At 40.1% G+C, this 56,091-nt stretch carries 53 protein-coding genes and 1 tRNA gene; 14 read left to right on the top strand and 40 right to left on the bottom strand.

Going from position 1 to position 56,091, the window contains the following annotated elements:
* Positions 1-170 precede the first annotated feature (170 nt).
* The 9 genes from HT724_RS00695 to argR form a co-directional block, all read right to left on the bottom strand.
* Positions 171-242: transfer RNA gene (locus HT724_RS00695), tRNA-Glu, on the bottom strand.
* A gap of 133 nt (positions 243-375) precedes the next feature.
* Entirely contained in the window at positions 376-810 is a 435-nt protein-coding gene (locus tag HT724_RS00690; protein WP_173276624.1) for a cytidine deaminase, read from the bottom strand.
* A gap of 13 nt (positions 811-823) precedes the next feature.
* Positions 824-2,284, bottom strand: coding sequence for a glutamate--tRNA ligase (gene gltX / locus HT724_RS00685; RefSeq protein ID WP_101782306.1), 1,461 nt, complete (start codon positions 2,282-2,284; stop codon positions 824-826).
* A gap of 127 nt (positions 2,285-2,411) precedes the next feature.
* Complete coding sequence (locus HT724_RS00680) at positions 2,412-3,761, bottom strand: glucose-6-phosphate isomerase (RefSeq protein ID WP_000018268.1); 1,350 nt, start codon at positions 3,759-3,761, stop codon at positions 2,412-2,414.
* A 170-nt stretch (positions 3,762-3,931) separates the two neighbouring features.
* The gene (locus tag HT724_RS00675; protein WP_049524749.1) at positions 3,932-4,621 is read right to left on the bottom strand and encodes a gamma-glutamyl-gamma-aminobutyrate hydrolase family protein; all 690 of its coding nucleotides are present in this window, start codon (positions 4,619-4,621) and stop codon (positions 3,932-3,934) included.
* 137 nt (positions 4,622-4,758) lie between these two features.
* Positions 4,759-6,525, bottom strand: a complete 1,767-nt coding sequence (patB, locus tag HT724_RS00670; protein WP_173276623.1) for a multidrug efflux ABC transporter subunit PatB — start codon at positions 6,523-6,525, stop codon at positions 4,759-4,761.
* Position 6,526: 1 nt separating this feature from the next.
* The gene (patA, locus tag HT724_RS00665) at positions 6,527-8,233 is read right to left on the bottom strand and encodes a multidrug efflux ABC transporter subunit PatA (protein WP_173276622.1); all 1,707 of its coding nucleotides are present in this window, start codon (positions 8,231-8,233) and stop codon (positions 6,527-6,529) included.
* A gap of 146 nt (positions 8,234-8,379) precedes the next feature.
* Positions 8,380-10,914: a DNA mismatch repair protein MutS gene (mutS, locus tag HT724_RS00660; protein WP_173276621.1), complete on the bottom strand. Its 2,535-nt coding sequence runs from the start codon at positions 10,912-10,914 to the stop codon at positions 8,380-8,382.
* A 50-nt stretch (positions 10,915-10,964) separates the two neighbouring features.
* The gene (gene argR, locus HT724_RS00655; protein WP_001231476.1) at positions 10,965-11,411 is read right to left on the bottom strand and encodes an arginine repressor; all 447 of its coding nucleotides are present in this window, start codon (positions 11,409-11,411) and stop codon (positions 10,965-10,967) included.
* 135 nt (positions 11,412-11,546) lie between these two features.
* On the opposite strand from argR, the gene argS reads away from it, so the two are divergent.
* Both argS and HT724_RS00645 read left to right on the top strand, forming a co-directional pair.
* Positions 11,547-13,238 carry an arginine--tRNA ligase gene (argS, locus tag HT724_RS00650; RefSeq protein ID WP_173276620.1) on the top strand — a complete coding sequence of 564 codons (1,692 nt, stop codon included), beginning with the start codon at positions 11,547-11,549 and terminating at the stop codon, positions 13,236-13,238.
* Positions 13,239-13,939: 701 nt separating this feature from the next.
* Positions 13,940-14,185, top strand: coding sequence for a MarR family transcriptional regulator (locus HT724_RS00645; RefSeq protein ID WP_173276619.1), 246 nt, complete (start codon positions 13,940-13,942; stop codon positions 14,183-14,185).
* 142 nt (positions 14,186-14,327) lie between these two features.
* On the opposite strand, the gene HT724_RS00640 is transcribed toward HT724_RS00645, so the two are convergent.
* The 5 genes from HT724_RS00640 to HT724_RS00620 form a co-directional block, all read right to left on the bottom strand.
* Entirely contained in the window at positions 14,328-14,636 is a 309-nt protein-coding gene (locus HT724_RS00640) for a hypothetical protein (RefSeq protein WP_173276618.1), read from the bottom strand.
* Positions 14,637-14,709: 73 nt separating this feature from the next.
* On the bottom strand, positions 14,710-15,126 hold the full coding sequence (locus HT724_RS10125; RefSeq protein ID WP_240156703.1) for a hypothetical protein: 417 nt from the start codon (positions 15,124-15,126) through the stop codon (positions 14,710-14,712).
* A 28-nt stretch (positions 15,127-15,154) separates the two neighbouring features.
* Complete coding sequence (locus HT724_RS00630; RefSeq protein WP_173276617.1) at positions 15,155-16,309, bottom strand: FtsX-like permease family protein; 1,155 nt, start codon at positions 16,307-16,309, stop codon at positions 15,155-15,157.
* Positions 16,299-16,979 carry an ABC transporter ATP-binding protein gene (locus HT724_RS00625; RefSeq protein ID WP_000891279.1) on the bottom strand — a complete coding sequence of 227 codons (681 nt, stop codon included), beginning with the start codon at positions 16,977-16,979 and terminating at the stop codon, positions 16,299-16,301. The genes HT724_RS00630 and HT724_RS00625 overlap by 11 nt, the downstream gene beginning before the upstream one ends.
* Before the next feature lie 349 nt (positions 16,980-17,328).
* Complete coding sequence (locus tag HT724_RS00620) at positions 17,329-18,249, bottom strand: XRE family transcriptional regulator (protein WP_061425753.1); 921 nt, start codon at positions 18,247-18,249, stop codon at positions 17,329-17,331.
* Positions 18,250-18,455: 206 nt separating this feature from the next.
* Between HT724_RS00620 and HT724_RS00615 the strand changes: the two genes are divergently transcribed.
* Both HT724_RS00615 and galU read left to right on the top strand, forming a co-directional pair.
* Complete coding sequence (locus HT724_RS00615; protein WP_173276616.1) at positions 18,456-19,472, top strand: NAD(P)H-dependent glycerol-3-phosphate dehydrogenase; 1,017 nt, start codon at positions 18,456-18,458, stop codon at positions 19,470-19,472.
* Between the two features lie 21 nt (positions 19,473-19,493).
* The gene (galU, locus tag HT724_RS00610; protein WP_173276613.1) at positions 19,494-20,393 is read left to right on the top strand and encodes a UTP--glucose-1-phosphate uridylyltransferase GalU; all 900 of its coding nucleotides are present in this window, start codon (positions 19,494-19,496) and stop codon (positions 20,391-20,393) included.
* Positions 20,394-20,447: 54 nt separating this feature from the next.
* On the opposite strand, the gene HT724_RS00605 is transcribed toward galU, so the two are convergent.
* The 6 genes from HT724_RS00605 to pbp1b form a co-directional block, all read right to left on the bottom strand.
* A complete protein-coding gene (locus HT724_RS00605) occupies positions 20,448-21,122 on the bottom strand; it encodes a rhomboid family intramembrane serine protease (protein ID WP_153226400.1) in 675 nt (224 codons plus the stop codon).
* Positions 21,106-21,645 carry a 5-formyltetrahydrofolate cyclo-ligase gene (locus HT724_RS00600; RefSeq protein ID WP_101776933.1) on the bottom strand — a complete coding sequence of 180 codons (540 nt, stop codon included), beginning with the start codon at positions 21,643-21,645 and terminating at the stop codon, positions 21,106-21,108. The genes HT724_RS00605 and HT724_RS00600 overlap by 17 nt, the downstream gene beginning before the upstream one ends.
* An 11-nt stretch (positions 21,646-21,656) precedes the next feature.
* Positions 21,657-22,787, bottom strand: a complete 1,131-nt coding sequence (locus HT724_RS00595; RefSeq protein WP_173276610.1) for an N-acetyldiaminopimelate deacetylase — start codon at positions 22,785-22,787, stop codon at positions 21,657-21,659.
* 67 nt (positions 22,788-22,854) lie between these two features.
* Entirely contained in the window at positions 22,855-23,553 is a 699-nt protein-coding gene (gene dapD / locus HT724_RS00590; protein ID WP_173276609.1) for a 2,3,4,5-tetrahydropyridine-2,6-dicarboxylate N-acetyltransferase, read from the bottom strand.
* A gap of 228 nt (positions 23,554-23,781) precedes the next feature.
* Positions 23,782-24,693, bottom strand: a complete 912-nt coding sequence (locus HT724_RS00585) for a DMT family transporter (protein WP_173276608.1) — start codon at positions 24,691-24,693, stop codon at positions 23,782-23,784.
* 82 nt (positions 24,694-24,775) lie between these two features.
* The gene (gene pbp1b, locus HT724_RS00580; RefSeq protein ID WP_173276607.1) at positions 24,776-27,241 is read right to left on the bottom strand and encodes a penicillin-binding protein PBP1B; all 2,466 of its coding nucleotides are present in this window, start codon (positions 27,239-27,241) and stop codon (positions 24,776-24,778) included.
* Between the two features lie 141 nt (positions 27,242-27,382).
* Here pbp1b and tyrS point away from each other — a divergent pair, with 141 nt between their 5' ends.
* Entirely contained in the window at positions 27,383-28,639 is a 1,257-nt protein-coding gene (gene tyrS / locus HT724_RS00575; RefSeq protein ID WP_173276606.1) for a tyrosine--tRNA ligase, read from the top strand.
* Between the two features lie 77 nt (positions 28,640-28,716).
* On the opposite strand, the gene HT724_RS00570 is transcribed toward tyrS, so the two are convergent.
* Positions 28,717-30,780, bottom strand: a complete 2,064-nt coding sequence (locus HT724_RS00570; protein ID WP_173276605.1) for a heavy metal translocating P-type ATPase — start codon at positions 30,778-30,780, stop codon at positions 28,717-28,719.
* Position 30,781: 1 nt separating this feature from the next.
* On the bottom strand, positions 30,782-31,060 hold the full coding sequence (locus tag HT724_RS00565; RefSeq protein ID WP_000910903.1) for a DUF6110 family protein: 279 nt from the start codon (positions 31,058-31,060) through the stop codon (positions 30,782-30,784).
* A 150-nt stretch (positions 31,061-31,210) separates the two neighbouring features.
* Here HT724_RS00565 and HT724_RS00560 point away from each other — a divergent pair, with 150 nt between their 5' ends.
* The gene (locus HT724_RS00560; protein WP_173276604.1) at positions 31,211-32,059 is read left to right on the top strand and encodes a putative RNA methyltransferase; all 849 of its coding nucleotides are present in this window, start codon (positions 31,211-31,213) and stop codon (positions 32,057-32,059) included.
* Positions 32,060-32,164: 105 nt separating this feature from the next.
* Here HT724_RS00560 and HT724_RS10450 read toward each other — a convergent pair whose 3' ends face one another.
* Positions 32,165-32,380, bottom strand: coding sequence for a hypothetical protein (locus HT724_RS10450; RefSeq protein WP_078375516.1), 216 nt, complete (start codon positions 32,378-32,380; stop codon positions 32,165-32,167).
* 68 nt (positions 32,381-32,448) lie between these two features.
* On the opposite strand from HT724_RS10450, the gene HT724_RS00555 reads away from it, so the two are divergent.
* The gene (locus HT724_RS00555; protein WP_173276603.1) at positions 32,449-32,625 is read left to right on the top strand and encodes a hypothetical protein; all 177 of its coding nucleotides are present in this window, start codon (positions 32,449-32,451) and stop codon (positions 32,623-32,625) included.
* Between the two features lie 99 nt (positions 32,626-32,724).
* A protein-coding gene (locus HT724_RS00550) for an IS3 family transposase (RefSeq protein ID WP_173276602.1) occupies positions 32,725-34,073 on the top strand; the annotation gives its coding sequence in 2 pieces (ribosomal slippage) (positions 32,725-33,166 and positions 33,166-34,073; 1,350 coding nt in all).
* A 315-nt stretch (positions 34,074-34,388) separates the two neighbouring features.
* Here HT724_RS00550 and HT724_RS10120 read toward each other — a convergent pair.
* From HT724_RS10120 to malQ, 3 genes are all read right to left on the bottom strand, one after another.
* Positions 34,389-34,595: a hypothetical protein gene (locus HT724_RS10120; RefSeq protein ID WP_078706315.1), complete on the bottom strand. Its 207-nt coding sequence runs from the start codon at positions 34,593-34,595 to the stop codon at positions 34,389-34,391.
* 242 nt (positions 34,596-34,837) lie between these two features.
* A complete protein-coding gene (gene glgP, locus HT724_RS00545; protein WP_173276601.1) occupies positions 34,838-37,096 on the bottom strand; it encodes a glycogen/starch/alpha-glucan family phosphorylase in 2,259 nt (752 codons plus the stop codon).
* A gap of 25 nt (positions 37,097-37,121) precedes the next feature.
* Entirely contained in the window at positions 37,122-38,639 is a 1,518-nt protein-coding gene (gene malQ / locus HT724_RS00540) for a 4-alpha-glucanotransferase (protein WP_173276600.1), read from the bottom strand.
* A 554-nt stretch (positions 38,640-39,193) separates the two neighbouring features.
* Between malQ and HT724_RS00535 the strand changes: the two genes are divergently transcribed.
* From HT724_RS00535 to HT724_RS00515, 5 genes are all read left to right on the top strand, one after another.
* The gene (locus tag HT724_RS00535) at positions 39,194-40,465 is read left to right on the top strand and encodes a maltodextrin ABC transporter substrate-binding protein (protein ID WP_173224770.1); all 1,272 of its coding nucleotides are present in this window, start codon (positions 39,194-39,196) and stop codon (positions 40,463-40,465) included.
* Positions 40,466-40,574: 109 nt separating this feature from the next.
* Positions 40,575-41,867: a sugar ABC transporter permease gene (locus tag HT724_RS00530; protein WP_173276599.1), complete on the top strand. Its 1,293-nt coding sequence runs from the start codon at positions 40,575-40,577 to the stop codon at positions 41,865-41,867.
* 1 nt (position 41,868) lies between these two features.
* On the top strand, positions 41,869-42,711 hold the full coding sequence (locus HT724_RS00525) for a sugar ABC transporter permease (RefSeq protein ID WP_001065647.1): 843 nt from the start codon (positions 41,869-41,871) through the stop codon (positions 42,709-42,711).
* A gap of 306 nt (positions 42,712-43,017) precedes the next feature.
* Positions 43,018-43,818: a DUF1189 domain-containing protein gene (locus tag HT724_RS00520; protein WP_173276598.1), complete on the top strand. Its 801-nt coding sequence runs from the start codon at positions 43,018-43,020 to the stop codon at positions 43,816-43,818.
* Between the two features lie 9 nt (positions 43,819-43,827).
* Complete coding sequence (locus HT724_RS00515; RefSeq protein WP_173276597.1) at positions 43,828-44,814, top strand: LacI family DNA-binding transcriptional regulator; 987 nt, start codon at positions 43,828-43,830, stop codon at positions 44,812-44,814.
* A gap of 28 nt (positions 44,815-44,842) precedes the next feature.
* Here HT724_RS00515 and HT724_RS00510 read toward each other — a convergent pair whose 3' ends face one another.
* The 14 genes from HT724_RS00510 to HT724_RS00445 form a co-directional block, all read right to left on the bottom strand.
* Positions 44,843-45,784, bottom strand: coding sequence for a YitT family protein (locus tag HT724_RS00510; RefSeq protein ID WP_000806276.1), 942 nt, complete (start codon positions 45,782-45,784; stop codon positions 44,843-44,845).
* A complete protein-coding gene (gene aspS, locus HT724_RS00505) occupies positions 45,762-47,525 on the bottom strand; it encodes an aspartate--tRNA ligase (RefSeq protein WP_173276596.1) in 1,764 nt (587 codons plus the stop codon). The genes HT724_RS00510 and aspS overlap by 23 nt, the downstream gene beginning before the upstream one ends.
* Positions 47,526-47,679: 154 nt before the next feature.
* On the bottom strand, positions 47,680-47,910 hold the full coding sequence (locus HT724_RS00500; RefSeq protein ID WP_000832184.1) for a hypothetical protein: 231 nt from the start codon (positions 47,908-47,910) through the stop codon (positions 47,680-47,682).
* A gap of 17 nt (positions 47,911-47,927) precedes the next feature.
* A complete protein-coding gene (locus HT724_RS00495; protein WP_173276595.1) occupies positions 47,928-48,569 on the bottom strand; it encodes a type II CAAX endopeptidase family protein in 642 nt (213 codons plus the stop codon).
* A gap of 9 nt (positions 48,570-48,578) precedes the next feature.
* Positions 48,579-49,277, bottom strand: a complete 699-nt coding sequence (locus HT724_RS00490; RefSeq protein ID WP_173276594.1) for an ABC transporter permease — start codon at positions 49,275-49,277, stop codon at positions 48,579-48,581.
* Positions 49,270-50,094 carry an ABC transporter ATP-binding protein gene (locus HT724_RS00485; protein WP_138701920.1) on the bottom strand — a complete coding sequence of 275 codons (825 nt, stop codon included), beginning with the start codon at positions 50,092-50,094 and terminating at the stop codon, positions 49,270-49,272. Before HT724_RS00485 ends, HT724_RS00490 begins: the two co-directional genes overlap by 8 nt.
* A gap of 10 nt (positions 50,095-50,104) precedes the next feature.
* On the bottom strand, positions 50,105-50,845 hold the full coding sequence (locus HT724_RS00480; protein WP_173276593.1) for a DUF3169 family protein: 741 nt from the start codon (positions 50,843-50,845) through the stop codon (positions 50,105-50,107).
* Between the two features lie 2 nt (positions 50,846-50,847).
* Positions 50,848-51,045 (bottom strand): hypothetical protein, encoded by a 198-nt coding sequence (locus HT724_RS00475; protein WP_050253606.1) that lies wholly within the window; start codon positions 51,043-51,045, stop codon positions 50,848-50,850.
* On the bottom strand, positions 51,032-51,220 hold the full coding sequence (locus HT724_RS00470; protein WP_173276592.1) for a hypothetical protein: 189 nt from the start codon (positions 51,218-51,220) through the stop codon (positions 51,032-51,034). The genes HT724_RS00475 and HT724_RS00470 overlap by 14 nt, the downstream gene beginning before the upstream one ends.
* The gene (locus HT724_RS00465) at positions 51,220-51,426 is read right to left on the bottom strand and encodes a helix-turn-helix transcriptional regulator (RefSeq protein ID WP_020900531.1); all 207 of its coding nucleotides are present in this window, start codon (positions 51,424-51,426) and stop codon (positions 51,220-51,222) included. The genes HT724_RS00470 and HT724_RS00465 overlap by 1 nt, the downstream gene beginning before the upstream one ends.
* Before the next feature lie 9 nt (positions 51,427-51,435).
* Positions 51,436-51,750, bottom strand: a complete 315-nt coding sequence (locus HT724_RS00460; RefSeq protein WP_173253475.1) for a hypothetical protein — start codon at positions 51,748-51,750, stop codon at positions 51,436-51,438.
* 144 nt (positions 51,751-51,894) lie between these two features.
* Positions 51,895-53,175, bottom strand: a complete 1,281-nt coding sequence (gene hisS / locus HT724_RS00455; RefSeq protein WP_173276591.1) for a histidine--tRNA ligase — start codon at positions 53,173-53,175, stop codon at positions 51,895-51,897.
* A 78-nt stretch (positions 53,176-53,253) separates the two neighbouring features.
* On the bottom strand, positions 53,254-54,501 hold the full coding sequence (locus tag HT724_RS00450; RefSeq protein WP_173276590.1) for a transporter: 1,248 nt from the start codon (positions 54,499-54,501) through the stop codon (positions 53,254-53,256).
* Between the two features lie 201 nt (positions 54,502-54,702).
* Entirely contained in the window at positions 54,703-55,554 is an 852-nt protein-coding gene (locus HT724_RS00445; protein WP_173276589.1) for an Rgg/GadR/MutR family transcriptional regulator, read from the bottom strand.
* A 123-nt stretch (positions 55,555-55,677) separates the two neighbouring features.
* Between HT724_RS00445 and HT724_RS00440 the strand changes: the two genes are divergently transcribed.
* Positions 55,678-56,019, top strand: a complete 342-nt coding sequence (locus tag HT724_RS00440) for a metal-sulfur cluster assembly factor (RefSeq protein ID WP_033687487.1) — start codon at positions 55,678-55,680, stop codon at positions 56,017-56,019.
* The last annotated feature ends 72 nt before the right edge of the window (positions 56,020-56,091 follow it).

Genomic DNA, 56,091 nt, shown 5'->3' with positions numbered 1-56,091 from the left:
TTGTAGTGCCCTTCACATTGGTTCGTCTTGTTCAGTTTTCAAAGGTCTTTGTCCCTTACTTCTCTCAAGCGACAACTATATTAGTATATCACTTTCGCTTTCGCTTGTCAACACTTTTTTGAAACTTTTTTAAACTTTTTTTCATCAAGTGTTTCAACCGCAACATACCATAGTCCGTACGGGATTCGAACCCGTGTTACCGCCGTGAAAAGGCGGTGTCTTAACCCCTTGACCAACGGACCTGAGTTGTTATTTTCAACTCTTACTATTATACCGACTTTTCAAACTTTGTCAACACCTTTTTTAAAATTTTTACAAATTTTTCAATTCGTTTTTCAAATTATAGTAAAAAGAGCCAGAATTGTACTGACTCTTCTATTTCTCATTAAACTTAGAAGCACGTTCTTCTCCCCACCAATAAGGGATTAATTCTGCGACTTTTACTGTCTTTCTTGTATCATAGTCCATCATGAATTCTGCATCTTTATTTTCAGCGTTCAACTCTAAGAGGAACTCTCTGCAAGCGCCACAAGGCATACCCGAACTTCCACCATAAGGTGGTTTGTCTCGAAAGGCTAATACTTTTTTAACCTTAGTTTGTCCTGAAAATTGGTACATATTGAAGAGAGCCGCCCGCTCTGCGCAGAGATGGAAAACACCACAGGTTCCCTCCATACAGAATCCTGTAAATATTTGTCCATCTTCTGCTTCTACTGCGGCAATGACATGATTAGCATAAACAAAATCAGATACTTCATGTGGATTATACAATTTCTGTGCTTCTTCGTACATCTTTTCCCAGATGTCCATTATTGTACCCTTCTTACTTAGAGATTTCCTTTAACATATTTTCAATATGCTGGATTGATTTTTCACGACCTAACAAGAAGATCGTATCTGGCAATTCTGGTCCATGCATTTCACCTGAAACAGCGATACGAATAGGCATGAAAAGATTTTTCCCTTTAATACCTGTTTCTTTTTGGACTGCTTTAATTTGTGGGAAGATATTCTCTGTTACAAATTCATCATCTGTCATCGCTTCAAGTTTTGCTTTGAAGGCTTCAAGAACTGTTGGGACTGTTTCACCCGCCATGACTTCGCGCTCTGCTTCTGTCAATTCTGGGAAATCTGAGAAGAAGAGATCTGTCAATGGGATAATCTCATCTACTGATTTCATTTGTGGTTTATAGAGATCAACTAATTTTTCAGCCTTGTCTGTTAAACGGCCTGCTTCTTCTAGGAATGGTTTTGCCATTTCAAAGATAGTTTCTAGGTCTGCATTCTTGATATAATCATTGCTCATCCAGTCTAGTTTTTTCTGGTCAAAGGCTGCTGGAGACTTGCTGAGGCGATTTTCATCGAAAAGTTTAATCAATTCTTCACGAGAGAAAATCTCATCTTCGCCACCTGGGTTCCAACCAAGAAGGGCGATAAAGTTAAAGACTGCTTCTGGAAGGTAACCTTTCTTTCGGTAATCTTCGATAAATTGAAGTGTATTAGTATCACGTTTAGATAACTTCTTACCAGTCTCAGAGTTGATAATCAAGGTCATGTGACCGAACTCTGGAGCTTCCCAACCAAGTGCTTCATAAACCATGAGCTGTTTTGGTGTATTAGCAATATGGTCATCTCCACGGATTACGTGAGAGATTTGCATATCGTGGTCATCGATAACAACAGCAAAGTTGTAAGTTGGGTAACCGTCTTTCTTTTGGATAACCCAGTCACCACCGATATTGCCACCTTCAAATTCGATATCACCTTTGACCATATCATGCCACTTGTAGATACCTGACTCATTGACCGCCAAACGAACCGTTGGGATGATCCCTGCTGCTTCACGTTCTGCGATGTAAGCTGCTTTTTCTTCTTCACTCATACCAAGGTATTCATTGATGTAGCGTGGTGTTTCGCCAGCTGCTTCTTGGCGTTCGCGTTCAGCTGCCAACTCTTCTTCTGTAACGTAAGATTTGTAGGCTTTTCCTTCAGCTAATAGTTGGTCGATGTATTTTTGATACAAGTCCAAACGCTCAGACTGGCGGTAATTTTCATGTGTTTCTGGGCTTTCATCCCAATCCATACCTAACCAACGAAGGTTTTCAAGCTGTGAACGTTCCCCATCCTCGACATGACGTTTACGGTCAGTATCTTCAATACGGATAATAAAAGTTCCACCATGATGACGTGCGTAAAGGTAGTTGAACAATGCTGTACGGGCATTCCCGATGTGTAGTAGTCCTGTTGGACTTGGTGCGTAACGTACGCGGATATCTTTTGACATAGTTTCTCCTATAAAGTCTCTAGGCGTCTGCCTTTTTGCTCTCTATATTATATCACAAGTCTTGGCTGAGTCCAATTTCTATGGATAAAGAGAGTAAAAAGAGTGGACAAACCACTCTTTTCTTCTATTATAGACGTGCGTTAAGTTCTTTGCTTAATTCTTCAAATCCTGGTTTTCCAAGAAGGGCAAACATGTTACGTTTGTAAGCTTCAACACCTGGTTGGTCAAATGGGTTGATAGCATTCAAGTAACCTGAAAGGGCAATTGCCAATTCGAAGAAGTAGATAGTGTAACCAAGAGTGAAAGCGTCTTGCTCTGGAAGAGTCACGTACATGTTTGGTACATCACCATCTGTGTGGGCAAGAAGAACACCATCAGTCGCTTTTTTGTTTACAAAGTCAACGTCTTTTCCTTGAAGGTAACCAAGTCCGTCAAGGTCTTCTTCCAAGCTAGGGATAATCACGTTTTTACGAGGTTTGTCAACACGGACAACTGTTTCAAACATGATACGAGTTCCTTCTTGGATAAATTGACCAAGTGAGTGCAAGTCAGTTGAGAAGTTGGCTGAAGTTGGGTAGATACCTTTTTGGTCTTTTCCTTCTGATTCACCAGCCAATTGTTTCCACCACTCTGAGAAGTATTGAAGTGATGGCTCGTAGTTTACCAAGATTTCAGTTGCATAGCCTTTACGGTAAAGGATGTTACGAACTGCTGCGTATTGGTAAGCTTCGTTTTCAGAGATTTTGTCTGAAGTGTAGTCTTTGCGAGCTGCGTTAGCACCTTCCATAAGGGCTTTGATGTCAGCTCCTGATGCAGCGATTGGAAGCAAACCAACTGCTGTCAATACTGAGAAGCGTCCACCGATGTCATCTGGAACAACAAATGTTTCCCAGCCGTTAGCGTCTGCTTCAACCTTAACAGCACCTTTTTGGCGGTCAGTTGTTGCATAGATACGTTTGTTTGCTTCTTCTTGACCGTATTTCTTAACCAAAAGTTCTTTGAAGACACGGAAAGCAATCGCTGGTTCAGTTGTTGTACCTGATTTAGAAATCACATTTACTGAGAAGTCTTTATCAGCTACGTACTCTACCAAGTCAGCAAGGTAAGTAGATGAGATTGAGTTTCCTGCGTAAAGGATTTGTGGAGCTTTGCGCTCTTCTTTTGTTTGCAAGTTAGCAAAATGGTGGTTCAAGAAGTCAATTGCTGCTTTGGCACCAAGGTAAGATCCACCGATACCGATAACAACCAAAACATCGCTGTCTGACTTGATTTGCTCAGCTGCTTTCAAGATGCGGTCAAATTCTTCGCGGTCATAGTTTTCAGGAAGATCCAACCAGCCCAAGAAGTCGCTACCAGCACCAGTTCCTTTACGGATCAGTTCATCTGCTGCTGTTACTTGTGATTGCATGTATTCCACTTCATGTGGTGCAACAAATTTGTCTAAAACTTTTGAATAATCAAATTTAATATGTGACATGTTATTCCTCCAATATTTCTTCTTTTCTATCATAACGCTTACCTTCGTTTTTTTCAAGTTTTTTTGTCGAATTTCTCCAATTTTTATCAGAATTCAAACGTTTGCGTAAAAATCCCACATTCCAAAAATTTTGAAAAAATAAAAGAAAGAACGACCAGATGTCCCAGTCGTTACAGTTCATTCAATAAATACTCAAATAATTCTAAATTACCATTCTCTTCATTAACCAGAAACTCTGGATGCCACTGCAAACCGATAATGCGGTGCTCATCGATAGACTCAATCGCTTCGATGGTCTGGTCTCTTGGATCAATAGCAGTTACACGGAAATTAGGTGCCAAATCTTTAATGCTTTGACGATGGACGGAGTTGACCTGACTTTCTTTCCCAAATAGCTTAGCCACCACGCTTCCCTCCACTGTCTCAATAGAGTGAGATGTTCCGAAAGGTAGTCCTTGCCAGTGACCTTCGATTTCTTGATTGAGGGTTCCACCAAAGGCAACATTGACAAGTTGAACACCGCGACAGATTGCCATAATTGGTTTATTCTGACGAAGCGCTTCTTTCAAGAGGGCCAATTCAAACTCATCACGCACTAGATTGTAATCATCGCTCTCGATGGTCTTTTTCTCTCCATAAAACTGAGGATGGACATTTTGCCCACCTGTCAAGATAAGTTTATCTATCATTTCCACATAATCGCGTACAACAGACTCATCACCGACAGGAATGACTAAAGGGAGACCACCGACTTGACGAATGCTCTCTGCGAATCTACAAGATACAGATGAATGAATGTTTTTGCCTTCTGCGTCTACAGGACATAGATTTGCAGCAACTCCTACAACCGTTCTAGCCATGATGTCTCTCCTTTCGAATGTTAACGATAGTCCTATCATATCACTCAAAATGCCTTTCGTCTAATATGTTTTTTTAAGGCTGTGATAAAAATTTTTTATGGACAAGAAAAAGCTGCCCACATAGGACAACTTCTTTCTTATTCAAAAACAAATTGATTGTGATAGAGTTCTGAATAGAAGCCACCTAGTTTCAGAAGTTCATGGTGATTACCACGTTCAATCACTTCTCCATCTTTAAGGACAATAATCTGATCAGCATTGAGGATAGTCTTCAAACGGTGGGCAATGACGAAACTAGTTCTACCTGCTACAACCGCCTCCATGGCATGCTGAATCTTGCTTTCTGTCACCGTATCTACATTTGAAGTGGCTTCATCTAGAATGAGAACTTCTGGATTTGTCATCAGGGTTCGAGCGATTGAAATCAATTGTTTCTGCCCTGTTGAGAAGATGCTCTGGTCATCATCAATAAGCGTGTCGTATTTATCAGATAAACTTTCGATATAGTCGTGAATATGGGTTGCCTTTGCCGCCGCCTCAACCATTTCCTGACTGGCATCTGGCACACCAAAACGGATATTGTCTCGAATGGTTCCGCTAAATAAGACCGAATCTTGCAAGACAATTCCCACCTTGCTTCTGAGACTATCCAAATCGTAGTCACGGATATCTTTACCATCAAAATAAATCCCACCAGCATCAACATCATAAAAGCGATTGATGAGGTTCATAATAGTCGTTTTCCCTGAACCTGTTGGACCAACAACCGCCGTCATCTGTCCTTTCGGAGCGGAAATGCTGACATCTTTCAAAATAGGTTTATCAGGCAAATACGAGAAATCAATGTGACTAATTTCAACACCTCCTTGCAACTGAGTGAAGGCCGGGGCGTTTTCAGGTCGGATTTCTTCCTCTGCATCGAACATTTCCTGAATCCGTTCAGCACCTGTAAAGGCCAACTGAAGACTCCCCCAACTAGCTGCAACCTGAATAATAGGCTGGTAGTACTGCTGTGAAAATTGGGCAAACATCACAATCAAACCTAGGGCTGTACTTGTTTCAATAGACTTATCATTCAAAAGTACAGCTGAACCAGCAAAGATGACGATGGCTGTATTAACCAGGCTCATCCCATTCATGACAGGGAAAAGAATTCCTGAGAACATTCTTCCTTTAAAGGTCGCCTTGCGCACGCGCTCATTTTGTTCAAGAAATCCTGCCATCATATCCTCTTGAATTCCTTGAACAATGACAGCTTTTTGGCCTGAGATACTCTCATCCATATAGGCGTTGAGCTTCCCTACCTCTTTTTGTTGGAGGTTGGTGTATTTGCGTGCCATTTTCACGATGAAAATCAACATAAGAAAGGCCACTGGTGTGCTGGCAATAGTGATGAGGGCCAGCGTCACATTTCTCGAAAACATGACAAGAATCAGACCAATGTATAAAACAATATTGCTCATGACCTGAACCAGACTTTCATTAAAGGCTTGGAGGATATTATCCAAATCACTGGTAAAACGAGACAAGATATCCCCATCTTGTCGGCGGTCAAAGAAAGAAACGGTCAAACGAGCCAATTTGCCAAAAAGACCTTTGCGCATCTCATTGGTCGACTCTGCAATCACGCGCGTCATGAGACACATGTATATGACACTGGAGATAAATAGAACCAAAACTAGCAGGCCAAGATTGATCATGATTCCTGATAGACTTTGCCAAACAAGTTCTGGATTGCCATCTTGATAAGCTTGAACTAAATTAGCTAGTTGCGTCACTGCTTGTCCAGAAAATACCGGAAAGAGGGCTTGGGCAAGAGTCGCTAGAACAATCATCAGGATGACAACTACAAATGATAGCTTATAGACTTTAAAATAATTCCAAAAAAATTGAACTGTCTTCATTTTACTCCTCCTTTCCTTTCTGTGTTTCGTAGATTTCACGGTAAACAGCATTGTTGGCAACCAAGTCTGCATGCGTACCTTGACCAATCAATCGTCCTTGATCCAGTACCAAGATCTTGTCTGCATGGACAACCGAGCTAATCTTTTGCGCGATGATAATGGTTGTTGTTCCCTTCAAGTCCTTATTCAAGGCTTCTTGAACCAGGCGCTCTGACTTGGCATCCAAGGCCGAGGTCGAATCGTCAAAAATCAGAATACGTGGATTGCTGACAATTCCACGAGCAATCGACATCCTTTGTTTTTGCCCACCTGAGAAATTGGTTCCCCGTTCCTCAACTGGACTTTCAAAGGTTTTCTCCATACGATGAATGAATTCACTAGCCTGGGCAATATTGGCTGCGCGCTCCATTTCAAATAGAGTAGCATCTCCCTTACCCTGTCTCAAGTTATCAGCAATCGTTCCACTAAAGAGAATGGCACGTTGAAGAACGATAGACACTGTTTTACGCAGGGTTCCTTCACTCACTTCGCGAATATCCTTGCCTCCAATTTTGATTGCCCCTTCCTGTGGGTCAAAGAGACGTGGAATCAATTGAGCCAAGGTTGATTTTCCTGCACCAGTCGCCCCAACTACACCAACCATTTGACCAGGTTCAATAGTAAAGCTCACATCTTTAAGCATCGGTTCCTTGTCCATTGGATAGGTAAAGGTCACATTTTCAAAGCTAAGACTTCCGACCAACTCTTCATCTGGCACATCCTTGAAGGTCATGGCTGGCTCTGCGTCCAGAATTTCTCGAATACGACGCATAGAAATCATGGCACGGCTGACAGAATTTCCTAAAAATCCAACCATAACAATGGTAAAGATAATCTGGCTCAGGTAATTAACAAAGGAAGCAATGGAACCAACAACCGACGGATCCGACTGAACCATCCCAGCAACCAGCCAAATAGAGAGGAAGACCGCCCCGTAACCAACCAACATCATAAAGGGTTCCACTACTGAAAAGGCATAACCAATGTAAAGGTTTTGACCAAGAAGCTCGTCTGAAACCTCCGTAAACTTAGCAAACTGCTCTTTTTCTTGGACAAAGGACTTGACCACACGAACGCCACGCAAATTTTCCTTGGCAATGGCATTGATGCGCTCAAGAAGGGTTTGAAACTTGGCAAAACGAGGCCCCATCATTCCCATCATGACAGCAGTCAAACCAAAAATCAAGACTACCATGAGAACAATCACCCACCACAGAGAAGGTAGGGTTTGAACCGCCAGGATAAACGAACCGATGAACAAGAGGGGAAGTCTGAAAAGAATTTGGAAGGTCATCATGACGACGTTCTGAATCTGGTTGATGTCATTTGTCATGCGAACGACTAGATTTCCCACATTAAATTGTTCAATATTGGCATAAGAAAAGGTTTGGATTTTACGGAAGGCATCCTCTCGAAGGTCAGATGAAACTCCTTGGGCAATATAGGCTGCAAGGACAACATTGAGCCCACCAGCAACCAGACCGACCAAGGCCACACCAATCAACCAAGCCCCGATACTATAAATGGCTTCATATTTCCCAGCAAGTAGGGCATCTAACACCTCCTGCAGATAACGTGGTTGCAGAAGTGAACTAGCAACCATCAAGCCTGTCATCAGGAGCGAAGCCAAGGCCTGCCACTTGTAGGTTTTTATTTTCTGAATCAGCATACTTTCTCCTTAAAAAATAGACAAAAGGGAGCGACAATGCGTCAGCTCCTTTTCATTCTGTTTGTGTGATGTTATTCTAGCAAAAAAGCGGAGGATTGTCAAAGAAGTCTCCTTGATACAGCTAGATTAACTAGTGAGTCTTGGTTTTATAGTTTCTGTTTTAACTCTACTAAGACATTCATAGCCTGCATAGGTGTCATATTGTAAACATCCAGCTTAACTAATTCTGCTAGGATAGGATGTTCTTCAGTCGTATCAAAGAGTGAAATCTGTTCTGTGACATCACTTGTTTGCCTCATTGGAGCAGGACTTTCTGTACCCTGACTCTCTAGTTGTGTCAAAATCTTATCCGCCCTTGCTAGAAGGTCTGCTGGCAAACCGGCAATCTTAGCAACATGAATACCGTAGGATTTATCAGCTGGCCCTGGTTCAATCTTGTGAAGGAAGGTGACCTGCCCATCCTGCTCCAAGGTTGCCACGTGGACATTGACCAAGTGTTGTAAACTAGACTCCAGACTAGTCAATTCATGGTAGTGGGTCGCAAAGAGGGTCTTGGCTCCGATATGTTCATGAATGTATTCGATGATAGACTGAGCAAGAGCCATCCCGTCATAAGTTGCAGTTCCACGACCTAACTCATCAAAGAGAATGAGAGAGTTCTTGGTCGCATGCGAAATGGCATTGTTGGCCTCCATCATCTCCACCATAAAGGTTGACTGACCTGAAACCAAGTCATCTGCTGCTCCGATACGGGTAAAAATCGCATCAAAAATCGGTAAATGGGCGCTTTCTGCTGGTACATAAGAACCCAACTGAGCCATAACCGCCGTCATGGCTAACTGACGCATGTAGGTTGACTTTCCGCTCATGTTGGGCCCTGTAATCAGTTGAATACTGGTAGCTTCTGCCATCTGAATCGTATTTGGAATATAGGTCTGAGCTCCCATGACCTTTTCAACGACAGCATGGCGCCCTTTCTGGATATCAATTCGCGAATCATCTCTGAATTCAGGTCGAATCAAATGCTGGGTTTCAGCTACAACCGCCAGACTTTGCAAGACATCAACTGTCGCAATTCCTTGAGCTAGAGCTTGTAAACGTTGGATGTACTTGCTGACTTCCTCACGAATACGCATAAAGATTTCGTACTCTAGATTGGCTGACTTCTCACGCGCCTCCAGCATATCTCCCTCGATACGGGCTAATTCTTCGGTTCCAAAGCGTTCCGAGTTTTTCAGCGTCGCCTTGCGGAAAAAATGAGCAGGCACATTTCCCAGTTGCGAATTGGTCACATGGAAATAGTAGCCATCCTTTTTATTGTAGTCAATCTTAAGCGTGCTGATACCAGAGTTTTCTCGCTCCTTTGCTTCAATCTCAGCAATCCAGCTAGTCCCTTCTCTGAGCACGCGACGGTACTTGTCTAAAGTCTCATCAAATCCAGTCCGGATAATGCCACCTTCTGTAATCACATGGGGAGCTTCAGGAGCAATCGCTGCGCTAATCAAACTCTCTAACTCAGGAATTCCATCCAGTTGTGCGATGAGATAGGCTAGAGCAGGTTGCTCCATCCCTTCTAAAATCGCACGAATCCGTGGCACACTAGACAAGGTAGTCGCCAACTGCAAGAGATCCTTGGGATTGGTCTTGCCAAAAGAAACACGACTAGCCAAGCGCTCAATGTCATAAACACCCTTGAGACTGTCTGTCAAATCACTACGCTCAAAGAAGTGGTCAAGAAAGACCTGCACCACTTCTTGACGTTGGACGATTCGTTCCTTATCAATCAAAGGACGATGAATCCAAGAACGCAAGAGACGCATCCCCATAGCCGTTTTGGTTTCATCCAAAAGCCAGAAAAGACTGCCTTGCTTCTTGCCTGAACGAGCATTCTCAACCAAATCCAGACTAGCCTTGGTCGCATAATCCATCTGCAAGAAATCCTTGATTTCATAGCGGATAACAGGTTTGAGGTGGTTCAATTCCCTCATCTGGGTTCGATGGACATACTGGAGCAACTTACTAGATGCCGCTTGCTCCACAGCTGCTAATCGTGAATCCAGTAAATGAAGGTCTTCAAAGCCTTCTTTTTCATAGGAAAGTACCAGATTCATCTGACGACTAAGGATTTGTTCCTCTTCCTCAGACAAGTCATAGCCCAGCACCACTTCTCGCGCCTTAAGGTTACGGATTTCCCCACAAACCAGCGTGAAATCCAAAAGACCTGTCACATAAAAGTCACCCGTCACCAGGTCCATATAAGCTAGGCCAAACTGATTACCATCACGGTCTATGGCAACCAAAAAATTATTCTGACTGTCCGGCTTACTGCTATCAACCACTGTCCCTGGCGTAATGACCTGAACAACCTCTCGTTTAACAACCCCAACTGCCTGTTTAGGATCTTCCATCTGCTCTGCGATAGCCACCTTATAACCCTGCTCAATCAAGACATCGATATACTGTTGGGCAGAATGATAGGGAACACCCGCCATAGGAATCGGATTGTCGGCATTCTTGTTGCGACTCGTTAAGGAAATTTCCAGAATCTGCGCAGCATTGACCGCATCCTCATAAAATAATTCATAAAAATCACCCATCCGAAAGAGCAAAAAAGCATCTGGATATTGCTTTTTAATATCCACATACTGTTGCATGCCGGGTGATAGCTTTTCTGTCGCCATTTTCCGTCTCTCCTTGTCAAAAATAAGTCTTGAGAGCAACTCCCAAGACCTTACTTATCTTTCATCAAATCTAGCAAACGATCTTCCATGAGTTTGGCAACGTGCTGGTCTCGACAAATGACCAATAAGGTATTGGCACCAGCAACTGTTCCTAAAATCCATTCATCCTTATTTGCATCTACAATATTTGCCAAAACAGAGGCTTCGCCCAATTTGGTATGAAGCACCAAGGTAAACTCTGCTCTTGCAACACCTTCTAAATGATGAGACAAAAATTCCACCAAATCAATCTTTTCTGTCTCATTTGCTAGTACATAATACACCATATCATTTTTCTTGACCTTGGTCAAGCCGATTTCGCGCAAATCACGAGACAGGGTTGTCTGCGTCACAAAAACATTATGCGCCTCCAACCGATCTTGAATTTCTTTTTGTGTACTTAATTTCTCCTCAGTAATCATTTTTTTTATTAACTGATGACGATCTCTTTTTCTCATAAAATCCTCTTATGTGAATATTTATAACTATTTTTATAACTATATTATACCAAAAAAATAGGAGATTTCAAAAATTTTTTCTTCTTTCTTTAAAATTGTGATAAAATAGTAGAAAAGTCCAAAAAGGAGCTCTTAATGAATACAAAAGAATTGATTGCTAGCGAATTGGCTAGCGTCATTGATAGCCTAGACCAAGAGGCTATTTTAAATTTACTGGAAACCCCTAAAAACTCAGAAATGGGAGACATTGCTTTTCCTGCTTTTTCTCTTGCAAAAGTCGAACGTAAAGCACCTCAAATGATTGCGGCTGAACTGGCTGAAAAAATTAACAGCCAAGCCTTTGAAAAGGTTGTTGCAACAGGACCTTACGTTAACTTTTTCCTTGATAAATCTGCCATTTCTGCTCAAGTGTTGCAAACGGTTATCACTGAAAAAGAACACTATGCTGACCAAACTATTGGCAAACAAGAAAATGTTGTTATCGACATGTCTAGTCCCAATATCGCTAAGCCATTCTCTATTGGCCACCTACGCTCAACTGTTATCGGAGATAGCTTGTCACATATTTTCCAAAAAATCGGTTATCAAACGGTCAAGGTCAATCATTTGGGAGACTGGGGTAAGCAGTTTGGGATGCTGATTGTAGCCTACAAAAAATGGGGCGACGAAGAAGCTGTAAAAGCTCATCCAATTGATGAACTTCTTAAACTCTATGTCCGCATCAACGCTGAAGCCGAAAATGACCCTAGCTTGGATGAAGAAGCACGCGAATGGTTCCGTAAACTTGAAAATGGAGATGAAGAAGCTCTCGCTCTTTGGCAATGGTTCCGTGATGAAAGTTTAGTGGAATTTAACCGCCTTTACAATGAATTGCAAGTCGAATTTGACAGCTACAATGGAGAAGCCTTCTACAACGATAAGATGGATGCAGTTGTAGACATTCTTTCTGAAAAAGGCCTTCTTGTTGAATCAGAAGGTGCCCAAGTTGTGAATCTTGAGAAATATGGAATTGAACATCCAGCCCTTATCAAGAAATCTGATGGTGCAACTCTCTATATCACACGTGACTTGGCTGCAGCCCTTTACCGTAAAAACGAATACCAATTTGCCAAATCTATCTACGTCGTTGGTCAAGAGCAATCTGCCCACTTTAAACAACTCAAAGCTGTCTTGAAAGAAATGGGCTACGACTGGAGTGAAGACATTACTCATGTTCCTTTTGGTTTGGTTACAAAAGAAGGGAAGAAACTCTCTACTCGTAAAGGGAATGTCATCTTGCTAGAGCCTACTGTTGCAGAGGCCGTTAGTCGTGCCAAAGCCCAAATCGAAGCTAAAAATCCTGAACTTGAAAACAAAGATCAAGTAGCGCATGCTGTTGGTGTTGGAGCCATTAAATTCTATGACCTCAAAACCGACCGTACAAATGGATACGACTTCGACCTAGAAGCTATGGTATCCTTCGAGGGTGAAACTGGACCTTATGTTCAATACGCCTACGCTCGTATCCAATCGATCTTACGTAAAGCGGATTTCAAACCAGAAACAGCTGGCAACTATAGCTTGAATGATGCTGAAAGCTGGGAAATCATCAAACTCATCCAAGACTTTCCACGTATTATCAACCGTGCGGCGGATAACTTTGAACCTTCTATCATTGCTAAATTTGCAATTAGCCTGTCTCAAGCCTTCAACAAGTACTATGCACATACACGTATCTTGGATGATAGCCCCGAACGCGACAGCCGTCTAGCTCTCAGCTACGCAACTGCAGTCGTTCTCAAAGAAGCCCTTCGCTTGCTTGGAGTAGAAGCGCCTGAGAAGATGTGATTCAGTACTAACAATTGGAACTAAAGTTCCTAATTGTTAGACGCTAGTCGCTTTTATGCGGACTAGCTAACTGCTTCACTAGTAAAGAAACATAAATATTATCGATTTATGTTTCTTTACGTCGTAATTAGAGATACTTGTCTAATCGCTTCACTAATTCACCAAACCAAATAGTATCAATTGGGTTTAGTTCATGTCGTAATCTTTTAATTACTTGATTGTTAAGTAATCTAAGTAACTAAGACCAAATCCTATACGGGCTTTGGCTAGGCGCTTCACTAGTTTTAGGACATAAATGTGATCGATTTATGTTCCAAAACGTCGTAATCTTAAAATTATTGAAACTAAAGTTCCTAATTGTTAGACGCTAGCCGCTTATATGCGGACTAGCTAACTGCTTCACTAGTCATGGTTTCTAAATATAATCGATTTAGAAACCATGACGTCGTAACCAGAGATACTTGCCTAAACACTTTACTAATTCACCAAACTAAATAATATCGATTTGGTTTGTTTCATGTCGTAATCTTTTAATTACTTGATTGTTAAGCAATCTAAGTAACTAACGCCAAAATCCTATACGGATTTTGGTTTAGAGGTCTATCAAAAATCTTATCAAGTTTTGCTGACTTGTTCTGCTATTTTAGGTCCACTAAATCGATTTATTCACTACTATTTTTTATCATACAGGGAGATTTCCTATGAGCCAATATGCTTATGTCCTAGTTGTAATTAGCTTGGTATTCCTTTTTCTGCTCAATAAGTACGAAAAAGAACTACTTCAAAGGCTCTACCAAGAACAACTTTTAAAGGATGAAACATTTAGAGCTGACATCAAAGAGAAAATTCAAACAACTGAAAATATCAATGATGTCATTGCTTACATCAATAAAACTTATCATCTGGGAATGTTGCTATCAAAAGACATTACAGATCAATTGAAATAAACCTAGCTATTCTTTAAGGAATATCAAAACCGAGACTGAGAGTTTGTCCCTTCGTCTCGGTTTTTAGTATGTTCAATTGAAACAAGTGTTGAAAACTTGTTGTAGCAATTCTAATATAGGGATGGATAGACTTTCAAAAATATCATTTACAAATATTTTTAAAGAAATCAAACTTCCTATATTTACTATTCTTATAGACTGTTAAATCAACATCCTCTACAACTTCTTTCACATCTATATTGACATCATAGGACAAAGAAAGAAAATCTAAATTATAAAATTCTGTACTCATCTCTTTTAAAATAAGAAGGTCTAACAAGTAGCCCTCCACTCTGATTTCAACTTGAATTGTCTTAGACATGAAATTTTTTAGAATCATAAAGTCCTTTACTTGCTTTCTCTTAGAACCGACATACTCAAATCTTTTTCGTTCAAAAATAATTTTCTCCAAATGTTACACCATTTCAATAATATAAGTTTCTAAATAACTGCAGAAGCAATTCTTCTTTTTAATGCAGGCTTCATTAAAATTTCCCTTGTTTAATTCTCCCAAAACATTTTGAAATAGTGCAAATAAAAGCTCCTAGTAAAAATTCCTGCAAGAAAAATCCAAAATAAGTTCCTAACTGTAAATTTCTATTGAATGTAAATACGGAAGTTTCAGATTGAATCGTATTTTGTTCTATAAGCGTCATAGGAGTAACCCTGAAAATTCCAAACATCATTAAAGCATAGATTATTCCAAAAATAATTAATAACACCCAGCTGTGCTTACTTCTAGAAGAAATACTTCCCGATAACAAAGCTAATAATATTGATGGTATAATTTGTACAAACAGCATAAATTGAAAAAGATTAAAATTATCTAGTGTAAAAAAACATATTGTAAATTCCACAATTAGCAATAGAGAAAATACTCCATCTATTTTTGTAAATTTCATTTTACCTCCTTTAAATTCACATCCATCATTACCTTAGACCCTCAATAACATTTTTATTTGCTGCAACCATTGCAGGCATAATACTAAATACAATTCCAAATACGCCCGTTGTGAATAGAGTAATCAAAATATGATCCAGAGTTAATGTCGTAACAAAACCACTCATGTTCATTAAAACAACAAATAATGTCGCTACTCCAATACCAGTTATAGCTCCCAGAAGCGATAAAAGAATCCCCTCCATCATATATGATTGATAAATATCAGATTTTTTAGCTCCCAAAGCTCGACGAATGGCTATCTCCTTACTACGTTCGCTAACAGAAGACAACATAGCATTCATAACCCCAAAACCAGCTACAAAAATTGAAATACTTGATAAAAGTGCAATGAAATTTAATATTGTAGTAGCTTGGGCCTTTGTTTCCTCATATACCCTTCTATTATCTATATATCCATAAGTTCCTTCCTTGCGGAATATTCCATAAGTATCTAAAGCAGATAAAGCCTTATTAATATTCTCCAACTGATTAGTTTCTACTACTAACTCATCAAAATATTCCCTTCCTCCTAAAAGTAACTCTTTGATTTCATTGGTAACCAATAAAGAAGGTAATCTTTCATTAACAGCTGATCCATAATATATTGCCTGAATTGGATATTCTTTTCCAGATATATTGATAGTCTCTCCTAAAAAAGTTTCAATATTTTCCTTTCGAGTCAATAACATGAAAGCCTTATCACTAATAGCGACACCTCCATCTAGTTCCTCTAATGCTCTTCCTTTTAATAAAGCAGGCACAACTAAACCATTCTTATTCAAATCGCCTAATGTTCGAAAACTAAGATTCTGCTTAGAATCATTAAAATACGTTTCAGCATACAAAGCATAAGAACTGGAAGAAAGTCTTGCAGGTTTTCCAATAGTTTGCTCAACCAATTGTTTATCTTCCTGTGTAAACCCTCTAATATCCAACATATTCTGAGGAGTATAAGTCATTGTTGCTGTGTCTTCTTCTATCTTTAAATCATTACCTAATGTAGAAGTTGTATAGGAAGAACTTGATAGTATTACTAATAAAACAAATGTTGCCACTGTGATGGCTAAGGATGTCAGAATACTTTGTCTTTTATTCCTCTTTAACAGCTTTAGAGTATCTATTAACAGCTTTTTAAACTTCATGTAATCCTTCTCCTTCAGATGTTAGATACCCATTTTTCATTCGATACCTTGTTCTACAATGACTGGCAACAAACTCATCGTGAGTTACTACAATAATTGTCGTTCCAGAATGATTCAAATTTTGTAGAATTTGCAATATCTCATTCCTATTTTTCTCATCTAATGCACCTGTAGGTTCATCCGCTATAAGAAATCTAGGTTTATGAGCAAGAGCTCTAATTAAAGCAACTCGTTGCTTCTGTCCGCCTGATAAATGACTTGGGTACTCATTCATCTTATCTATAAGTCCTAAGTCTTGTAATAAACTATCAATGTATTCTATATCTGGCTGTTGGTCAGAATATAGGAATGATAATAAAATATTTTCTTTAACAGTATATTCATCAATAAGATGAAATTGTTGAAAAACAAATCCAATATCACGATTACGGTAACTTGCTTGTTGATTTTCATTTAACTTCTCAATACTTTTTCCGTCTAATATATATTCTCCTTCAAATTCAGAATCAATCAGTCCCAAAATATTGATAAATGTCGATTTGCCCGAACCTGATGGTCCCATTATCGATACAAATTCTCCTTCAACTACCTTAAAATTTATTTCTCTTAAGACATTATTTTTTAGCGTCCCTTGTCCGTAACTTTTACTAATATTTTTTAGTTCTAACATAGACCTTCCCATTCTATCTTTATTATTTATAAATCCAAAAAATGGCAACAACTAGCACTAACATATTTTCTCTCCTTATTTTTTCTACAGGATTATTATACTTCTATGTTACACATTCTCCAAGGTCATAAATGTCACTAATTTCAACAACTTATCTACTAATGAGTACTCAATTAGTATAAAAAGAAACTAGATACGAACTCAATCTAAGGGAAAAACATAATAACTCTTTAAATGATAAAACGCATAATATCAAGTTTTTAAACACCTGATATCATGCGTTTTTATGATTTCGAAAACTTTCTCTCGGTCTTTTTAACTAGTGACATTTTTGTCACTTTTTTATTTTCTAATGTTTATTTTTAAAAAAATCCTGGAGGTCATGTTGCCATTGTTTTTCTAGCTGTTCTATCAAATGACTATTATCAATCATTCTAGCAAATATTTTTGCTTCTTGAAAATAATTTTCAGCTACTGAATAATCTTTTTTTACAAATAATGCATAGCGCCATTCCCATAATCGAATAATTGGTTTTTTCTGATAGTCATATGATTTTGAGGTAATTTCATTTAATTTGTAAAGAATATCTTCAAATTGACTGTAATTAGCAATTTTTTCAAATATTCCTAACAACAAAAGTAATGAATCTCTGATTAGAAATGAATATTCAATATCAAACATCTCAACTTGTTGTAAAATTTTATCAGCTATTGCTAAGAAGGTATTCACTTCAATCTCATCTATTATTGTATCTTGGTGTACTAATCTTACCAAAAATAGCTTTATGATTAAAATATCGTTAACTTCATATTTTGATTTCAACAAAATGTGATCGAAATACTCTTGTAAAATCATTCCTAAATTGCTATCATCATTCCACCAACCAAAATCATCATATGCTTGTAAAACATCTATGATAAACCTTTCTTCCTCAGGAAGTCTATCATAATATTCTTCAAAAATCTTATCAAAAACACTCTCTTTCTTTTGGGCGATAGTTTCATCTTCGTATGTAGGAGTCCTCATCAAGAAATACTTCAATTCTAGATATTCCTTATCCAACTCTATATAACTTGGCATCAACTTGTAATCTTCAACCCCCAAACGTTCAGCGATATATTTTAACTTTGTTAGTGTTGGTCTAGATTCTCCATTTTCAATTCTAATTAATTGACGAATACTTAATTCAGACTCATCACCACAAAATTCTGAACGACTGATTTTTTTAGCCAAACGTAATCTTTTAATTTTTTCGCCAAACTCTCGCAACCTACAAGAACCTCCTGAGTTGTTTACCTCTATTATAGCATATACTGAATCAAACTATCTGTCAGAACTAAAGACTAAGAGTTTAATACTGAGTCTCGGTTTTTGTGTATTTTTCAAGTAACAAAGCCACCACTCCCCAGCAATGCAAGTGCAAAATCCCCTAGAATGTGATAAAATAAAAAGAGAACTCTATCAAGGAGGAAAACATGGAAAAACAAACCGTCGCCGTCTTGGGGCCTGGTTCTTGGGGAACTGCCCTTTCACAAGTCTTAAATGACAATGGACACGAGGTACGTATTTGGGGAAATCTTCCCGAGCAAATCAATGAAATTAATACACACCATACTAATAAACAATACTTTAAAGATGTCGTTCTAGATGAAAATATCATTGCCTACACCGACTTATCAGAGGCACTGAAAGATGTAGATGCGATTTTGTTTGTTGTCCCAACAAAAGTGACACGACTTGTTGCCCAACAAGTTGCACAAACCTTAGATCATAAGGCTATCATCATGCACGCATCAAAGGGATTAGAACCTGATAGCCATAAACGATTATCAACCATTCTTGAAGAAGAAATTCCTGAACATCTCCGCAGTGATATTGTTGTTGTTTCAGGACCTAGTCATGCGGAAGAGACCATTGTGCGTGACCTAACTTTAATCACTGCTGCTTCTAAAGATTTACAAACAGCTCAATACGTTCAAGAACTCTTTAGTAATCACTACTTCCGACTTTATACCAATACGGATGTTATTGGAGTTGAAACTGCTGGTGCTCTTAAAAATATTATTGCTGTCGGTGCTGGAGCCTTACATGGTTTGGGATTTGGTGACAATGCTAAGGCAGCCATCATCGCTCGAGGCTTGGCAGAAATTACCCGCTTAGGAGTAGCACTTGGTGCCAGTCCATTGACCTATAGTGGCTTGTCTGGTGTGGGAGATTTGATCGTAACAGGGACTTCCATCCACTCTCGTAACTGGAGAGCCGGAGATGCTCTTGGTCGTGGAGAGTCTCTAGCTGATATCGAAGCCAATATGGGCATGGTGATCGAAGGAATTTCAACGACTCGAGCAGCCTATGAACTAGCGCAAGAACTTGGAGTCTATATGCCCATTACACAGGCCATTTACCAAGTTATTTACCACGGAACCAATATTAAAGATGCCATTTATGACATCATGAACAATGAATTTAAAGCAGAAAATGAGTGGTCTTGACCCTCTAAAGAAAGGATTCTTATGACATCAAAAGTTAGAAAGGCAGTTATCCCTGCTGCTGGACTAGGAACTCGTTTTTTACCAGCAACCAAGGCCCTTGCCAAAGAAATGTTGCCAATTGTAGACAAACCAACTATCCAGTTTATCGTGGAAGAAGCTCTCAAATCAGGTATTGAAGATATTCTAGTTGTCACTGGTAAATCAAAACGTTCTATTGAGGACCACTTTGACTCAAACTTTGAGCTTGAATACAATCTTAAAGAAAAAGGTAAAACGGATTTGTTAAAATTGGTAGATGAAGCAACTGGTATGCGCCTCCATTTCATTCGCCAAACTCACCCTCGTGGTCTTGGAGATGCTGTCTTACAAGCCAAAGCTTTTGTGGGGAATGAGCCCTTCGTTGTTATGCTAGGTGATGACCTTATGGACATCACTAACGAAAAAGCTATCCCATTGACGAAACAACTGATGAATGATTACGAAAAGACACACGCATCAACCATTGCTGTCATGCCTGTACCACACGAAGACGTTTCATCATATGGAGTCATTTCTCCTCAAGGTGAAGGAATCAATGGTCTCTATAGTGTTGAAACTTTCGTTGAAAAACCAGCTCCCGAAGATGCTCCAAGTGATTTAGCTATTATCGGTCGCTATCTTCTCACACCAGAAATTTTTGATATTCTCGAAAAGCAAGCTCCTGGCGCTGGAAATGAAATCCAGCTTACCGACGCTATTGATACCCTTAATAAAACACAACGTGTTTTCGCCCGTGAATTTACAGGAGCTCGTTACGACGTTGGAGATAAATTCGGCTTTATGAAAACATCTATTGACTACGCCCTCAAACACCCACAAGTCAAAGATGATTTGAAGGATTACCTCATCCAGCTTGGAAAAGAATTGGCTGAGAAGGAATAACATAAAAAGATAAGGTTCAAAAATACCTTATCTTTTTTTTCATTACATAAATTTTCATCCCATTCCCTTGTAGAGAAGCAAGGCTGCGAGTCCTACGAACAACACTAACGCTACCAGTCTCTGACTAGCGCTATACATCCGTCTTTCTCCTCTAACTGGAAAGATAACTGCTAGAAATGCGCCACCGACTGCACCTCCGATATGGCCTGCTAGACTGATTCCTGGAATCAGAACACTTCCAATAATGTTAACCATAAAAAGTGTCAGATAAGACTGTCCTAGATGTTGGATATAGGGGTTGCGAGTGGCATAGCGAAGAATGATAATCGCGGAAAATAGCCCATAGAGAGAAGTCGAGGCTCCTGCTGCTAAGGATTTGGGACTAAATACAAAAACAAAGAGATTGCCCATCATTCCAGATAAAAGATAGAGAAAGCAAAACTTCTTGGATCCGAAAATTTCCTCTACTTGCCTACCAAGATAATAGAGCGAAAGCATATTAACAATGAAATGTTCCCACCCAATATGAACAAAGATGGCAGAGAAGAGACGCCAAATCTGCTCAGGAAAGAGGCGAATGGCAGGCCCGTACATGGCTCCAAATCGAAATAGAGTATCTGCCCTGTAAAAGTTTCCTCCTGTGGTCACCAACATTAGTAGAAATACCAAGGCCGTCACTAAGAGGAAGAAACTCGTCACAGGGTAACGTCTATCAAAGATTTCCTTCATCAATCAGAACCTCCTCAACAGGAATATCATGATTTTCAGGGATAAAGTCCTGAATTTGACAAGGATAAACCGTACTCAAAGTATGACCAGGAAAATGTTTCAGATAGCGGTCATAATAACCTCCACCATAGCCAATCCGATAGCCCTTTGTCGTAAAAGCTAACCCTGGAACATGAATCAAATCAATCTGAGAGGCATCCACCACTTCCAAATCTCCCTGTGGTTCCAGTAAGCCAAAGGAAGTTTTGACCAGTTGTTGCGGATTATAGACCACAAAGTCCATGCGACCCCTGGGATATGTTTTAGGTATCAGAACCTTCTTGCCATCCTTCAGAGCCTGCTCGATCAGTTCCTGCGTTTGAAACTCATGAGGAAAAGAGAGGTAGGTTGCGATGACCTTAGCTTCTTGGTAGAAGGGATGTTTCAAAAATTGATCCGTTAAAGCTTGATCCATAGCCTGTTTTTGCTCTAGAGGTAAAGCCTTCATTTCTTGCAAGACTTGCTTGCGTAATTCTGCTTTCATAGACAAGCCCTCTACTCTGCCGCCTTCTTTTTCAGGAAACTAGAGACCGCATCCACCCCAATAGCTAATGCTTCTTCCTTAGGACTCATCTGAGGGTGATGAAGGGCGTAGGGACTATCGATACCAAGCCAGAACATAACACCATCAACCTTCGAAAGGAGATAACCAAAGTCTTCACCTGTCATAGCAGGTTCAATATCAATTAACTCAATCCCCTCTTTTTCTTCAAAGAAGTCCATCAGTTCACGCGCCAAGACTGGATTATTCTCAACAGGCAGGTAACCCCCTTGTTTGAGTTCCACTTCGACTTCCATATCGAAGGCAGCTGCAACTCCTTCTGCAACTGTTTTGACCCTCTTTTGCACCAAGAGACTCATGTCCTGTGTCAAGGCCCGAATAGTTCCATGCAAAAAGGCTGTGTCTGTGATAACATTGTTTGTTGTTCCAGCTTGGAAAACACCAAAGGTCACCACTGCTCCCTCGATTGGGTTGACATTGCGGCTGACAACTGACTGCACCTGGGTCACAAAGTAACTAGCCGCCACCAAAGCGTCATTGGCTTCATGCGGAAATGCTGCATGTCCTCCTTTACCTTTAAAACGAATCTTCACCTCGCAAGTCCCTGCAAAAAGTGTATAAGTATTGGTCGCAATCTGGCCGACTTTCAAATCTGGCCGAACATGGAGGCCATAAAACTGGTCTGGCAACCAGTCTCCAAAAGCGCCATCCTCATACATGAGCATGCCACCAGCTTCATTTTCTTCAGCAGGCTGAAGCAAAAAGAGCAGATTGTTCTTTGGTTGCTCCTCAAGGGCTCGCTCAAGACAGCCTAAGGCAATAGTCATGTGGAAATCATGGCCACAAGCGTGCATACGACCTTGGTGCTGAGAGACGAAAGGAAGGCCTGTTTGCTCGATGATCGGCAGACCATCAATATCTGTTCTCCAACCAATAGTCCGCTCTGGCTGACTTCCCTGCAAGTAAACCAAAATACCTGTCCGCCAAGTTCGAACTTGGACAAAATTCTTGCCCGCAGTCAATTTCTCAATCACATCCAGCAAATAAGCCTGAGTCTTGAACTCCTCCAAGCCAATCTCTGGAATCTGGTGCAAATCTCGTCTAGTCTGAATCAAATCTAACATCTATCTATCCTCCGATATAGCAGAAAGAGGCTGGAAGAAGGGTTCCGCCTCTTTATTACTTTTACAATTATAAGGTACGAAGCGCATCCTCTAGCGCTGTTTTTTGTTGGGTTTGGGCATCAATCTCTTTGATGATACGAGCTGGAACACCTGCTACCACCACGTTTTCTGGGACATCTTGGGTAACAATAGCTCCTGCTGCGACAACTGAACCACTACCGATTTGAACTCCTTCAATAACCACTGCATTAGCACCGATAAGAACATTGTCTCCAACACGGACTGGTTCTGCGCTAGCTGGCTCAATCACACCTGCCAAAACTGCACCTGCACCAACGTGGCTGTTTTTCCCAACGATGGCACGGCCACCAAGGATAGCCCCCATGTCAATCATAGTTCCTGCACCAATTTCAGCACCGATATTGATAACCGCTCCCATCATGATAACAGCGTTGTCACCAATTTCAACCTGGTCACGGATAATCGCACCTGGCTCGATACGAGCGTTGATAGCACGTTTGTCTAGCAAAGGAACTGCAGAATTACGAGCATCTTGCTCAACAACATAGTCTTGATTTTCTACCAGGCCATCGAGAAGCGGAGCCACATCCTTCCAGTCTCCAAATAGGACATTTCCTAGTTTAACAACAGAGCTAGGTACAGCAGTTGCGAGTTGTCTCTCAAAAGTTACTTTGACACTGGTTTTCTTTTCAGCATTGGCGATAAATTGGATAATTTCTTGTGCGTTCATTTTTGTAGCAGTCATAGGCGCCTCCTAGTTCATTTTAATGATACCTATTCTACCAAAAAAGGCCTCAAATTTGAAGCCTTTTTGTTTGTTTTTAGGTATGATTTTTAGGGATGTGAGATAAAACGTGCTGTCGGTAAAAGAAAGCCCCTACCGATACAACCTAAAAACACTCTTCACAACTATCTCCCCGTGTTTTATTGACTATTCTAGTATAGCACACTTTTAGAATTAAGAAAAGACTTTTTATTTACTTTCTTTCGCTTCTTCTATCGATAGGAAAATCATGGGTAAAATAATCAGGGCCATAGCTAGAAGAAGGGACCAATCCACTACCAATCCTAAAAACAAAACACTCAAAAGGGCAGAAGAGAGAGGTTCACTGGCACTGATAACGGAAACCACCAAGGGAGAAACCAAGGACACCGCCTTCATGGAAATAAAAAAAGCAAAAGCTGTACCAAAGAAAGCGATAATAAGGCAAATCAAGATACTCCAAATATCCAGAGTAAAGGAAAGCTGATAAACCGGCGAGAGGACATTGCTAAATAAACCTGCCAAAATCATCCCCCACCCAACCGTGGGAACAAAACCATAACGCTTCGCAAAAGGTTGGGGCAAGATAACATTAAACATAACCCCCATGGCACTCAGTAGACCCGTCACAAGTGCTAACGGTGTCATGGATAATTGAGAGAGATCTCCCTTTGTCGCCATCAGGCAAACACCCAACATGGCAACCAAAACATAGAAAATAGCGCTTTTTGACGCTCGTTTTTGATAAACCAAACGATTGTAAAAGAGGATAAAGACAGGACTGATAAACTGTAAAATAGTTGCTGTCGCTGCATTAGAATATTCTACGCAGAGGTAGAAAAAATACTGGACTGAAAAAATCCCTAAAATAGCATAGGCCAAAAAGGGCAGGTAATTTTTCTTGTCTCGCCAGATATCTAGCACTTGTGATTTTAATTGCATCGCAGACCAAACGAGCACAAGACTCCCTGCCAGTGTCAAACGCATAGAGGTAATCCAGCCCGAAGACACCTGGTAATGAGTAAAGAAATATTCTCCTAAAATTCCACAGATTCCCCAGATTAAGCCGGATAGGAGCGAATAAATGGTTCCTTTAACAATCTTTTTCTGATACTGATTCATACCTTTATTGTAACACGAAAGGAAAAAAGAAAAAAGTGGCAATCCATTGATTAGCCACTTCATTTAGCACAGTTTATAGAACTTATCGTCTCGCCCTTGAAGAAGAAGGTCGTGTAGTACTTGAGTTACTACTGTCGCTAGAACTACTACTTGAACTGCTGGAGCTTGATGTAGTTGGTAGACTCCCCACAATACTAGACCAAGCATTCTGATAATCCGCATCACTTCCGCCAATAGCAAAGCGATAACTGGTCGCTGGCGCCCCTGCCTTATTAGCCCAATAGCTGGTAACAGTCGAACCTGTAACATCTACCTCTTTTCCTTCAACAGAAACCTTCCCTGGTTTTTGACCTGTTGATTTCAAGACTTCCGATTTCACTACACTAGGATCTAAAGTAAAGCGCTCGTTCCCCCAAATGCTTGGTGAGGCTTGCTGAATCGCATTTACCAGATGAGCCATGTAATTAGAGTTATTGGAATAACCTGCTCTACGTGACAATGAATGATTATCATCATGCCCAATCCAGCCACCTAGGGTTAATCTAGGTGTCGAAAGCATGAGCCACATATTTTCATCTTGGTTGGTTGTACCAGTCTTCCCAATCCAATCTGCATTAGCCAGACTAGGATTTAAAGAAGTCAGATTCGTCTTGAAGGTTGTTGTCACACGAGAGGATAGAACTTCTCGCAGCAAGCCCTGCATAATTGTCGCAGTAGCTTTTGAATAGACTTGAACCGGTTTATCCTGATACTCATACACCACTCTACCATCTGCTGCTTCAATTTTAGCAATTACATGTTTTTTATGATATAGACCATTATTTGCTAGGGTCTGATATCCATTGGTATGCTGGGCAACTGTGACTTCAATACCACCACCCATCGGCAGGCTCTCAATGCCGTACTCAGGAATCTCGTAACCCATCTTTTCCATATAACCCTTGACATCAACACCCTTTTCACGGAGCATACGATAGGTCCAGTAAGCAGGGATATTCCATGAATAGTTCAAGGCTTCTCCCAAGGTCATCATTCCTGTTCCCTTGCTATTAGCATACATAATCGGATTGCCATTAGCAAAGTTTGTTGGATAGTTAGACAGAATCGTTTCACTTCCCATCAAGCCCTGGTCAATAGCAATACCGTAGGCCAGCAAGGGCTTGGTAGTAGAAGCTGGCGAACGTTTGGTATCAAAGGCATGATTATTTTGATTTTCTTGATAATTACGACCACCTACAAAGCCTAGAATAGCACCTGTTTGGTTGTCCATCAAGACATTCCCTACTTCTACACGACCTGTTCCATCGTCTAAAAGATAGCCATAATCAGCAACCGCATTTTGCATGGCAGAATGAATTTTCTGGTCTATGGTAGTAGTAATCTTATAACCACCATTTTCAATTTCCTTGGATGCCAAATCGCGATAAAACTTCTGAGTTGCCTCATTTTTCAACTCCTTGGCGGAGACATTGTCTCTCTGAGCTAGATAATCATACATACGTTCTTGAGCTTCTGCCAAAGTTGTAAAGTATAAATAGTCTCGTGAAATTCCTGCAACCGTGCCCGATGGTAAAAAGTCCTGTTTAAGGTCATAATCCTTGTACTGAGAATACTCGTCTTTGCTTAAGGCACCTGTACGATACATACTGTAAAGAACTGCCTTAGCCCGTCTTAAGCCAATTTCTAGGTCTTCATCACTCTTCAACTCTCCAGTATTTTCATAAGGGGAATAGGTAATGGGACTCTGTGGAAGTCCTGCTAAAAATGCTGCTTGAGGAACAGTCAACTGGCTGGCATCTACACCGAAAATTCCCTCAGCTGCCTGCTGAGCTCCTGCAATATTCTGCCCCTTATTATTTCGGCCAAAGGGAGCCACATTGAGATAAGTCGTTAAAATCTCATCTTTATTCATGGCGCGTTCCAAGGCAAGAGCATCCACAATCTCTGTCGCCTTACGAGCCAAGGTCGGCGCATCCCCAACCACCTGCTGTTTAATTAGTTGCTGGGTCAAGGTTGAACCCCCACTAGAGGAACCCAAACCTACAAATTTCCCCAAGGTCGCACGAATCACCGCCTTGGGTACTACACCCTTATGTTCTTTAAAGTGTTCGTCTTCCGTCGCAATGATAGCCTTCTTCAGATTTTCCGAAATTTGCTCAGATGAGATAGAAGTGCGCAACAAATCACTCTCTATGGAAGCAATCACCGTCCCGTCCGAATAGGTAATCTCTGAAATAGAAGAGATGTCCTTGACCTGATTCACCAATTCTTCTGTCTGAGGCACCCGAACCTTGTCAAATAAGGCCACTCCGTATCCCAAAGCAATCCCAGCTCCCAACATTCCTCCTAGAAAACCGAGCACAAAGAGTAAGTTAAATAAGGCTTTTATACTCAGTAAAATAGCTGGAAAAATGGCTGGCTTCTCTAGGGATTTAGATTTTTGGACACTTGAACCTTTCTTGGCCGGCCTATCTGATTTTTTATGTTTTTGTTTTTGCTGGAAAAATTCCAGCATTTTTCGTTTTAATTCATTTAATTGATTTTGCATGGATTTCCTCACTTTATCTATTATACCACAAAAGGGAAATTTTCAATAAAATAGCCACTTTCTTCCCTATTCTGCTAGGCTATTGCTCAAGTTTGTGATACAATAGTTAGAAACAATAATTTTAAAAAGGAGAAAAGACACATGCACATTTTTGATGAGCTAAAAGAGCGTGGTTTGATATTTCAAACGACTGATGAAGAAGCTTTGCGTAAAGCCCTAGAAGAAGGTCAAGTTTCTTATTATACTGGCTACGATCCAACTGCTGACAGCCTTCACCTAGGCCACCTTGTCGCAATCTTGACAAGTCGTCGCTTGCAACTAGCAGGTCACAAACCTTATGCGCTCGTTGGCGGTGCTACAGGTCTCATCGGAGATCCGTCCTTCAAAGATGCTGAGCGTAGTCTCCAAACAAAAGACACAGTAGATGGCTGGGTCAAGTCTATCCAAGGACAACTTTCTCGTTTTCTTGACTTTGAAAATGGTGAAAATAAAGCTGTCATGGTCAACAACTACGACTGGTTTGGCAGCATCAGCTTCATTGACTTCCTCCGTGATATTGGAAAATACTTCACGGTCAACTACATGATGAGTAAGGAGTCTGTGAAAAAACGGATCGAAACAGGAATTTCATACACTGAGTTTGCTTACCAAATCATGCAAGGTTACGACTTCTTCGTTCTTAACCAAGACCACAACGTAACGCTTCAAATCGGTGGTTCTGACCAGTGGGGAAATATGACAGCTGGTACTGAATTGCTTCGTCGTAAGGCTGACAAGACTGGTCACGTTATCACTGTTCCATTGATCACAGATGCAACTGGTAAGAAATTTGGTAAATCAGAAGGAAATGCCGTCTGGCTCAATCCTGAAAAGACTTCCCCATATGAAATGTACCAATTCTGGATGAACGTTATGGACGCTGACGCTGTTCGCTTCTTGAAGATCTTTACTTTCTTATCACTTGATGAGATTGAAGACATCCGCAAACAATTTGAAGCGGCTCCACACGAACGCTTGGCTCAAAAAGTCTTGGCTCGTGAAGTCGTTACACTTGTTCACGGAGAAGAAGCTTACAAAGAAGCCCTCAACATCACTGAGCAACTCTTTGCAGGAAACATCAAAAACCTTTCTGTCAAAGAGCTCAAACAAGGACTTCGTGGCGTTCCAAACTACCAAGTTCAAGCAGATGAAAACCACAATATCGTGGAACTGCTCGTGTCATCTGGTGTAGTCAACTCAAAACGCCAAGCCCGTGAAGATGTTCAAAACGGAGCCATTTACTTAAATGGCGACCGTATCCAAGACCTTGACTATGTCTTGAGTGACGCAGATAAGTTAGAGAACGAACTGACTGTTATCCGTCGTGGTAAGAAAAAATACTTTGTATTGACTTACTAAACTATTCAACATTTATCTATAAACAAAGGAGTTACCCTCGAGAAAGGTAACTCCTTTTTGCTGTTAATAACTCTCATCTATCTATTTTTAATAGACAGGCTACGCAGTACAATGCGTAAGGTTGTTAGATTATGTAAGATAGAAAGATTTGAAGGACTGAGCCAATTAAACAAGCCAAAGCCAATCAAACTACTATTTACGACAACGGTATCTTGAATATTCTTCTTGATGAGTGTTTGCAAAGATGATGATAGCCAATCCAACTCTTGGAAGAAATCCAAACGATTATCTAACAATAAGATATCGCTCATCTGCTTAGAAATATCTGCACTCTCATTCATCACCACACCGATATCTGATAGGGTTAGAGCAGCTGAGTCATTCAACCCATCCCCAACCATCAAAATAGTGTGACCTGCTTTCTGCAGTTCCTCTACTAACTCAAATTTTCCATCAGGTTTCAAGTCTGTATAGACCTGATCAAAGGGCAAATCTTTGACTAATTCCTCTGTCCTAACCATGGTGTCCCCTGTTGCCAGAATCAATTTTTTCCCTTGTGCCTTAAGTTTCTCCAAGGCTGCTTTTGCTTCTTTTCTCAAAGGAGTATGAATGCAGAACATTCCAATCAATTCATTCTGATAAGCCAAGAATAAGAGATTGTAGTGACTCTTGTACTCTTCAATTAAAGCATTTTGCTCCGAACTGATATGAATCTGCTCATCCTGCATCAAGACATAATTCCCAATAAGAACTGGTTGGCCATCGATATGGGATTTGATTCCCTTGCTTGCGATATATTGGAGTTTCCCATGCATTTCCTCATGTTCAATTCCCTCTATCTCGGCTTGCTTGACGATGGCATTAGCAATAGGATGATAGATGTGTTCCTCAAGACAGGCACTGATTCTGAGAATATCTTCCTCACTATAGTCCCCAAAAGGTAACACCTTTTCAACTATAGGATAGCTAGTTGTGATTGTTCCCGTCTTATCAAACAAGAAAGTATCAACTTCCAGATATTTCTCCAGAACATCCCCATCCTTAATCACCATTTCACGATTCAAACCCTCCTTGATAGCTGTCAAATAAGCTACAGGAGTAGAGATTTTCAAAGCGCAGGAGAAATCGACCAATAGGAAAGAAATAGCCTTAGAAAAAGAACCTGTTAATAGGTAAGTCAGCCCAGCCCCCAAGAAATTATATTTGACGACCTTGTCCGCCATTTTGATGAAATAGCGTTGTTTCGTTTTCTTGTTTTCTTCAGATTTCTTCATCAACTCAATCAGCTGTAAAATCCGGCTGTTCATCTGATTATCGGTTACACGAATGCGTAACTCTCCAGTTTCTAATACTGTATTTGCACAAACCAAATCAGACTCTCTTTTTTCAACTGGAAAACTCTCTCCCGTCAAGGAACTTTCGTTGACCATACCTAAACCTGAAACTACTTGTCCATCAAACAGAATTTCATTTCCTTGAGATAGGACCAAGACATCTCCTATTTGAACATCGGAACTCTTGATACTAACAACCGTATCGCCCTGTACTAGGAATACATCGCTCTCTTTTGCAAGAAGGCTCTGTTCTAAATCTGTTGCCGTTTTTTTCAAAGACCACTGATCTAAATGATTCCCCAAATCAAGCATAAACATGATATTGCTAGCCGTCTTGGATTGGTTCATAAACAAGGACAATAAAATCGCCGAACAGTCCAAGACTTCCATCGTTAGTTCCTTACGCGCTAGTGTTTGATAGGCTTCTCTGATATAACCCAAAGCCTGATAACAAGTCCATATATAGCGAATAGGATATGGCACAAAACTACGAAAAAGCACACGCTTAACCGCTGCACCTGAAACAATAGAATAAGCACTCTCTTCTCTACGAATGGGAAGAGTCATCAACTCAGAAACTTTCCCTTTATCAATTCTTTTTAAAAAGGCTTCTGCATTATCTAATACAGAAAAGCCTTCTTTTATGCGTAGAGTAAAGTGCTGTTGATCCATGTAAAACTGGATAGACTCAATCCCCTTTTCATCTCTCGCCAAGGAACGAAGATAGTCTTGAATATCCAAGGTGAGTGAAAAAGAAGATGATAGTCGGATATGTTGGTATCCTCTATGTAGCACTTTAAAAGACATATTATTCTCCTATAAGGCTATCTAATTGCTCTTCTTTTTTCTCTTGCTCGTACAAATATTTGGCATCTTGCAAGACATCGTCTCCATGTTGCTTCACAACAGAAACAGATGCATCTAGCTCGTCTTTCAACTTGTAAGCCTTAGCCAAGGCTTTAGAATAACCTTTTTTAGCTTCCTTACTTGCCAAGATTTTCAAACCAAGGGTACCAAATGCGACACCACCCAAAAAGAGTGATGATTTTTTCGCAACTTTTGCGACGCTTAATACTTCTTTTAACATACTTATTTCCTCCTTATCATTATTATATAGCAATTTCGATATAAAAGCAATTTAATTTTGGCACTTTGAAAAGTAATTATACTACTATTTAATTCTATTACAAATCATCCTAAAGTTGCTTTCATTTGCCTCTTTTGATACACTTAAACTATGAATACAAATCTCAAACCCAAACTTCAGCGTTTTGCTTCTGCGACTGCCTTTGCCTGCCCTATCTGTCGAGAAAATCTGACTCTGGTAGAGAGCAGTCTCAAATGCAACAATCGCCATTCTTTTGACCTGGCAAAATTTGGCTATGTCAATCTAGCCCCTCAAATCAAGCAATCTGTCAACTACGACAAGGAAAACTTTCAAAATCGGCAACAAATCCTAGAATCCGGCTTTTATCGGGCCATCTTAGAGGCTATCTCTGATTTACTTTCAAACTCAAAAAATGCCAAAACAATTTTGGATATCGGCTGTGGTGAAGGATTCTATTCTCGCAAACTCCAAGAAAGTCATCCTGACAAAACCTTCTATGCCTTTGATATTTCCAAAGATTCCGTCCAAATCGCTGCTAAAAGTGAACCCAACTGGGCAGTCAATTGGTTTGTAGGCGACTTGGCACGACTTCCTATAAAAGACGCCAGCATGGATATCCTGCTTGATATCTTCTCACCTGCAAACTATGGAGAATTTCGTCGCGTTTTATCCAAAGACGGCATCTTGATAAAGGTTATTCCAACTGAAAATCACCTCAAAGAAATCCGTCAAAGGGTACAGAACCAGCTGACAAACAAGGATTATTCTAATCAAGACATCAAAAATCATTTCCAAGAACACTTTACCATCCTATCTAGCCAAATTACCTCTCTGACTAAGCATATCACAGCAGAGCAGCTCCAAGCCCTACTCAGTATGACTCCTCTCCTCTTTCACGTCGACCAGAGCAAGATTGACTGGAGCCAACTGACAGAGATTACCATTGAGGCTGAGGTTCTGGTTGGGAAAGTACTATAATTGACACAAAAAACCGCATTTCAAGAAGATCTGCGGTTTTAAATTTCAATTTTTAAACTATCTATCCCAAAAGTCTAAAACATTTAAAGCTTTTAGCTTCTCCATTTATTTTCGATTCGAAATAATAAATTTATCAATAAATAGCAATTGATATAAGGCAAGTACAGATCCCCAGAAACTCCCTCGAAGCGAGATTTCTTGATGATTGAGAGGAAACAAATCATGGTTACCTATATAGAGGCAGATCAAAATAACAAATAAAATCCAAAATAAATCCGTCCATTTATATTTTGAAAAATATTTTTTAACATAATAGCACATTTTCTTGACTACAATAACATTATATGATAAAATGTAAGCGGATACAAATAAAAAGGAGGATTGATATTATGAACGAAAAAAAACATACATATTTTATTTGTGCAAGTATTATTATTTCATCTATAATTTTAGGACTCTTTATTTATAAAGGAATTTATGACGGATTTGACGTTTTGGGTCAATTTACAAACGATGGCCTCAGGGTAATTAGTAATAATATTAGTACTGTTGGTAATAATAGATAGTTAATAGCAATAGAATTCAAATAAAAAACGGTAATTTAGTGAATGAACTGCACCCCAAAAGTTAGACAGAAAAAATCTAACTTTTGGGGTATTTTTATTATGAAATTAACTTATGATGATAAAGTTCAAATCTATGAACTTAGAAAACAAGGATATAGCTTAGAGAAGCTTTCAAATAAATTTGAGATAAATAATTCTAATATTAGGTACATGATTAAATTGATTGATCGTTACGGAATAGAGTTCGTCAAAAAAGGGAAAAATCGTTACTATTCTCCTGATTTAAAACAAGAAATGATTCATAAAGTCTTACATGAAGGCTGGACCAGAGATAGAGTTTCTCTTGAATACGGTCTCCCAAGTCGTACGATACTTCTTAATTGGCTAGCACAATACAAGAAAAACGGGTATACTATTGTTGAGAAAACAAGAGGGAGAGTACCTAAAATGGGACGTAAGCCAAAAACGAGACCTGAAGAGAGGACAGAATTAGAACGTCTTCAAGCAGAAAATGAGTACCTGAGAGCTGAGAATGACATCCTAAAAAAGTTGAGAGAACTCCGATTGAAGGAGGAAAAAGAGAAAGAAGAAAGACAGAAATTGTTCAAGAACTAATTACTGATTTTTCGTTAGATATTCTTCTAAGAGTCATTAAACTAGCTCGTTCGACCTACTACTATCACTTGAAACAGCTAGACAAACCAGATAAGGACCAAGAGCTTAAAGCTGAAATTCAATCCATTTTTATCGAACACAAGGGAAATTATGGTTATCGTCGGGTTCATTTAGAACTAAGAAATCGTGGTTATCTGGTAAATCATAAAAGAGTTCAACGCTTAATGAAAGTACTCAATGTACAAGCTAAAATGCGACAGAAACGAAAATATTCTTCTCATAAAGGAGATGTTGGCAAGAAAGCAGATAACCTTATTCAACGCCAGTTTGAAGCATCGAGACCAATGGAAAAGTGTTATACGGATGTGACAGAATTTGCCATTCCAGCAAGTACTAAAAAGCTTTACTTATCACCAGTTTTAGATGGCTTTAACAGCGAAATTATCGCTTATCATCTGTCTACTTCACCCAACTTAGAACAAGTAAAAACAATGTTGGAACAGGCATTTACAGAGAAACACTACGAGAATACGATTCTCCATAGTGACCACGGCTGGCAATATCAACACGATTCTTATCATCAATTTCTTGAAGGTAAGGGAATTCAGCCATCTATGTCACGTAAAGGTAACAGCCCAGACAATGGTATGATGGAATCTTTCTTTGGCATTTTAAAATCGGAAATGTTTTACGGTTATGAGAAGTCGTTTCAGTCGCTTAAGCAATTGGAACAAGCTATTGTAGACTATATTGATTACTACAACAATAAACGAATTAAGGTAAAACTAAAAGGACTTAGTCCTGTGCAGTACAGAACTAAATCCTTCGGATAAATTAATTGTCTAACTTTTTGGGGTCAGTACTCAAAAACCTTAATCTTATGCGTTTTGTTATGCAAAAATCACTGGAGTTTCCATACATATTAAGTGGAAATAGTTGAAATCAGTTCTTTTAATAACCATTGAATACCATATAGTACATTTACCCCAAATATGATATAGGCCGTATAAATCAAGTATTTCGATTTTTCCCGCCTCAAAGAATAAATCTTGTACAAGATAAACAAATTTAAAATAATAAATAATAGAGACAAAATCTTCCCTCCAAAATAAATTCTAAAAGTACACAGTTAAGCATAGCCCTAATCTTTATTTTCGATTCGAGATAACAAACTTATCAATAAATAGCAAGTGATATAAGGCAAGTGTAATTCCCAATAAGCACCCATGATAAGAGATTTCTTGATGGGTAAGGGGGAAAAGAGTATTATTACCCGTCAAGAGGCATGTCAAAATAACAAATAGTATCCAAAATAAATCAGTCCATTTATATTTTGAAAAATATTTTTTCCACATAAGAACACCTTCTTTCCTATAATCATATTATAATACTTTATGTAAGCGAATACAAGAAATTTGAGGTGATTTTTAAGTAGATTTTGAAGCTGAAGACAGTAAAAACCAGCATTTAAAGCCTTCACTGTATCTAGGATTTCCCTATTTTTAGACAGAATTAACCAAAATCCACAGCATTTAAAAAAGCGAATTTCAATCGAAACTCGCTTTTTTACAAAATGTATTCGTATAAATCTTTTATCTTAGTTCAAGTGCCAGATATCTTCGTTATACTGAGCGATTGTACGGTCAGATGAGAAGAATCCTGCTTTAGAAATGTTAACGATGACTTTATCCAACCATGCGTCACGGTCTTCGTAATCAGCCAACATTTGCTCTTTGACTTTGATGTAGTCTTCTAAGTCAAGAAGAGTCATGAACCAGTCTTTGTTGATCAATTCATTGTAAAGACGTTCCAAGCGCTCTTTGTTTCCAGCTGCAAGAACTGCATCGCTAACGATGAAGTCAACCAATGGTTTGATAGCTTTACGAGCGTAGAATTCGCTTGATTTGTAAGATGCTTTTGCGTAAAGATCGATAACAGTTTCTGAATCTTCACCAAAGATGTAGATGTTTTCATCGCCAACCAACTCAGCGATTTCCACGTTAGCTCCGTCCATAGTACCAAGAGTCAAAGCTCCGTTCAACATGAATTTCATGTTACCAGTACCTGAAGCTTCTTTAGAAGCAAGTGAGATTTGTTCTGAAATATCACATGCTGGGATAAGGAAGCTTGCTGCAGTAACGTTGTAGTTTTCAACCATAACTACTTGCAAGTGTGGAGCTACTGCTGGATCGTTAGCAATCACTTCTGACATGCAAAGGATCAAGTGGATGATGTCTTGAGCGATTGTGTAGGCTGGAGCTGCTTTACCACCAAAGAAGATTGTGATTGGGCGAGCAGGAATGTTACCAGCTTTAATGTCAAGGTATTTGTGGATCACGTACAAGGCGTTCATTTGTTGGCGTTTGTACTCGTGAAGACGTTTGATTTGGATATCAAAGATAGAGTTTGGATTGATTTCTACACCTTGGTGTTCTTTCAAGTGACGAGCCAATTTACGTTTGTTGTGAGCCTTGATGCTTTCCAATTTTTCTTTGACAGCTGCTTTGTCTTCATAAGACAAAAGTTTTTCAAGCTCATCTGCTTCATGGTGCCAACCATCTCCAAGAATCTCATCCAAGTAGTGAGACAATCTTGGGTTAGCATGCATGAGCCAACGACGGAAAGTGATACCGTTTGTTTTGTTGTTGAATTTTTCTGGGTAAAGGTCGTAGAAAGCTTTCAACTCAGAGTTCTTCAAGATTTCAGTGTGAAGTGCTGCAACCCCGTTAACGCTGTATCCGTAGTGGATATCCATGTGAGCCATGTGAACACGTCCGCTCTCATCGATAATTTGAACAGCTGGATCTTTGTATTCTGCTTTCACGCGACGGTCCAATTCTTCGATGATTGGTACCAAGTGAGGAACCACTTCTTGCAAGAATTCAAGAGGCCATTTTTCAAGGGCTTCAGCAAGGATTGTGTGGTTAGTGTAGGCAGTCATGCTACGAACGATTGAGATTGCTTCGTCAAGCTCGATACCACGTACAGTCAAAAGACGGATCAATTCAGGGATAACCATTGATGGGTGAGTATCGTTGATTTGGACAACTGCGTAGTCAGCAAGGTCATGCAAGTTGCTTCCTTTTTCGATTGCTTCGTCGATGATCAATTGCGCACCGTTTGAAACCATGAAGTATTGTTGGAAGATACGGAGCAATTCACCTTGACGGTCACTATCATCTGGGTAAAGGAAGAGAGTCAAGTTGCGAGCGATGTCTGTCTTGTCAAAGCTGATGCCGTCTTTAATAATAGAAGAATCAACTGAATCCAAGTCAAACAAACGCAAGCGGTTCTTCGTTTCTGTCTTGTAACCAGGTACATCAATATCATAAAGAGTTGATGTCAAAGTAAAGTCTGCAAATGGTACTTGGTAGCTACGGCTTGAGCGAACCAACCAGTTTTGCTCTGTCAACCATGCATTTGGAATTGTTTCTTGTTGGTTGTTTTTAAGAACTTGTTGGAAAAGACCAAAGTGGTAGTTAAGACCAACACCGTCACCATTCAAACCAAGAGTAGCAATTGAGTCGATAAAGCAGGCAGCCAAACGTCCCAAACCACCATTACCAAGAGATGGTTCCAATTCAACTTCTTCAACTTCGATCAAGTCTTTACCTGCAGCTGCAAGTTCTTTTTTGACATCGTCGTAAAGACCAAGGTTAATCAAGTTGTTTGACAAGAGTTTACCAATCAAGAACTCAGCTGAGATGTAGTAAACTTTTTTCTTACCAGTGTTGACTGGTTTTTGGCTACTTGCAAGCTTGCTGTAGTTAAGAAGAGCAAGGTAAAGCTCTTCATTGCTACATTCTGCAATGGTTTTATTGTAACGATTTTGTACAAATTCTTGTAGTGATAACATGTTTAAGGTGTCTCCTGATATTGTATTATTTCTTTAATTCTACCAAATTTTCATTGATTCGTCGATAGATTGTTGTCAAGTCAAGCAAACCTTCCTCAACAGCTGGTGTCAATTGTTCTTCAGTCATACGCCAAGACCAGTTTCCACCAAGGGTAGATGGGAAGTTCATACGAGCTGTCTCATCCAATTCTAGCAAATCTTGCATAGTTGCAATTGCCATGAAGCTAACTGATGAAAAGACTGTACGAAGCATAGCATGTGGCACTGTTTCATACTCTTTACGGTTAGTGTAGCGAGCCATGTACTCACGAGTCGCATCATCGATCTCGTTACGGTACCAACCAAGGACCGTATTGTTATCGTGAGTTCCTGTGTACATAACTGAGTTAGCAGGTGCCAAGTGTGGGCTATCGATGCTTTCGTCTTCTGGGTTGAAGGCAAATTGAAGAATCTTCATTCCTGGGAAGCCAGTACGTTCACGCAACTCGATAACTTCATCTGTCATGAAACCAAGGTCTTCTGCGATGATGTTTAACTCACCAAGTTCTTCCTTAACGGCTGCAAAAAGCTTGTATCCTGGACCTTTGACCCACTCACCAGGTGCTGCTGTATCAGAACCAGCAGGGATTTCCCAGTAAGATTCGAAACCACGGAAGTGGTCGATACGAACGATGTCATAGATTTTGAAGCTTTCACGCAAGCGTTCAATCCACCATTTGTAGCCGTCTTTATCCATTGCTTCCCAGTCATAGATTGGGTTACCCCAAAGCTGACCAGTTGCAGAAAACTCATCTGGTGGGCATCCTGCGATGCAAGTTGCTTTACCGTTGACATCTGTCTTGAAGAGATGTGGATTTGCCCACATATCGCTTGAATCTTCCGCTACGTAGATTGGCATGTCCCCAACGATTTCGATGTGGTTGTCGTTAGCGTAAGCTTTCAATTTCAACCATTGTTGGAAGAAGAAGTACTGAGTCACACGGTGGTAAACCAACTTGTCTGCCAATTGCTCACGGTAGCTTTCAAGTGATGAATCTTTACGAGCACGAGCATCTGCATCTGGCCATTCAGTCCAAGCAAGATTGTCAAAATGCTCTTTGATAGCCATATACTCAGCAAAAAGCTCAAGCCATGATTGGTTATCTTGAGCAAATTTCTCAAAATCTTTAACATCTCCGACTTCAAAGAAACGTTTCACCGCTTTTTCTAAAAGAGGACGACGTGCATAGTAGATTTTAGCATAGTCAACTTCAGACGCATCACTACCAAAGTCAACTCCTTCAAGGTCACTTGCTTCCAACAAACCTTGCTCCACCAAGATATCTAAATCGATAAAATGAGTGTTTCCTGCGAAGGCTGAGAAAGATTGGTAAGGAGAATCACCGTAACTAGTTGTTCCTAATGGAAGGATTTGCCAGTAACGTTGTTTTGTACGAACCAAGAAATCAACGAAGTCGTAAGCACTTTGACCAAACGATCCGATTCCGTAAGCTCCTGGAAGAGAAGAGATGTGCATCAACACACCACTTTGACGTTTTTTCATAATAGCACCTCATGTGTTAAAATAATGGAACGTTGCGTATTTTAACAGACGCAAACGTTTGCGTTACTTATAATTATACTCCTTTTCAAACATAATTGCAAGCGTTTTTAAAAAACTTTTTTGATTATTTTTAAGGAGACTAACTCATTTTAGCAAAGATAACTTAAAACTATCTAATCCTAAAGTTTGACTCTCATGAGACAGTCTACCAAGTACAAATCATCCCCTAGAAAACTTGAATTTAGATGTAAGGAGGCACAAAGGTCTATAGAAAATAGATAGGGATTAGAAACAGGGAAATAGCCCCTCCTGATTTCCCTCTTTAGACAGATTCCATCTATTTTTTATTAAAAATACTGTATTCTTATCTATTTCACACTTTTCTTCTATTTAAAAAGCAAAATCATGCTATCAAATCAAGCTTAAAATTTTTTTAAAATTTTTAACAAAAACACTTGCAACCGTTTTCTATTTGTGCTATACTAAGCTCATAAAGGAAAACGTTTGCGTCTTCCTTATCAATAAAACTTGTTATTCTTTAGGAGGAATACACTATGTCATCTAAATTCACGAAGAGCGCTGCTGTGCTTGGAACTGTTACACTTGCTAGCTTGCTTTTGGTAGCTTGCGGAAGCAAAACTGCTGATAAGCCTGCTGATTCTGGTTCATCTGAAGCCAAAGAACTCACTGTATATGTAGATGAAGGATATAAGAGCTATATTGAAGAGATTGCTAAAGCTTATGAAAAAGAAGCTGGCGTAAAAATTACTCTTAAAACTGGTGATGCTCTAGGAGGTCTTGATAAACTTTCACTTGACAACCAATCTGGTAATGTCCCTGATATTATGATGGCTCCATACGACCGTGTAGGTAGCCTTGGTTCTGACGGACAACTTTCAGAAGTGAAATTGAGCGATGGTGCTAAAACAGACGACACAACTAAATCTCTTGTAACCGCTGCTAATGGTAAAGTTTACGGTGCTCCTGCCGTTATCGAGTCACTTGTTATGTACTACAACAAAGACTTGGTAAAAGATGCTCCAAAAACATTTGCTGACTTGGAAAACCTTGCTAAAGATAGCAAATATGCCTTCGCTGGAGAAGATGGCAAAACTACTGCCTTCCTAGCTGACTGGACAAACTTCTACTATGCATACGGACTTCTTGCTGGTAACGGCGGATACGTATTCGGTCAAAATGGTAAAGATCCTAAAGACATCGGTCTTGCCAACGACGGTTCTATCGCAGGTATCAACTACGCTAAATCTTGGTATGAAAAATGGCCTAAAGGTATGCAAGATACAGAAGGTGCTGGAAACTTGATCCAAACTCATTTCCAAGAAGGTAAAACAGCTGCTATCATCGACGGACCTTGGAAAGCTCAAGCTTTCAAAGATGCTAAAGTAAACTACGGTGTTGCGACTATCCCAACTCTTCCAAATGGAAAAGAATATGCTGCATTCGGTGGTGGTAAAGCCTGGGTCATCCCTCAAGCCGTTAAGAACCTTGAAGCCGCACAAAAATTTGTAGACTTCCTTGTTTCAACTGAACAACAAAAAGCCTTATACGATAAGACTAATGAAATCCCAGCGAATACTGAAGCTCGTTCATACGCTGAAGGTAAAAACGATGAGTTGACAACAGCTGTTATCAAACAGTTCAAGAGCACTCAGCCACTGCCAAACATCTCTCAAATGTCTGCAGTTTGGGATCCAGCGAAAAACATGCTCTTTGATGCTGTAAGTGGTCAAAAAGATGCGAAAACATCTGCTAACGATGCTGTAACATTGATTAAAGAAACAATCAAACAAAAATTTGGTGAATAACAAATTTGTTCAAGGGGGGTGGAAATCAAATCCCCCTTTGAATTTATCAATAGAAACACAAATAATTTAGCTTTCTTATAAAAAGCGGTATCCTATGAAAGGAGTTATTATGGAAAAGCAACAACCTAGTAAAGCAGCCCTGCTGTCTATCATTCCTGGGTTAGGACAGATTTACAATAAACAAAAAGCCAAAGGTTTTATCTTCCTTGGTGTAACCATCGTATTTGTCCTTTACTTCCTAGCACTTGCAGCCCCTGAATTGAGCAACCTCATCACTCTTGGTGACAAGCCAGGTCGTGACAATTCCCTCTTTATGCTGATTCGCGGTGCCTTCCATTTAATCTTTGTAGTCGTTTATGTACTCTTTTATTTCGCAAATATCAAAGATGCACATACAACTGCTAAACACATTAACAATGGTATTCCAGTAGCACTTACCTTTAAAGAAATGATCAAAGGAATCTATGAAAATGGCTTCCCTTACCTCTTGATTATTCCATCTTATGTTGCCATGACTTTTGCGATTATCTTCCCAGTTATCGTAACCTTGATGATCGCCTTTACTAACTATGACTTCCAACACTTACCACCAAACAAATTGTTGGACTGGGTTGGTTTGACAAACTTTAGTAATATCTGGAGCTTGAGTACCTTCCGTTCAGCCTTTGGGTCTGTTCTTTCTTGGACTATCATCTGGGCTTTGGCAGCTTCTACTTTACAAATCGTAATTGGTATCTTCACAGCTATCATTGCTAACCAACCATTTATCAAAGGAAAACGTATCTTTGGTGTTATTTTCCTTCTTCCTTGGGCTGTCCCAGCCTTCATCACTATCTTGACATTCTCAAACATGTTTAACGATAGTGTCGGAGCTATCAACACTCAAGTATTGCCAATCTTGGCTAAATTCCTTCCTTTCCTTGATGGAGCTCTTATCCCTTGGAAAACAGACCCTACTTGGACTAAGATTGCCTTGATTATGATGCAAGGTTGGCTCGGATTCCCATACATCTACGTTTTGACTTTAGGTATCTTGCAATCTATTCCTAACGACCTTTACGAAGCAGCTTATATTGACGGTGCTAATGCTTGGCAAAAATTCCGCAACATCACTTTCCCAATGATCTTGGCTGTTGCGGCACCTACTTTGATCAGTCAATACACCTTCAACTTTAACAACTTCTCTATCATGTACCTCTTCAATGGTGGAGGACCTGGTAGTGTCGGTGGTGGAGCTGGTTCAACCGATATCTTGATCTCATGGATCTACCGTTTGACAACAGGTACATCTCCTCAATACTCAATGGCGGCAGCTGTTACCTTGATTATCTCTATCATTGTCATCTCAATCTCTATGATCGCATTCAAGAAACTACACGCATTTGATATGGAGGACGTCTAAGATGAATAACTCAATTAAACTCAAACGTAGACTGACTCAAACCCTTACTTACCTTTACCTGATTGGTCTATCAATTGTCATTATCTATCCACTTTTGATTACCATCATGTCAGCCTTTAAAGCAGGTAACGTCTCAGCCTTTAAACTAGATACTAACATCGACCTCAATTTTGATAACTTTAAAGGCCTCTTCACTGAAACCTTGTACGGCACTTGGTACCTCAACACTTTGATTATCGCCTTGATTACCATGGCTGTTCAAACAAGTATCATCGTACTTGCTGGTTATGCTTACAGCCGTTATAACTTCTTGGCTCGTAAACAAAGTTTGGTTTTCTTCTTGATTATCCAAATGGTGCCAACCATGGCCGCTTTGACAGCCTTCTTCGTTATGGCGCTTATGTTGAACGCCCTTAACCACAGCTGGTTCCTCATCTTCCTCTACGTTGGTGGTGGTATCCCGATGAATGCTTGGCTCATGAAAGGCTACTTCGATACAGTGCCAATGTCTTTAGACGAATCTGCAAAACTAGACGGTGCAGGACACTTCCGCCGCTTCTGGCAAATTGTTCTTCCACTTGTTCGCCCAATGGTTGCCGTACAAGCTCTCTGGGCCTTCATGGGACCTTTTGGAGACTACATCCTCTCTAGTTTCTTGCTTCGTGAGAAAGAATACTTTACTGTTGCCGTAGGTCTCCAAACCTTCGTCAGCAATGTGAAAAACTTGAAGATTGCCTACTTCTCAGCAGGTGCTATCCTCATCGCCCTTCCAATCTGTATTCTCTTCTTCTTCCTACAAAAGAACTTTGTTTCAGGACTTACAAGTGGTGGCGACAAGGGATAATATATCCCCGCCACCCTTTTTCATTTTATACTCTTCGAAAACCGCTTCAAACCACGTCAGCTTCCATCTGCAACCTCAAAACAGTATTTTGAGCTGACTTCGTCAGTTCTATCTATAACCTCAAAGCAGTGCTTTGAGCAGCCTGCGGCTAGCTTCCTAGTTTGCACTTTGATTTTCATTGAGTATTAGCGATTGTCACTGTAAGTAATATCCTTACAACAAGCAATTTTTCTCCTAGACTTGAAATAAAGCACATTTCTCTATATAATAATACTCATATAGAAAACACCTTTTAGAAAGATACCTATGCTTCCATATCCATTTTCCTATTTTTCAAGTATTTGGGGATTTCGTAAGCCCCTGTCCAAACGTTTCGGGCTCAACTGGTTTCAACTACTCTTTACCAGTATCTTCCTTATCAGCTTGTCTATGGTACCCATTGCCATTCAAAACAGCTCTCAGGAGACCTATCCGCTAGAAACTTTTATCGATAATGTCTATGAACCTCTGACAGATGAGGTTGTCCAGGATCTCTCTGAACATGCTAGAATTGTTGATGGCACATTAACTTATACAGGAACAGCTAGTCAAGCCCCTTCTATTGTGATCGGTCCAAGTCAAAGTAAGGAGTTACCTAAGGACTTGCAACTGCATTTCGACACAAAAGAACTGGTCATCAGCAAGGAAAATAAGGAACTGACCCGAATCTCTTACCGAGCGATTGAGACTGAGAGTTTCAAAAGCAAAGACAGCTTAACCCAAGCAATTTCTAAAGACTGGTACCAACAGAATCGTGTCTATATCAGTCTCTTCCTAGTTCTCGGTGCCAGCTTCCTCTTTGGTTTGAATTTCTTTATCGTCTCTCTAGGGGCGAGTCTTCTCCTTTATATCACTAAGAAATCACGCCTCTTTTCATTTAGAACCTTTAAAGAGTGCTATCATTTTATCTTGAACTGTTTAGGATTGCCGACTCTGATTACGCTTATTCTGGGATTATTTGGCCAAAATATGTCAACCCTGATTACTGTACAAAACATTCTTTTTGTTCTGTATCTGGTCACTATCTTTTATAAAACACATTTCCGTGATCCAGATTACCATAAATAGGAGATTTTTATGCCCGTTACGATTAAAGACGTGGCCAAGGCTGCTGGTGTTTCACCTTCAACCGTAACCCGTGTTATTCAAAATAAATCAACCATTAGCGACGAAACAAAAAAACGCGTTCGCAAGGCTATGAAGGAGCTCAACTACCACCCAAACCTCAATGCTCGCAGCTTGGTAAGTAGCTATACTCAGGTGATTGGTTTGGTTCTTCCTGATGACTCAGACGCCTTCTACCAGAATCCTTTCTTTCCATCGGTTCTACGTGGTATCTCTCAAGTCGCATCTGAAAACCACTATGCCATTCAGATAGCAACAGGAAAAGATGAAAAGGAGCGTCTCAACGCTATTTCACAAATGGTCTACGGCAAGCGTGTAGATGGGCTAATCTTTCTCTATGCCCAAGAAGAAGACCCTCTCGTAAAACTCGTTGCAGAAGAACAGTTCCCCTTCCTTATCCTAGGTAAATCTCTATCTCCTTTCATCCCACTTGTCGACAACGACAATGTTCAAGCTGGTTTTGATGCGACTGAATATTTCATCAAAAAAGGCTGCAAACGCATTGCCTTTATCGGAGGAAGTAAAAAGCTCTTCGTGACCAAAGACCGTTTAACAGGCTATGAACAGGCGCTTAAATATTACAAACTTACCACTGACACCAATCGCATCTACTTTGCAGACGAGTTTCTGGAAGAAAAGGGCTATAAATTTAGCAAGCGATTATTCAAGCACGATCCACAAATTGATGCCATCATCACAACCGATAGCCTCCTAGCTGAAGGTGTTTGTGACTACATCGCTAAGCACCAACTGGATGTCCCTGTTCTCAGCTTTGACTCGGTTAATCCCAAGCTCAATTTGGCAGCCTATATAGATATCAATAGCCTAGCCCTCGGACGCACTTCTTTAGAAACTATTCTCTGCATCATCAATGATTCTAAAGAAAATAGACAAATCTGCTACCGTCAGTTGATCGCCCACAAAATTATCGAAAAATAAAAACCAGCTCGCGCTGGTTTTTTGGTCACTAATTTTCTGTTTCAACGAACCGTCCCAGAATATGAACATTCTCAGATACAGAGACAAAGGCGCCTGGATCCACCTGTTTCATAATCTGTTTAAACTCATTAAACTCTGCACGTGTAATGACAGTGATTAAAACTGCCTTTCTCTCGTGATTATAGGTTCCTTCTGCATCGTGGATCATGGTTGCTCCGCGGTGCAATTTTTTATGGATTTTTTCAATTACCTTGTCTGGATGATTGGTCACAATCATGGCCTGCATGCGTTTTTGCTTGGTAAAGACGGCGTCTGTCACACGGCTAGAGACAAAGATGGTAATCATAGAGTAAAGAGCGTATTTCCAACCAAAGGTCAAACCTGCTATCAGCATGATGGTCCCATTTACCAAGAAAGAAATACTACCGACATTCTTACCCGTTTTCTTGCGAATGGTCAGGCTGACGATATCCGTCCCACCACTGGAGATATTGTTGCGAAGAGCAAAACCAATCCCCAAGCCCATGACAACACCCCCAAAAAGGGCATTGATAATGGGATCCTCAGTCAAAGTCGCCACAGGGACAAACTGGATAAAGAAGGAACTCATAGACACCGTGATAAATGTAAAGACGGTGAACTTATGGCCAATCTGATACCAAGCTAAGACCATCAAAGGGAAGTTAATGGCGTAGAAGGTTAGCGAAATCGGGATATGAAAACCAAACCAGTGATTACTCAAGGCAGAGATAATCTGTGCCAGACCTGTCGCACCACTCGAATACACATGCCCTGGTTGGAAAAAGAAATTGACCGCTACTGCTGATAGAAATCCATAGACCAGAGAGGCCGAAATCTTCTCATCATATTTTTCGCGAGAGATGCTTTGTAAGACACGTAAAATTTTTATCTGATGAGCAAAGCGGCGCAGATAATAGCGCCACCGCTTAATTCGTTTTGCTTGTTTCATCTTCTTCTACTTGTAAGCTGAGTTCCTCTAGTTGTTTGAGAGCTACTGTTGAAGGAGCTTGTGTCATTGGGTCACTTGCCTTATTGTTCTTAGGAAAGGCAATGACTTCACGGATATTTTCTTCTCCTGCTAAGAGCATGACAAATCGGTCAAGCCCGATCGCCAAGCCACCGTGTGGTGGGAAACCATAGTCCATGGCTTCAAGAAGGAAGCCAAACTGGTCATTTGCTTCTTCGGCTGAAAAACCAAGAGCCTTGAACATACGTTCTTGAAGGTCTTTTTGGTTGATACGAAGGCTACCACCACCAAGCTCATAACCGTTCAAGACAATATCGTAAGCAATGGCACGAACCTTAGCCAAATCACCTTCTAATTCGTGAGCAGTCTCTTCCTGTGGAAGGGTGAACGGATGGTGGGCGCTCATGTAGCGACCTTCTTCTTCAGACCATTCAAACATTGGCCAGTCAACCACCCAAAGGAAGTTGAATTTATCGCCATCAATCAAACCAAGCTCTTTGGCAATACGGCCACGAAGGGCACCAAGCGTTGCATTGGCCACTTCAAGCGTATCCGCCACAAAGAGAACCAAGTCTTTATCTTCAAGAGCAAGCGCTGTTGTCAATTCTGCTTGGATACCAGTCAAGAACTTAGCAACTGGTCCGTTTAATTCTCCATCAACAACCTTGACCCAAGCAAGACCTTTGGCACCGTACTGCTTGGCTACTTCCGTCATCTTGTCGATGTCTTTACGTGAATAGTTGTCCGCAGCTCCTTTGACCACAATGGCTTTTACAGCAGGTGCTTCTGAAAAGACTTTGAAGTCTACACCTTTGACCACTGCTGTCAAGTCCTGAAGCAACATGTCAAAACGGGTATCTGGCTTATCAGAACCATAAAGAGCCATCACATCATCGTATTTCATACGAGGGAATGGAAGTGTCACTTCGATGCCTTTGGTTTCCTTCATCACGCGCGCAATCAAACCTTCTGTAATATCTTGGATTTCTTGCTCAGTAAGGAAGGACGTTTCCAAGTCGACCTGGGTAAACTCAGGCTGGCGGTCTCCACGCAAGTCCTCATCACGAAAACATTTAACGATTTGGTAGTAACGGTCAAAACCAGCATTCATCAAGAGTTGTTTCGTGATTTGTGGACTTTGAGGAAGAGCGTAAAAATGCCCTTTATTAACACGAGACGGCACCAAGTAATCACGCGCCCCTTCAGGCGTTGACTTAGAAAGAAATGGTGTCTCCACGTCGATAAACTCCAACTCATCCAAGTAATTACGGATAGAGTGGGTCACCTTAGCACGAAGTTTAAGATTTTCCAACATTTCTGGACGACGAAGGTCAAGGTAACGGTAACGCAAACGCGTATCGTCATTGGCCTCAATACCATCCTTAATCTCAAATGGTGTTGTCTTAGCTGTATTAAGCACTGTCAGAGCTGTCACGTTTAACTCAACTGCACCAGTTGGCAACTTATCATTGGCTTGCTCACGCGCAGCGACCTGTCCAGTCACCTCGATAACAAATTCGCTACGAAGGCTTTCAGCTGTTGCCATGACCTCTGCAGAGACTTTTTCAGGGTTGATAACCAACTGCATGATTCCTTCACGGTCACGAAGGTCGATAAAGATCAAACCACCAAGGTCACGACGACGGCCAACCCATCCTTTCAAGGTCATTTCTTGTCCGATGTGTTCCTCACGAACACGACCAGCATACATACTACGTTTCATTGTTTCTCTCCTCTTTTATTCTGTTACTATTTTACCATAAAAGCGCAGGCTCTTCATGAAAATCAGCAGAAAAGTTTGCCAGTCTTTAAAAATCAAGTGACAACCCTAAAAATTAGCGCTAATACAAAAATCCGATGAACTTCACCGGACTCTTTTATTTTGAATTTTTGCCTGCTTTACGCTTTTCAGCAATTTCGGCTGCCTTTCGAGGCAAGACAATTTCCGTTGTGTAAGCTGTCCCAAAGCGCAAGACACCTGCAATAGGGGCAAAGACAACTGCTAGATAGTTGTAGAAGAAATCGCCCTTAAAGGCATAAGCTAGCGCTCCAATGATGAAAAATAGAACGACTGCCTGAATCACTGCTAATAAAATTACTCGTTTCATGTGACCTCCTGACTCTATTATAGCATGAGTATCATCAAAAAGCCGACTAAATTATTCAAAGCGTGGAGAGAAATACTGTAGACCAGACCTTTTTTGCTAATATAAGCCAAGCCCAAACTAAAACCAAGGCTAAAATAGACAAAAAATTGTTGCACATCACCTGGGAAATGAATCAAGGCAAACAGAACACCGGACACCAGAAGAAAAATCAGAGTTTGTTTACTATTGTCCTGCTTAGGAAAGAGATAGCGTGCTAACATCCCTCTAAAGATGAGTTCTTCCGTCAAAGGAGCAAAAATAACGACAGCAAAGAATGAGAAAAGTGGTTGAGACAAGGTCAAGTCTGTCGCTATTTGTTGATTTACTGAAGGATCATCTGGCAAGAAAAACTGGACAACCAGAGATAAGAACCAAACCAAGGCAGGAAGCCAAATAAATCGGTTGAAGCCACTCTTCTCAATACGAACAGGACCTTTCTGATACCATTTGTAAATACCGTACACATAAACTCCAGCCAAGGCCACATAGAGTAGGGTAACAGCATAGGGTGAAGCGCCTAAGGCAAGCGAAGTAGTCGCGAGCCCCTGAATGAAGCCATAGATGAATAAAAAGGATAGAAGGGCTAGAAAAAACCAGCCAAGGTTTTTAAGTAGTTTCATAAAGTTCTCCTATCTTGCTTTATAACTGTTTTTCAATACAAAGAGGTTCGCTATTCCTAACACAAGTACCCAGGCAAGTAACATACCAATATTAGAAAAAGATATTTCCCCACCTTTTTGATTTAAAAGATTTACAATAGGACCGACGAACGAGTAATCTAACACTTTCTGAGCCGTATCATTTTGAAGAGCAATTATAGGTAAAAAAGAGACAATTAACATAGGGAAGATACTATAAACTTGCGCTTTAGATTGAGTATCTGAAACCGCACCGATTAGAAGGTTGAGAAAAATAATACTAATCGTTGCTAGGAGCAAATAGATAACGTAGGCAACTAAATAACCAGATACATCTACTCTAAGATAGATGGGAAGTGCAATCATAGCAAGCAACATTATCAGAATAGGGAGAACGAGCATACTGAAAGTATATTCTGTTGCTGTCACACCACTTAGAATGAGTGATTTAAGATTTCGTTTTTCCTTATCTTCTGCCATCATAATCGATACCATATAACCACTTCCCATGCTCAAGACCATCGTCAAGCTAGCAGATAGTAAAATTAGGCTCAATTGTCCATTCTTATTTAAAAATTCATTATATACAACAGCAATACCAAAAGGCATCAATAAAGTCGCCAACAAAGTTGAATTGCTAATAAGAACTTGTACTCTTAACCATAGTAGGGCATTTAATTTTCTAAACATCTAACTTTTCTCCTGTTAATCTGATAAAGATTTCTTCTAAAGTCGGCTCACAAGAGTGAACCACCATCAAATCTGTCGTGTCTAAATGTGGCAATTCTTCAAATGGAACTATCTGTTCTCGTCCATCATTATAAACCACACGTACTTTCTTATCCACATGGTACTTCTGGATGATATCTTGCGGACTTCCATACTCTATTAAGTTTCCCTTATTTAAAAGAGATAAGCGATCACAAAGCAGAGTTGCTTCATTCATATCATGCGTGGTCAGAAAGATAGTTGTCCCCGCCTGCTTTAATTCTTGGAGTAGGGTATGAATCATCTTAGATGTTGTAGGGTCTAAGCCACTGGTTGGCTCATCCAGAAAGAGAATCTTAGGAGCATTCAGAAGGGCACGAGCCAAGAACATTCGTTGTTTCATTCCAGTAGATAACTTTTCTGCGATAATATCTTTAGCATCTGCCAATCCAACCTGTTGGAGCACCTGATTTACTCTATCTGCCTTGAGGCCATATAACTTAGCATAGATGAGAAGATTTTTGTAAAGACTCATCTTTTCATAAAAACCACTGCCATCACTAACAATACCAATTTGTTCCAAATCATTTGAGGTTAAATCTTGAGAATTCTTGCCTAACAAAACTGTTTTACCTTGATCTGCAGCCAACTGACCTGTTAAGACATTGATCATGGTTGTTTTACCTGAGCCAGAAGGGCCAAGAAAACCAAAGATTTCACCTTCCTTAATCTCAAAAGAAATCTGATGAAGAGCTTTTTTGCTCCCAAAACTTTTGCTTACATTTTCAACACGAATCATAGAAACTCCTTTATTTGAAATAACGTTTTACCATAGGCAACTGCATCACATTGATATAAATATGGACTACAGCTACAGCTAAAAGACCTAATAACTGAATTTCTCCCGTAAGTACAGAAACAATATCAATCAAAATATACAAACCTGGTAAAACATATTGGTTTAATTGAAATAAAATCCGAAAACTCTGTTCCAAATTAGCTTGTCGTTCTCCTTCATCGTAAGAATTTACATAATCTAACATATCTTTTGGAATAGAGAAAAATGCCAAATCAAACTGACGAACAATCGAAATCGTCTTGAAAAGATATTTTTGAACACTGAAAATCAGCACTAATGCCAAAAAAGAAAGAGATAAGGTTATATGGCTTCCATTTAGTACAACCGCTTCACTACCTGAGATGAAAAGAGCCAATAAAATCGCTACACTTGCAATATTAAAAGCAATGGTTCCAAACTCGAGATTCCGATACATTTGCACATAATAAGTTTCATTCAGATCATCATCCATTTCCTCTTGATACAAGGAATGAAATTTTCTGCTTTTCTTTAAGAAATTGAATGTCAAAAGAATGCTAATGAAACCTAACACTAAACAAATAGCTGATATCCAGGGTATCAAGATTTTTACATCTAACATAATTCCGTGGGATTCGGCAACAGCCTTAAACATCCCTACAAAAATGCCCAAGAAAAATCCCAAGACAACAACCATTAAAAACAACAATCCACGTTTCTTTTTCTTTTTCATATTCATTCTCCTTTTTCACTTGCTAGATTTTTGGATTTCTTTTCAATCCAGTCAACGACTGGGATAAGAGCAAAGTAGGCCCAAATAAATTGGTCGCTGTAATAGAGATCAAACCATCCTAGATTTGTTCCAATTAGTAGACACAGGCTGACTAATAGAGCTATGGCAACTACATAATAAATCACTTTATACTTGTTCATCATTTTTCTCCTTTTTCTTCAACCGATTGAAAATAGACAAGAGGACTAAGTTAATCCAAAACAAATACTTACTTTCAACAAAATAGAACCACCCCAGTAATGTTCCAATCATAGCAAAGGCATTCACAATAAGAGCAAGAACACTCATGTAATAAATCACTTTAAACTTGTTCATCACTCGTCCTCCTCCAAGCGAAATACCGATTCGACTGTTTCATTGAAAATTTGAGATATTTTCAGGGCAATGATAATGGATGGGGTGTACTCATCCCGTTCTAGTAGGCTAATGGTCTGTCTGGAAACCTCTGCTAGCTTGGCTAGTTCGGTTTGATTGAGGCCATCGCGAGCTCGAAGCTCTTTTAGACGATTTTTTAGTTGCATGTTACACACCTACTCTCCGTCAAATTCAACTGTTTGGATATCCTCAATACGTTGCAACTTGATTTTTTCTTTTCCCGTCTTGTCTACATATCGTAGCTTGACCCATTCCTCATCAACATCCACAACTTCCCAAAAATTTGTTCCAAATAGTTCTCCAATGATTGTTGGTTTCTTTCCAATCATTTCTTGCAATAATCTCGACATTTCTGCGTTTCCTTTCTCTTTTCTTTCGATTACCTTTAACCTCTTCTCTAACCGCTTGATTTTCTTAGATTGACTCATATAAATCAAGACGAGAAAAGGAAACAAAATCCATACCCACATGTGGCTCCCTCCTATTTCTTAACTTGCTTATATTGTAACACATCTTTTTCTTTTTGACAATCATATTTGTCAAAAAGTTTATGATTTTTGTCATTTTGCAAAAGAAAAAGGTCAGGAATAGGTTCCTGACCGGTTTATCTATCATTAAAATCCTAGTTTTTCAAAGATTTCTGAGAAGCTTTGGTTGATTGTCTCAAGTGACACTTGCACTTCTTCTCGGGTTTGATTATTCTTGACCGTTACTTGTCCGCTTTCGACTTCACTCTCTCCTAAGGTGATGAGGGTCTTAGCCGCAAAGACATCGGCTGACTTGAACTGAGCTTTTAGTTTACGATTGAGGTAATCACGCTCTGCTTTGAATCCTTGTTGGCGAAGGGCTTGCACCAATTCCAAAGCCTTGGCATTTGCTCCTTGACCCAAGACTGCGATATAGACATCTAGGGCGTTTTCGATAGGGAGGGCCACACCTTGCTTTTCAAGAATGAGAAGCAGACGCTCTACACCAAGTCCAAAACCAAATCCAGCAGTTTCAGGGCCTCCAAAGTAAGCAACCAAACCATCGTAGCGACCACCCGCACAGACTGTCAGATCATTGCCCTCAATCTCAGTGATGAACTCGAAAATGGTGTGGTTGTAGTAGTCCAGACCACGCACCATATTGGTATCGATGATATAGTCTACTCCCAGATTTTCCAACATCTGACGCACAGCATCAAAGTGAGCTTGGCTTTCTTCATCAAGAAAATCCAAGATAGACGGTGCATTCTCTACAGCCACCTTGTCTTCTTTTTCCTTAGAGTCTAAGACACGGAGAGGATTTTCCTCCAAGCGACGTTGGCTATCCTTAGACAAGGTCTCCTTGAGCGGTGTCAAATAGTCAATCAAGGCTTGACGGTAGGCCGCACGGCTCTCAGGATTTCCAAGAGTGTTGAGGTGCAATTTGACACCTTGGATGCCGATTTCTTTCAAGAAATGGGCCGCCATCGCGATGGTTTCCACATCGGTGGCTGGATTGCTAGATCCAAAACACTCAACACCAATCTGGTGGAACTGGCGCAAACGCCCTGCCTGTGGACGCTCATAACGGAACATTGGTCCCATGTAGTAGAACTTACTTGGCTTTTGCACTTCTGGGGCGAAGAGTTTATTTTCCACATAGGAACGGACAACGGGCGCTGTGCCTTCTGGACGGAGGGTGATATGACGGTCACCCTTGTCATAGAAGTCGTACATTTCCTTGGTTACGATATCAGTCGTATCTCCGACAGAGCGGCTGATAACCTCGTAATGCTCAAAAATAGGCGTGCGCACTTCTGCATAGTTATAGCGCTTGAAAATCTCACGGGCAAAGCCCTCAACGTACTGCCATTTGGCAGATTCAGCAGGTAAAATATCCTGCGTTCCTTTTGGTTTTTGTAATTTCATAGGGAATCCTCTTTAAACTTAATAGTCTTATTTTACCATAAATAGAGTGATTAAAACAGTGAGAGAAAAAATTAGGATTCAAATATCATTTTTGAGATTAAGACCTGTCAAAAGAATAGCTAGCAAGGAAAGACCAACAAATAGCATCCAAGTCAACTGTATATTCCATACAGCTACAAGTGAAAAACAGGCTGTTCCCACAGGTATGGATAAGGTAAACAATAAACCTAAAAAATTACTGGTACGAGCTAGAACCTCTGGAGCTAGATTTTTCATGAGCATGGCACTAATCTTTGGTTGAACTTTACCAGACACATACAGAGTTAAAAAGAGAAATAGCAAACCAAGTACGACTTGATTGAATACGTTAGCCAGACCAATTAGACTAAGTCCTACGGTAGCCCACATCATCAATCTAGGCAAAGACTGCTTCCCAAAATAATCATTGCCCGTAAGGCTACTAATGATGATTGCTAACAAAACACAGACTTGATTGATAAATAGTGTCTCTGTGTAAGAAAAATTCAAGAGAGAATGGCTCAAAAAGAAGATATTATAAATTCCACCCAAAGCGCCACCCAAGGCATTGATAAGCAAGACAGCAAAGAGCATAAAACCAAAGTTTTTCTGTCCACTTTTAAGAAAAACGAGACGTAAATTTCGATAAATCGTTAGGAACTGGTCTTTGATAGGAAGCTTCTCATTTTTTAGTGATTCACCATCAGGAGATGAAATTGACAGGCTCAATTTGCTTCTTCCTAAAAAGAGAACAGAAGCTGATACGAGGAAAAAACAGGCATTGATTCCCGCAACGAGAGAAAAATTGTTGACCGATAGACCTAAGAGCCAGACTCCAAAAGCTTGACCACCAATAGCTGAAATATAGGTGATGAACTGGGAAAAAGAATAAGCCTCCATCAGATCATCTTCAGCTACTTTTTCTTTAATGAGAGGCATGCGCAAACCACCTGCAAAATCACTGATGACATCACTAATGACATTGATTAAACACAGGCTAGAAAAGGCAAAGAGACTAGCTTGCTGGACAACTAGGGCTGCCAGAAAAAATAAAACCGCCTGAAACAAACCACTATAAACCATCCATTTGACCTTGTCCCTCGTGTAATCTGCCCGAATCCCTACAAAAACTGTAAAGAGAGTCGGAAGAATCATGACAATATTCGCCATGGCAACCGCAAAAGAGGCTTGTTGCAAGGTCGATGCATAGACGATAAAGACCAGATTGAAAATCGAAGCACCAAAAGCATTGAAGAAGCGTGACAAAGTCAAGAGACGATAAGCTTGATTTCTGAACAATAGTTTCATAGGTAATCTCCCTTCTTGTTCGAAGTTCTTATGTAAAGTATGACTATAGTATAGCACTTGGAAATTTGAGAGAAAAAACTTTTGAATATATGCAACAAATGAAATGAGCAAAAAGAAACGATAGAATTTCTCCAGTGACACGAGAGAGCCCATCAGTTCTATCGCTTAAAATTTCAAATGATTTTCTTAGTTTGCAGATATTCAAGAATCGAGAGTTTTTCTATAGTATTCGGCAGATTTATTACAACCAAGCATCTCAAAAATACGGACAGCATCCTCCATCTTTTTCTGGCCTTCTTTGACTCTGCCTTGCTTGCTATCAAGGAGACCTTCCGCCCACAAATAGACAATTCGGAAATAGGTTTCATTTTCATTGTAGAAATGCTCTTCGATAACACGTTTAAAATAAGAGGCATTGGTAAATTCTTCACACTCAATGCTGGCTAAAAAGCCATTCAATAGTATAGTGTGAAAAAGGTTTCGATTGCCAGACATTCCCATTAGAAAATCAGATTTGCGGACCATTTCTCGTACATATCTAGTAAAAAGAGAAACAGATAAAAAGGGTGAACTGACTGAAAATAAATTGAGTTCATAGATTCCCCAGATCTCAGTAGAAAACAGGTAATCATGAAGGACTTTTCCTTCCTCTGCCGTTAACTCTACCGTTTCATCCATACTCTTCATATAAGACTTGATCATAATGGCATTTAGAATATGTTTCTGTTTGTTTTGAGAATGGGCATGCTTTTGATACTCCCTGCGATACAAGTCCTCAAGCGGAGCTATGTTCTTTGGATCCAAGACATCTATGATTTCTTTTCTCAACTCAGAATCTGTATCATACTGAAAACCTCTCGCCAGAAAGAGGATTTCCTCCACACTGGCAGATATATTTCCCAGAGCAAATAGAAACTTTTCCACCGAAAGCTCACTCTGACCTGTTTCAAATCGGGACAACATAGACGGCGAAAATTGTCCCCCAGTTGCTTGTCTCAGCGAGATATTTCTTGACTCTCGTAGTTGTCTAAAGACTTTTCCAATCTGCTCCATAGGCTTCCCCTTGATTCAGTATTTTCTTCATTTTATCATATTTTTCAGAAAATTCATCAAAAACTTGCCAAATTGTCAGAATTATGAGAAAATAGAGGATATTTATCACGTGGAGGGACTGTAATGAGAGACGATATCAAAATCAATGACCGTGCTTTGGCCTTACAAGACCAAATTATCGAAAAACTAGAGAAGGTTTTTGATACAGATGTGGAATTGGATGTGTACAATCTAGGGCTGATTTATGAAATCAATCTGGACGAAACAGGTCTCTGCAAGATTGTCATGACCTTCACCGACACCGCCTGCGATTGCGCCGAAAGCCTGCCTATCGAAATCGTGGCAGGTCTGAAACAAATCAAGGGTATCGAAGATGTCAAGGTTGAAGTTACCTGGTCGCCCGCTTGGAAAATCACACGAATCAGTCGCTACGGCCGCATTGCCCTTGGACTGCCACCTCGTTAATACTCTTCAAAAATCTCTTCAAACCACGTCAGCGTCGGCTTGTCGTAGGTATATGTTACTGACTTCGTCAGT

The organism is Streptococcus sp. k-402 (assembly GCF_013277515.1).
In the GTDB taxonomy this organism is placed as follows: Bacteria; Bacillota; Bacilli; order Lactobacillales; family Streptococcaceae; genus Streptococcus.
The sequence above is the reverse complement of the archived record's forward strand: the minus strand, read 5'-3'. Positions and strand labels throughout refer to the sequence as shown.

Coding starts and splice junctions, on each gene's coding strand:
- HT724_RS00600 (WP_101776933.1), bottom strand. CDS start 21,645: ATGAAAGCAGAATTACGCAAGCAAGTCTTGCAAGAAATGAAGGCTTTA.
- HT724_RS00520 (WP_173276598.1), top strand. CDS start 43,018: ATGCTTCCATATCCATTTTCCTATTTTTCAAGTATTTGGGGATTTCGT.
- patA (WP_173276622.1), bottom strand. CDS start 8,233: ATGCTGATTCAGAAAATAAAAACCTACAAGTGGCAGGCCTTGGCTTCG.
- HT724_RS00490 (WP_173276594.1), bottom strand. CDS start 49,277: ATGTTTAGAAAATTAAATGCCCTACTATGGTTAAGAGTACAAGTTCTT.
- HT724_RS00480 (WP_173276593.1), bottom strand. CDS start 50,845: ATGAAAAAGAAAAAGAAACGTGGATTGTTGTTTTTAATGGTTGTTGTC.
- HT724_RS00645 (WP_173276619.1), top strand. CDS start 13,940: ATGAGCCAATATGCTTATGTCCTAGTTGTAATTAGCTTGGTATTCCTT.
- HT724_RS00450 (WP_173276590.1), bottom strand. CDS start 54,501: ATGAAACTATTGTTCAGAAATCAAGCTTATCGTCTCTTGACTTTGTCA.
- HT724_RS00485 (WP_138701920.1), bottom strand. CDS start 50,094: ATGATTCGTGTTGAAAATGTAAGCAAAAGTTTTGGGAGCAAAAAAGCT.
- HT724_RS00535 (WP_173224770.1), top strand. CDS start 39,194: ATGTCATCTAAATTCACGAAGAGCGCTGCTGTGCTTGGAACTGTTACA.
- argS (WP_173276620.1), top strand. CDS start 11,547: ATGAATACAAAAGAATTGATTGCTAGCGAATTGGCTAGCGTCATTGAT.
- tyrS (WP_173276606.1), top strand. CDS start 27,383: ATGCACATTTTTGATGAGCTAAAAGAGCGTGGTTTGATATTTCAAACG.
- HT724_RS00555 (WP_173276603.1), top strand. CDS start 32,449: ATGAACGAAAAAAAACATACATATTTTATTTGTGCAAGTATTATTATT.
- HT724_RS00615 (WP_173276616.1), top strand. CDS start 18,456: ATGGAAAAACAAACCGTCGCCGTCTTGGGGCCTGGTTCTTGGGGAACT.
- HT724_RS00515 (WP_173276597.1), top strand. CDS start 43,828: ATGCCCGTTACGATTAAAGACGTGGCCAAGGCTGCTGGTGTTTCACCT.
- HT724_RS00565 (WP_000910903.1), bottom strand. CDS start 31,060: ATGTTAAAAGAAGTATTAAGCGTCGCAAAAGTTGCGAAAAAATCATCA.
- malQ (WP_173276600.1), bottom strand. CDS start 38,639: ATGAAAAAACGTCAAAGTGGTGTGTTGATGCACATCTCTTCTCTTCCA.
- HT724_RS10125 (WP_240156703.1), bottom strand. CDS start 15,126: ATGAAATTTACAAAAATAGATGGAGTATTTTCTCTATTGCTAATTGTG.
- HT724_RS00680 (WP_000018268.1), bottom strand. CDS start 3,761: ATGTCACATATTAAATTTGATTATTCAAAAGTTTTAGACAAATTTGTT.
- HT724_RS00500 (WP_000832184.1), bottom strand. CDS start 47,910: ATGAAACGAGTAATTTTATTAGCAGTGATTCAGGCAGTCGTTCTATTT.
- aspS (WP_173276596.1), bottom strand. CDS start 47,525: ATGAAACGTAGTATGTATGCTGGTCGTGTTCGTGAGGAACACATCGGA.
- argR (WP_001231476.1), bottom strand. CDS start 11,411: ATGAGAAAAAGAGATCGTCATCAGTTAATAAAAAAAATGATTACTGAG.
- HT724_RS00445 (WP_173276589.1), bottom strand. CDS start 55,554: ATGGAGCAGATTGGAAAAGTCTTTAGACAACTACGAGAGTCAAGAAAT.
- patB (WP_173276623.1), bottom strand. CDS start 6,525: ATGAAGACAGTTCAATTTTTTTGGAATTATTTTAAAGTCTATAAGCTA.
- pbp1b (WP_173276607.1), bottom strand. CDS start 27,241: ATGCAAAATCAATTAAATGAATTAAAACGAAAAATGCTGGAATTTTTC.
- HT724_RS10450 (WP_078375516.1), bottom strand. CDS start 32,380: ATGTGCTATTATGTTAAAAAATATTTTTCAAAATATAAATGGACGGAT.
- HT724_RS00510 (WP_000806276.1), bottom strand. CDS start 45,784: ATGAAACAAGCAAAACGAATTAAGCGGTGGCGCTATTATCTGCGCCGC.
- HT724_RS00675 (WP_049524749.1), bottom strand. CDS start 4,621: ATGGCTAGAACGGTTGTAGGAGTTGCTGCAAATCTATGTCCTGTAGAC.
- HT724_RS00495 (WP_173276595.1), bottom strand. CDS start 48,569: ATGAAACTACTTAAAAACCTTGGCTGGTTTTTTCTAGCCCTTCTATCC.
- HT724_RS00460 (WP_173253475.1), bottom strand. CDS start 51,750: ATGTGGGTATGGATTTTGTTTCCTTTTCTCGTCTTGATTTATATGAGT.
- gltX (WP_101782306.1), bottom strand. CDS start 2,284: ATGTCAAAAGATATCCGCGTACGTTACGCACCAAGTCCAACAGGACTA.
- HT724_RS00570 (WP_173276605.1), bottom strand. CDS start 30,780: ATGTCTTTTAAAGTGCTACATAGAGGATACCAACATATCCGACTATCA.
- HT724_RS00530 (WP_173276599.1), top strand. CDS start 40,575: ATGGAAAAGCAACAACCTAGTAAAGCAGCCCTGCTGTCTATCATTCCT.
- HT724_RS00475 (WP_050253606.1), bottom strand. CDS start 51,045: ATGAACAAGTATAAAGTGATTTATTATGTAGTTGCCATAGCTCTATTA.
- HT724_RS00605 (WP_153226400.1), bottom strand. CDS start 21,122: ATGAAGGAAATCTTTGATAGACGTTACCCTGTGACGAGTTTCTTCCTC.
- galU (WP_173276613.1), top strand. CDS start 19,494: ATGACATCAAAAGTTAGAAAGGCAGTTATCCCTGCTGCTGGACTAGGA.
- HT724_RS00525 (WP_001065647.1), top strand. CDS start 41,869: ATGAATAACTCAATTAAACTCAAACGTAGACTGACTCAAACCCTTACT.
- HT724_RS00440 (WP_033687487.1), top strand. CDS start 55,678: ATGAGAGACGATATCAAAATCAATGACCGTGCTTTGGCCTTACAAGAC.
- mutS (WP_173276621.1), bottom strand. CDS start 10,914: ATGGCGACAGAAAAGCTATCACCCGGCATGCAACAGTATGTGGATATT.
- HT724_RS10120 (WP_078706315.1), bottom strand. CDS start 34,595: ATGTGGAAAAAATATTTTTCAAAATATAAATGGACTGATTTATTTTGG.
- HT724_RS00585 (WP_173276608.1), bottom strand. CDS start 24,693: ATGAATCAGTATCAGAAAAAGATTGTTAAAGGAACCATTTATTCGCTC.
- glgP (WP_173276601.1), bottom strand. CDS start 37,096: ATGTTATCACTACAAGAATTTGTACAAAATCGTTACAATAAAACCATT.
- hisS (WP_173276591.1), bottom strand. CDS start 53,175: ATGAAATTACAAAAACCAAAAGGAACGCAGGATATTTTACCTGCTGAA.
- HT724_RS00630 (WP_173276617.1), bottom strand. CDS start 16,309: ATGAAGTTTAAAAAGCTGTTAATAGATACTCTAAAGCTGTTAAAGAGG.
- HT724_RS00465 (WP_020900531.1), bottom strand. CDS start 51,426: ATGCAACTAAAAAATCGTCTAAAAGAGCTTCGAGCTCGCGATGGCCTC.
- dapD (WP_173276609.1), bottom strand. CDS start 23,553: ATGACTGCTACAAAAATGAACGCACAAGAAATTATCCAATTTATCGCC.
- HT724_RS00560 (WP_173276604.1), top strand. CDS start 31,211: ATGAATACAAATCTCAAACCCAAACTTCAGCGTTTTGCTTCTGCGACT.
- HT724_RS00595 (WP_173276610.1), bottom strand. CDS start 22,787: ATGTTAGATTTGATTCAGACTAGACGAGATTTGCACCAGATTCCAGAG.
- HT724_RS00470 (WP_173276592.1), bottom strand. CDS start 51,220: ATGAACAAGTTTAAAGTGATTTATTACATGAGTGTTCTTGCTCTTATT.
- HT724_RS00690 (WP_173276624.1), bottom strand. CDS start 810: ATGGACATCTGGGAAAAGATGTACGAAGAAGCACAGAAATTGTATAAT.
- HT724_RS00625 (WP_000891279.1), bottom strand. CDS start 16,979: ATGTTAGAACTAAAAAATATTAGTAAAAGTTACGGACAAGGGACGCTA.